Annotated in this window: 54 protein-coding genes (2 of these 54 running past the window's edge); 26 read left to right on the forward strand and 28 right to left on the reverse strand. The window is 72.0% G+C overall.

Annotated features, from left to right (window positions below):
* Positions 1 to 87, reverse strand: the 5' end (the start) of a protein-coding gene (locus tag NCI01_RS15370) for a LysM peptidoglycan-binding domain-containing protein (protein WP_254182378.1). Its footprint begins 267 nt before the window's first position; the window shows 87 of its 354 coding nt (coding positions 1–87); its start codon is at positions 85 to 87; its stop codon lies off the left edge, out of view.
* A 268-nt stretch (positions 88 to 355) separates the two neighbouring features.
* On the opposite strand from NCI01_RS15370, the gene NCI01_RS15375 reads away from it, so the two are divergent.
* A complete protein-coding gene (locus NCI01_RS15375; protein ID WP_254182379.1) occupies positions 356 to 1570 on the forward strand; it encodes an NAD(P)/FAD-dependent oxidoreductase in 1215 nt (404 codons plus the stop codon).
* Between the two features lie 19 nt (positions 1571 to 1589).
* Here NCI01_RS15375 and NCI01_RS15380 read toward each other — a convergent pair whose 3' ends face one another.
* Complete coding sequence (locus NCI01_RS15380) at positions 1590 to 2372, reverse strand: SDR family NAD(P)-dependent oxidoreductase (RefSeq protein ID WP_254182380.1); 783 nt, start codon at positions 2370 to 2372, stop codon at positions 1590 to 1592.
* Between the two features lie 127 nt (positions 2373 to 2499).
* Here NCI01_RS15380 and lexA point away from each other — a divergent pair, with 127 nt between their 5' ends.
* Genes lexA through NCI01_RS15400 form a run of 4 tightly spaced genes read left to right on the forward strand, consistent with a single transcriptional unit; the run spans position 2500 to position 5676 of the window.
* Positions 2500 to 3222 (forward strand): transcriptional repressor LexA, encoded by a 723-nt coding sequence (lexA, locus tag NCI01_RS15385; RefSeq protein ID WP_254182381.1) that lies wholly within the window; start codon positions 2500 to 2502, stop codon positions 3220 to 3222.
* Between the two features lie 39 nt (positions 3223 to 3261).
* Complete coding sequence (locus tag NCI01_RS15390) at positions 3262 to 4479, forward strand: NAD(P)/FAD-dependent oxidoreductase (RefSeq protein WP_254182382.1); 1218 nt, start codon at positions 3262 to 3264, stop codon at positions 4477 to 4479.
* A gap of 37 nt (positions 4480 to 4516) precedes the next feature.
* Positions 4517 to 5242 (forward strand): sulfotransferase family 2 domain-containing protein, encoded by a 726-nt coding sequence (locus tag NCI01_RS15395; RefSeq protein WP_254182383.1) that lies wholly within the window; start codon positions 4517 to 4519, stop codon positions 5240 to 5242.
* Complete coding sequence (locus tag NCI01_RS15400; RefSeq protein WP_254182384.1) at positions 5242 to 5676, forward strand: DivIVA domain-containing protein; 435 nt, start codon at positions 5242 to 5244, stop codon at positions 5674 to 5676. Before NCI01_RS15395 ends, NCI01_RS15400 begins: the two co-directional genes overlap by 1 nt.
* A 3-nt stretch (positions 5677 to 5679) precedes the next feature.
* Here the strand turns inward: NCI01_RS15400 and NCI01_RS15405 are convergent, their stop codons facing one another.
* The 3 genes from NCI01_RS15405 to secD all read right to left on the reverse strand — a co-directional run bounded on the left by NCI01_RS15405 (position 5680) and on the right by secD (position 10324).
* Positions 5680 to 7683 (reverse strand): ATP-dependent DNA helicase, encoded by a 2004-nt coding sequence (locus NCI01_RS15405; protein ID WP_254182385.1) that lies wholly within the window; start codon positions 7681 to 7683, stop codon positions 5680 to 5682.
* Positions 7684 to 7739: 56 nt separating this feature from the next.
* Positions 7740 to 7871 (reverse strand): hypothetical protein, encoded by a 132-nt coding sequence (locus NCI01_RS22350; RefSeq protein WP_302182090.1) that lies wholly within the window; start codon positions 7869 to 7871, stop codon positions 7740 to 7742.
* Between the two features lie 167 nt (positions 7872 to 8038).
* Complete coding sequence (secD, locus tag NCI01_RS15410; RefSeq protein WP_254182386.1) at positions 8039 to 10324, reverse strand: protein translocase subunit SecD; 2286 nt, start codon at positions 10322 to 10324, stop codon at positions 8039 to 8041.
* A 211-nt stretch (positions 10325 to 10535) separates the two neighbouring features.
* Between secD and NCI01_RS15415 the strand changes: the two genes are divergently transcribed.
* Positions 10536 to 12671 carry a M14 family metallopeptidase gene (locus NCI01_RS15415; protein WP_254182387.1) on the forward strand — a complete coding sequence of 712 codons (2136 nt, stop codon included), beginning with the start codon at positions 10536 to 10538 and terminating at the stop codon, positions 12669 to 12671.
* Positions 12672 to 12838: 167 nt separating this feature from the next.
* Here NCI01_RS15415 and hflX read toward each other — a convergent pair whose 3' ends face one another.
* The 7 genes from hflX to miaA all read right to left on the reverse strand — a co-directional run bounded on the left by hflX (position 12839) and on the right by miaA (position 20496).
* The gene (gene hflX / locus NCI01_RS15420; RefSeq protein WP_254182388.1) at positions 12839 to 14380 is read right to left on the reverse strand and encodes a GTPase HflX; all 1542 of its coding nucleotides are present in this window, start codon (positions 14378 to 14380) and stop codon (positions 12839 to 12841) included.
* A gap of 71 nt (positions 14381 to 14451) precedes the next feature.
* Positions 14452 to 14898, reverse strand: coding sequence for an NYN domain-containing protein (locus NCI01_RS15425; RefSeq protein ID WP_254182389.1), 447 nt, complete (start codon positions 14896 to 14898; stop codon positions 14452 to 14454).
* 395 nt (positions 14899 to 15293) lie between these two features.
* Complete coding sequence (locus NCI01_RS15430; protein ID WP_254182390.1) at positions 15294 to 16070, reverse strand: SDR family oxidoreductase; 777 nt, start codon at positions 16068 to 16070, stop codon at positions 15294 to 15296.
* Between the two features lie 121 nt (positions 16071 to 16191).
* Positions 16192 to 16977 carry a diaminopimelate epimerase gene (dapF, locus tag NCI01_RS15435; RefSeq protein ID WP_254182391.1) on the reverse strand — a complete coding sequence of 262 codons (786 nt, stop codon included), beginning with the start codon at positions 16975 to 16977 and terminating at the stop codon, positions 16192 to 16194.
* Positions 16978 to 17005: 28 nt separating this feature from the next.
* Positions 17006 to 18880, reverse strand: a complete 1875-nt coding sequence (gene ggt, locus NCI01_RS15440) for a gamma-glutamyltransferase (RefSeq protein WP_254182392.1) — start codon at positions 18878 to 18880, stop codon at positions 17006 to 17008.
* A gap of 119 nt (positions 18881 to 18999) precedes the next feature.
* Entirely contained in the window at positions 19000 to 19518 is a 519-nt protein-coding gene (locus NCI01_RS15445) for a dihydrofolate reductase family protein (protein ID WP_254182393.1), read from the reverse strand.
* 54 nt (positions 19519 to 19572) lie between these two features.
* Positions 19573 to 20496, reverse strand: coding sequence for a tRNA (adenosine(37)-N6)-dimethylallyltransferase MiaA (gene miaA, locus NCI01_RS15450; protein WP_254182394.1), 924 nt, complete (start codon positions 20494 to 20496; stop codon positions 19573 to 19575).
* A gap of 85 nt (positions 20497 to 20581) precedes the next feature.
* Between miaA and NCI01_RS15455 the strand changes: the two genes are divergently transcribed.
* The 4 genes from NCI01_RS15455 to NCI01_RS15470 all read left to right on the forward strand — a co-directional run bounded on the left by NCI01_RS15455 (position 20582) and on the right by NCI01_RS15470 (position 22704).
* Positions 20582 to 20800, forward strand: a complete 219-nt coding sequence (locus tag NCI01_RS15455) for an antitoxin (RefSeq protein WP_254182395.1) — start codon at positions 20582 to 20584, stop codon at positions 20798 to 20800.
* A 4-nt stretch (positions 20801 to 20804) separates the two neighbouring features.
* A complete protein-coding gene (locus NCI01_RS15460) occupies positions 20805 to 21332 on the forward strand; it encodes an NUDIX domain-containing protein (protein WP_254182396.1) in 528 nt (175 codons plus the stop codon).
* Positions 21329 to 21610, forward strand: coding sequence for a hypothetical protein (locus tag NCI01_RS15465; protein WP_254182397.1), 282 nt, complete (start codon positions 21329 to 21331; stop codon positions 21608 to 21610). Before NCI01_RS15460 ends, NCI01_RS15465 begins: the two co-directional genes overlap by 4 nt.
* A 134-nt stretch (positions 21611 to 21744) precedes the next feature.
* Positions 21745 to 22704, forward strand: a complete 960-nt coding sequence (locus NCI01_RS15470) for a hypothetical protein (protein WP_254182398.1) — start codon at positions 21745 to 21747, stop codon at positions 22702 to 22704.
* A gap of 71 nt (positions 22705 to 22775) precedes the next feature.
* Here the strand turns inward: NCI01_RS15470 and miaB are convergent, their stop codons facing one another.
* Positions 22776 to 24278: a tRNA (N6-isopentenyl adenosine(37)-C2)-methylthiotransferase MiaB gene (miaB, locus tag NCI01_RS15475; protein WP_254182399.1), complete on the reverse strand. Its 1503-nt coding sequence runs from the start codon at positions 24276 to 24278 to the stop codon at positions 22776 to 22778.
* Between the two features lie 66 nt (positions 24279 to 24344).
* Between miaB and NCI01_RS15480 the strand changes: the two genes are divergently transcribed.
* From NCI01_RS15480 to NCI01_RS15500, 5 genes are all read left to right on the forward strand, one after another.
* A complete protein-coding gene (locus NCI01_RS15480) occupies positions 24345 to 24842 on the forward strand; it encodes a 2'-5' RNA ligase family protein (RefSeq protein ID WP_254182400.1) in 498 nt (165 codons plus the stop codon).
* Between the two features lie 59 nt (positions 24843 to 24901).
* Complete coding sequence (locus NCI01_RS15485) at positions 24902 to 25678, forward strand: amino acid ABC transporter ATP-binding protein (protein ID WP_254182401.1); 777 nt, start codon at positions 24902 to 24904, stop codon at positions 25676 to 25678.
* A 63-nt stretch (positions 25679 to 25741) separates the two neighbouring features.
* Positions 25742 to 26632: a glutamate ABC transporter substrate-binding protein gene (locus NCI01_RS15490; RefSeq protein ID WP_254182402.1), complete on the forward strand. Its 891-nt coding sequence runs from the start codon at positions 25742 to 25744 to the stop codon at positions 26630 to 26632.
* 80 nt (positions 26633 to 26712) lie between these two features.
* Positions 26713 to 27402: an amino acid ABC transporter permease gene (locus tag NCI01_RS15495; protein WP_254182403.1), complete on the forward strand. Its 690-nt coding sequence runs from the start codon at positions 26713 to 26715 to the stop codon at positions 27400 to 27402.
* Positions 27399 to 28253: an amino acid ABC transporter permease gene (locus NCI01_RS15500; RefSeq protein ID WP_254182404.1), complete on the forward strand. Its 855-nt coding sequence runs from the start codon at positions 27399 to 27401 to the stop codon at positions 28251 to 28253. Before NCI01_RS15495 ends, NCI01_RS15500 begins: the two co-directional genes overlap by 4 nt.
* A 6-nt stretch (positions 28254 to 28259) precedes the next feature.
* Here NCI01_RS15500 and NCI01_RS15505 read toward each other — a convergent pair whose 3' ends face one another.
* From NCI01_RS15505 to NCI01_RS15515, 3 genes are all read right to left on the reverse strand, one after another.
* On the reverse strand, positions 28260 to 28733 hold the full coding sequence (locus NCI01_RS15505) for a hotdog fold domain-containing protein (protein ID WP_254182405.1): 474 nt from the start codon (positions 28731 to 28733) through the stop codon (positions 28260 to 28262).
* A gap of 161 nt (positions 28734 to 28894) precedes the next feature.
* Positions 28895 to 29272 carry a VOC family protein gene (locus NCI01_RS15510; protein WP_254182406.1) on the reverse strand — a complete coding sequence of 126 codons (378 nt, stop codon included), beginning with the start codon at positions 29270 to 29272 and terminating at the stop codon, positions 28895 to 28897.
* Complete coding sequence (locus tag NCI01_RS15515; protein ID WP_254182407.1) at positions 29269 to 30072, reverse strand: trans-aconitate 2-methyltransferase; 804 nt, start codon at positions 30070 to 30072, stop codon at positions 29269 to 29271. Before NCI01_RS15515 ends, NCI01_RS15510 begins: the two co-directional genes overlap by 4 nt.
* A 178-nt stretch (positions 30073 to 30250) precedes the next feature.
* Here NCI01_RS15515 and NCI01_RS15520 point away from each other — a divergent pair, with 178 nt between their 5' ends.
* Positions 30251 to 30736, forward strand: a complete 486-nt coding sequence (locus NCI01_RS15520; RefSeq protein ID WP_254182408.1) for a MarR family winged helix-turn-helix transcriptional regulator — start codon at positions 30251 to 30253, stop codon at positions 30734 to 30736.
* Positions 30737 to 30862: 126 nt separating this feature from the next.
* Here the strand turns inward: NCI01_RS15520 and NCI01_RS15525 are convergent, their stop codons facing one another.
* The 8 genes from NCI01_RS15525 to rsmI all read right to left on the reverse strand — a co-directional run bounded on the left by NCI01_RS15525 (position 30863) and on the right by rsmI (position 40059).
* Positions 30863 to 32680, reverse strand: coding sequence for an ABC-F family ATP-binding cassette domain-containing protein (locus NCI01_RS15525; RefSeq protein ID WP_254182409.1), 1818 nt, complete (start codon positions 32678 to 32680; stop codon positions 30863 to 30865).
* 201 nt (positions 32681 to 32881) lie between these two features.
* The gene (locus NCI01_RS15530; protein ID WP_254182410.1) at positions 32882 to 34414 is read right to left on the reverse strand and encodes a flotillin family protein; all 1533 of its coding nucleotides are present in this window, start codon (positions 34412 to 34414) and stop codon (positions 32882 to 32884) included.
* Between the two features lie 37 nt (positions 34415 to 34451).
* Positions 34452 to 34949: an NfeD C-terminal domain-containing protein gene (locus NCI01_RS15535; protein WP_254182411.1), complete on the reverse strand. Its 498-nt coding sequence runs from the start codon at positions 34947 to 34949 to the stop codon at positions 34452 to 34454.
* Between the two features lie 135 nt (positions 34950 to 35084).
* Positions 35085 to 35969 (reverse strand): 4-(cytidine 5'-diphospho)-2-C-methyl-D-erythritol kinase, encoded by an 885-nt coding sequence (locus NCI01_RS15540; protein ID WP_254182412.1) that lies wholly within the window; start codon positions 35967 to 35969, stop codon positions 35085 to 35087.
* Entirely contained in the window at positions 35966 to 36874 is a 909-nt protein-coding gene (gene rsmA, locus NCI01_RS15545; protein ID WP_254182413.1) for a 16S rRNA (adenine(1518)-N(6)/adenine(1519)-N(6))-dimethyltransferase RsmA, read from the reverse strand. The genes NCI01_RS15540 and rsmA overlap by 4 nt, the downstream gene beginning before the upstream one ends.
* Before the next feature lie 28 nt (positions 36875 to 36902).
* Positions 36903 to 38042: a resuscitation-promoting factor gene (locus NCI01_RS22355; RefSeq protein WP_308213226.1), complete on the reverse strand. Its 1140-nt coding sequence runs from the start codon at positions 38040 to 38042 to the stop codon at positions 36903 to 36905.
* A 300-nt stretch (positions 38043 to 38342) separates the two neighbouring features.
* Positions 38343 to 39242, reverse strand: coding sequence for a TatD family hydrolase (locus tag NCI01_RS15560; protein ID WP_254182414.1), 900 nt, complete (start codon positions 39240 to 39242; stop codon positions 38343 to 38345).
* Entirely contained in the window at positions 39229 to 40059 is an 831-nt protein-coding gene (gene rsmI, locus NCI01_RS15565) for a 16S rRNA (cytidine(1402)-2'-O)-methyltransferase (protein WP_254182415.1), read from the reverse strand. The genes NCI01_RS15560 and rsmI overlap by 14 nt, the downstream gene beginning before the upstream one ends.
* A 102-nt stretch (positions 40060 to 40161) precedes the next feature.
* Here rsmI and NCI01_RS15570 point away from each other — a divergent pair, with 102 nt between their 5' ends.
* The 3 genes from NCI01_RS15570 (at position 40162) to NCI01_RS15580 (ending at position 44203) form a co-directional block, all read left to right on the forward strand.
* A complete protein-coding gene (locus NCI01_RS15570; protein ID WP_254182416.1) occupies positions 40162 to 41607 on the forward strand; it encodes a PhoX family protein in 1446 nt (481 codons plus the stop codon).
* Positions 41608 to 42216: 609 nt separating this feature from the next.
* Positions 42217 to 43797 carry a dolichyl-phosphate-mannose--protein mannosyltransferase gene (locus NCI01_RS15575; RefSeq protein ID WP_254182417.1) on the forward strand — a complete coding sequence of 527 codons (1581 nt, stop codon included), beginning with the start codon at positions 42217 to 42219 and terminating at the stop codon, positions 43795 to 43797.
* 178 nt (positions 43798 to 43975) lie between these two features.
* Entirely contained in the window at positions 43976 to 44203 is a 228-nt protein-coding gene (locus tag NCI01_RS15580) for a hypothetical protein (protein WP_254182418.1), read from the forward strand.
* A gap of 10 nt (positions 44204 to 44213) precedes the next feature.
* Here the strand turns inward: NCI01_RS15580 and NCI01_RS15585 are convergent, their stop codons facing one another.
* Entirely contained in the window at positions 44214 to 45083 is an 870-nt protein-coding gene (locus NCI01_RS15585; protein ID WP_254182496.1) for a LysR family transcriptional regulator, read from the reverse strand.
* A gap of 86 nt (positions 45084 to 45169) precedes the next feature.
* Between NCI01_RS15585 and NCI01_RS15590 the strand changes: the two genes are divergently transcribed.
* On the forward strand, positions 45170 to 46414 hold the full coding sequence (locus NCI01_RS15590) for an MFS transporter (RefSeq protein WP_254182419.1): 1245 nt from the start codon (positions 45170 to 45172) through the stop codon (positions 46412 to 46414).
* Positions 46415 to 46464: 50 nt separating this feature from the next.
* Here the strand turns inward: NCI01_RS15590 and NCI01_RS15595 are convergent, their stop codons facing one another.
* From NCI01_RS15595 to NCI01_RS15605, 3 genes are read right to left on the reverse strand one after another with little or no spacing between them, the layout of a single operon-like run.
* Positions 46465 to 47076, reverse strand: coding sequence for a hypothetical protein (locus NCI01_RS15595; protein ID WP_254182420.1), 612 nt, complete (start codon positions 47074 to 47076; stop codon positions 46465 to 46467).
* Positions 47073 to 48470 carry a HAMP domain-containing sensor histidine kinase gene (locus NCI01_RS15600; protein WP_254182421.1) on the reverse strand — a complete coding sequence of 466 codons (1398 nt, stop codon included), beginning with the start codon at positions 48468 to 48470 and terminating at the stop codon, positions 47073 to 47075. Before NCI01_RS15600 ends, NCI01_RS15595 begins: the two co-directional genes overlap by 4 nt.
* A gap of 10 nt (positions 48471 to 48480) precedes the next feature.
* Entirely contained in the window at positions 48481 to 49164 is a 684-nt protein-coding gene (locus NCI01_RS15605; RefSeq protein ID WP_254182422.1) for a response regulator, read from the reverse strand.
* Positions 49165 to 49363: 199 nt separating this feature from the next.
* Here NCI01_RS15605 and NCI01_RS15610 point away from each other — a divergent pair, with 199 nt between their 5' ends.
* The 6 genes from NCI01_RS15610 to NCI01_RS15635 all read left to right on the forward strand — a co-directional run.
* Positions 49364 to 51166: an ABC transporter substrate-binding protein gene (locus NCI01_RS15610; RefSeq protein ID WP_254182423.1), complete on the forward strand. Its 1803-nt coding sequence runs from the start codon at positions 49364 to 49366 to the stop codon at positions 51164 to 51166.
* Positions 51167 to 51170: 4 nt separating this feature from the next.
* Positions 51171 to 52217: an ABC transporter ATP-binding protein gene (locus NCI01_RS15615; RefSeq protein WP_254182424.1), complete on the forward strand. Its 1047-nt coding sequence runs from the start codon at positions 51171 to 51173 to the stop codon at positions 52215 to 52217.
* Positions 52214 to 53293, forward strand: coding sequence for an ABC transporter ATP-binding protein (locus NCI01_RS15620; protein WP_254182425.1), 1080 nt, complete (start codon positions 52214 to 52216; stop codon positions 53291 to 53293). Before NCI01_RS15615 ends, NCI01_RS15620 begins: the two co-directional genes overlap by 4 nt.
* The gene (locus tag NCI01_RS15625) at positions 53290 to 54246 is read left to right on the forward strand and encodes an ABC transporter permease (protein ID WP_254182426.1); all 957 of its coding nucleotides are present in this window, start codon (positions 53290 to 53292) and stop codon (positions 54244 to 54246) included. The genes NCI01_RS15620 and NCI01_RS15625 overlap by 4 nt, the downstream gene beginning before the upstream one ends.
* Positions 54247 to 54252: 6 nt before the next feature.
* A complete protein-coding gene (locus NCI01_RS15630; RefSeq protein WP_302182091.1) occupies positions 54253 to 55212 on the forward strand; it encodes an ABC transporter permease in 960 nt (319 codons plus the stop codon).
* 75 nt (positions 55213 to 55287) lie between these two features.
* A protein-coding gene (locus NCI01_RS15635; RefSeq protein ID WP_254182428.1) for a Type 1 glutamine amidotransferase-like domain-containing protein crosses the window boundary here: on the forward strand, positions 55288 to 55567 show its beginning. The gene runs 377 nt beyond the window's last position; 280 of the gene's 657 nt are visible here — the first part of the coding sequence; its start codon is at positions 55288 to 55290; its stop codon lies beyond the right edge, outside the window.

The following is a 55567-nucleotide window of genomic DNA, read 5'->3' on the forward strand; positions in this document are numbered from 1 at the left end:
GAGCCGGCCCCGGCGGGTCAGGCGAACCGTCGACCGGGCGCGTGCCGGGGCGGGGGAGAAAGCGGGGGAAAGGCTGAGGGTGCTCATGGTGGCCTCCTGGGGAAGATTCAGCCGGGTTGTCTGTCGAACGAATGTCTAGTCGGACCCACCGACAGCGGCCTCGGCCACCGGGCGTCGATCAGACGTTCGATCGAACATGTGTACGACGGTAGAGCACCTGTTCGAACAGGTCAAGCACCTGACCGAACGAATGTTCGAGGGGCCGGAAGGCCTGCGGAGGAGACCTCCAACGGTCCTACCGACGGCGCATGCCGAGGACGAGCGTGGAGGCAGTCGACACGAAACGGAGCACGTCATGTCACGCAAGAAGGTCCTGGTCCTCGGCGGCAACTTCGCCGGTCTCACCGCCGCCCTGACCGTCAAGCACGAGCTGCACGGGGACGTCGACGTGACGGTCGTGTCGTCCTGCGACGACTTCCTCTTCACGCCCTCGCTGATCTGGGTGCCGTTCGGCAAGCGCATCCGCCGCGACATCACGTTCAAGGTGGGACCGACCTTCGAGGAGCACCAGGTCGACTTCGTCCACGCCGAGGCGACCGCCATCGACCCGGTCGCCAAGCGTGTGGAGACGGCCGCCGGTCCCCAGGACTACGACTACCTCGTCATCGCCACCGGCTACCGCAACCGCTTCGACGTCATCCCCGGACTCGGCCAGGACGGCAACGCCCACACCATCACCACGATGGAGGACGCCCTCCACGCGGGCGAGGGCTGGCGCCGCTTCATCGACCGCGACGAGCCCGGCGACATCGTCATCGGCGCGACCCAGGGCGCCGGCTGCTTCGGCGCGGCGTACGAGTTCCTCTTCAACACCAGCTACCAGCTCAAGAAGGCCGGCCTGAAGGACAAGGTCAGGCTGACCTACGTGAGCGCCGAGCCGTTCCTCGGCCACTTCGGCATCGGCGGGCTCCCCCACGGCGAGAGCCTGCTCGGGATGTTCCTCAAGAAGGAGAAGATCCACGCCGTCCTCGACACCGCGATGGACCACGTCGACGAGGGCCGCCTGGTGCTCGCCGACGGGCGCACGATCGACTTCGGCTACGCGATGATCATCCCGCCGTTCTCCGGCCAGGAGGTCGTCCGCAAGGTCGAGGCGATCTCCGACGACAACGGCTTCGTCAAGGTCCGCGACACCTACCAGAGCGAGGCCTACGACGACCTGTACGCCGTGGGCGTGGCCGCTGCGGTCGAGGTCCCGTGGACGACGGCGACGCCGGTGGGCATCCCCAAGACCGGCTTCCCGACCGAGCAGCAGGCCCACACGGCCGCGCTCAACATCGCCGCCCAGGTCCGGGGCGAGGAGCCGGCGGAGCACAAGGCGTTCGGCGACATCCCGGCGGTGTGCGTGATGGACGCCGGCAACAACGGAGTCGTGATCCTCGCCGACAAGATGCTGCCGCCGCGCAAGCACGGGGTGCTGATCCCCGGACCGCAGGCGCACGTGATGAAGCTGGGCTTCGAGAAGTACTTCCTCTGGAAGATGAAGCACGGCCAGGTGCGGCTGCCCTGACCGTCCCGACCGGGGCCGGTCAGCGCCGCTTCATCGCCCGACGGCCCTGGGCGGCGAACAGCCGGGCCGCGTGCTGCAGCGTGCCGGGTGCGAGGGCTGCGCTCCGCGCGACTCCCCCGCGCCAGGCCGGCACGGTCCGCACGACCCGGCGCGACCCCACCAGGTCGACCGCGGCGGCGGCGACCTCGGCGACGCCGAGGATCGCGCCTCCGGACCACGTCAGCTGCGAGCCCATCCCGTCGGGGTCCTGCGCGGCGAGCATCGCGGTGTCGACGCCGTCGGGGCACAGGGCGTGGACCCGCACGCCGCGCGGCGACTCGGCGTTGACCGACGCCGACAGCGAGACGACCGCGGCCTTCGTGGCGGCGTACATGCTGTAGCCCGGCACCGGCGCGAGGCCGGAGAGCGACGCGACGTTGACGACGTCGCCGCCGCCGGGCCCGAACGCCGCGAGCGCCGCGCGGGTGCCCCACGTCGTACCGAGCAGGTTGACCTCCACCAGCCGGCGCACCTGCTCCACCGAGAGGGCCGCGAGCAGGCCGTCGTCGCCGACGCCGGCGTTGTTGAACCACGTGGTGAGCGCGCCGTGCCGAGCCGCCTCCTCCGCGACGAGGCGGTGCGAGTCCGGATCGCGTACGTCCTGGGCGAGGCCTGCGACGGCGCCGATCTCGGCCGCCGTGGTGGCCGCCGCCCAGCCGTCGACGTCGCCGATGACGACGTGGTGGCCGCGGGCGACCATCAGCTCCGCGATCCCACGCCCGATCCCGCGGGCTCCACCGGTGACGACGCACGAGGTCTGCATCTGCCGACACTAGCGACACGCGGCTTCGAACAGGTGTTTGATCCCACCCCTCCGGGAGGTCTACGGTGGTCGCACCGGTTCCCCCCTGTCCAGCCGCGGACGGCGGGGTCGACGTAGTGGAGGACGCATGGCCAAGCAGGACGACAAGAACGTCATCGAGATGCCCGACGGCCCCCCGGACGCCACCGGCCTGACCCCGCGCCAGCAGCGGGTGCTCGCCACGATCAAGGACTCCATCGAGAACAAGGGCTATCCGCCGTCGATGCGCGAGATCGGCCAGGCCGTCGGCCTCACCTCGTCCTCCAGCGTGGCCCACCAGCTGCGCGTGCTCGAGGGCAAGGGCTTCCTCAAGCGCGACCCCAACCGTCCGCGCGCCCTCGAGGTGTTCCTGCCCGAGGTGATGGCGGCACGGCGCAGCATGTCCGGCGCCGAGGAGAGCACCTTCGACGAGACCGGCATCGGCGACGCCCTCCCCACTGCGACCAACGTCCCCGTCGTCGGCCGGATCGCCGCCGGTGGCCCGATCCTCGCCGAGGAGCAGGTCACCGACGTCTTCCCGCTCCCCAAGCAGCTCGTCGGCGACGGCACGCTCTTCCTCCTCGAGGTCTCCGGTGACTCGATGGTCGACGCGGCGATCTGCAACGGCGACTACGTCGTGATCCGCCAGGAGCAGACCGCCACCAACGGCCAGATCGTCGCGGCGATGATCGAGGGCGAGGCCACCGTCAAGACCTTCCAGCGCAAGGACGGCCACGTGTGGCTGCTCCCCCACAACGACGCCTACGACCCGATCCCGGGCGACGACGCCACGATCCTCGGTGTCGTGACGGCGGTGCTGCGCAGCCTCTGACCGGAGACGCGCTGACCAGCGAGGGTGCACGATAGCGGCATGAGCAACCTCGAGCAGTCCTATGACTACGTCATCGTCGGTGCGGGGGTCGCTGCGGCGAGCGCCGTGAAGGGCATCCGGTCGCAGGACGGGAGCGGCCGGGTCGCGGTGATCGGCTCCGAGCCCGACAAGCCGGTCTACCGGCCCGTCCTGACCAAGGACCTCTGGCTCAAGGACGACGAGACCCTCGAGGGCTCGTCTCTGGCCGGCGACCTCGACGAGGACGAGGCGGTCGACCTGGTCACCGACACCACGGTGACCGAGATCGACCCCGGCGCCCACGTCGTACGCCTCGCCGACGGCAGCACCGTCGGCTACGGCAAGCTGCTGCTGGCCACCGGCGCCGAGCCGCGCGTCCTCGCCGTCGACCCCGGCCCGCGGGTCATCTACTACCGCACGGCCGCCGACTACCAGCGGCTGCGCGCCGTCGCGACCGAGGGCAGCCACGTCGCGGTCGTCGGCGGCGGCTACATCGGCTCGGAGATCACCTCGGCCCTCGTGCAGAACGGCGTGCAGGTGACGCTCGTGCTCGACACCGAGGACGTGCAGGAGCAGATGTTCCCGCGCGCGCTCGCCGCGACCATCACCAAGGCCTTCGCCGACCGCGGCGTCACCGTCGTGCACGGCTCGGTCGAGGGCGGTCAGGAGGACGACGGCGGCGTCCGGATCCGCCTCGACGACGGCACCTCCATCACCGCCGACGCGGCCGTGATCGGGGTCGGGGTGCTGCCGCGCACCGGCCTGGCCGAGGCCGCGGGCCTCGAGGTCGACAACGGCGTGGTGGTCGACGAGCACCTGCGCACCAGCGACCCGGACGTCTACGCCGCGGGCGACGTCGCGTCCTACCCCGACGCCCTCCTCGGGCGCCGTCGCGTCGAGCACGTCGACCACGCCGAGAAGTCCGGCGAGCACGCCGGCAAGGTGATGGCGGGTGCCGACGAGGCCTACGGCTACACGCCGTTCTTCTGGTCCGACATCCTCGACTACGGCTACGAGGCCGTCGGCGAGACCCGCAGCGACCTCGACCTCGTCGAGGACTGGAAGGACGGCGAGGTCGGCACCGGCGTCGTCTACTACCTCAAGGCCGGCCAGGTTCGCGGCGTGCTGCTCTGGAACGTCTGGGACAGCGTCGGGAAGGCCCGCGACCTCATCGAGGAGACCGGCAAGGAGCCGGTCGCCGACCCCGAGACCCTGCGTGGGCGGATCCCCCTCGGCTGAAGCCGGCCGGCGGCGCGCTGCGTGTAGCCTCGCGGCGATGTCCACCCCTGACGCTCCCCCGCCGGAGCTCTTCCGCACCCGCCCGGGCAACCGGCGCCGGCTGACGCCGCACGCGCAGGCCGAGGTGGACCGGCTGGCCGCGGCGGGCGGGGCGTCCGCCTGGCTCAGCCCGCTGGCGTACAACCTGACGATCAGCCACAGCCACCGGTTCGTCTGGTACCGCGTGGCCAAGGTCGCGACGCGCACCATCCGCCACCACTGCGAGACCCACGGTGTGAGCATGGACGTCGACCACGCGATGCGGGTGCGCTACCCGCTGGCCAGCTTCGCCGACTACTTCACCTTCGCGTTCGTGCGCGACCCGCTCGACCGCTTCGTCTCGGCGTGGCAGGACAAGGTCGTCGACCACAACTACTACGACTTCGACCCGGCGACCCACGAGCGGATGCAGACCGTCGAGGAGTTCGCCCGCTGGACCGCCGCGCAGGACCTCTCCGCGGTGCCCGGCACCGACCAGCACCTGACCCTGCAGAGCCGGATGATCGACCTCAACCGGGTCGACTTCGTGGGGCGGCTCGACACGTTCGACCGCGACTTCGCCGAGGTGTGCGAGCGCATCGGCGCTCCCGCGGTGCCGACCGCGCCGAAGAACCAGACCGCGCCCGGCGGCCGTGACCGGCAGGCCTCCGGCGAGCTGCGCGAGCTCGTGGCGCGGATGTACCGACGCGACTACCAGCTCTTCGGCTACCAGGAGCCCATCTGATGACGTTCGAGCGCCCCACCTTCAGCACCACCTCGATCCGCGAGGGCTACGACACGGGCGAGGTCGACCGGGCCGTCGAGATGGTCCTCGACGACCTCGCCCTGCCCGAGCCGCGCCTCGGCGCCGACCAGATCACCGCGCTGCGCTTCACGCCGGTCCGGCTGCAGCAGGGGTACGACATGGGCGAGGTCGACAGCTGGCTCGACCTGGCCGCCGCGGAGACCGAGCGCCGCCGCGTGGGTGGGGTCGAGCCCGGGCAGCAGTCGGCACCCGCGACCACGGAGGCTGCGGCACCGGCACCCGCCCCGACGTCGTACGCACCCGCGACGTCGACCGCGATCACCGAGGTCAAGGCCGGTGGCCCCGGGCTCTACCTGCTCGTGCTGGCGGTCGTCGTGGTGGTCGGGTTCTTGGCCTACGTGGCCCTCACTTGAGGTTCACGCGCCACCGAGCCGCTTGAGCGCCTGGCGCACGAGCGCGGGATCGGTGGTCGACCACATCGGCGGCAGCGAGGCCTTGAGGAACCGGCCGTAGCGGGCGGTCTCGAGGCGCGGGTCGAGGACGGCGACGATGCCGCGGTCGGTGGTCGTGCGGATGAGGCGACCCGCGCCCTGCGCCATCAGCAGGGCGGCGTGGGTCGCGGAGACCTCCATGAAGCCGTTGCCACCCCGGTCGTCGGCGGCCTTGGCGCGCGCTGACATCAGCGGGTCGTCGGGCCGCGGGAACGGGATGCGGTCGATGATCACCAGCTGGCAGGTGTCGCCCGGCACGTCGAGGCCCTGCCACAGCGAGAGCGTGCCGAAGAGGCAGGTGTGGGGGTCCTCGACGAACTGCTTGGCCAGCTCGGGCAGCTGCGCGTCGCCCTGGGCCAGCGTGGTCAGGTGGGGCAGGCGTGCTCGCACGGCCTCGGCGGCGGTCTCGGCGGCGCGCCGCGACGAGAAGAGGCCGAGCGTGCGGCCGTCGAGGGCGTCGACGAGGTCGCAGATCTCGTCGAGCTGCGCGGGGCCGAGGCCGTCGCGCCCGGGCGGGGGCAGGTGGCGCGCGACGTAGAGGATGGACTGCTGGCCGTAGTCGAAGGGCGAGCCGACGTCGATGCCCTTCCACGGCAGCGCGGTGTCGGGGTCGCTGGGCGCGACCTGCGAGCCGACGCGCTCGGTGGGCTTGAGGCCCAGCGAGGTGGCGACCGCACCGAACTCCCCGCCCAGCATCAGCGTCGCGCTGGTGAAGACGACCGTCTTGTCGGTGAGCAGCTTGTCGCGCATCGGGCCCCACACCTGCAGCGGTGCGATGTGGAGCCGGGCCGGGAACCGGTCGCGCGCCTCGCCCAGCCACAGCACGTCGGCCTGGGAGCCGGCGGCCATCCGCTCGGCGTTGACGAAGACCTCCTGCACCATGCCCTTGGCCTGGGTGCGGCCGGCGTCGCCCTCCCCCTCGCCGCCGGACTCGCGCGGGAACGCCGACAGGCAGGCCCGCGCCGCGTCGCGTACGAGCACGAGGGCGTCGGAGAGCTGGGTGGACACCTCGTCGATCCGGCCGGGCGGCGTCGCCTCGAAGGCCTCGGCCAGCTGCTGCGCGGCGTCCTCCAGGTCGCCGGCCGGGTCACCGTCGCCGTCGGTCCAGCGCATGGCCCGGCGCGCCGCCCGCTCGATGTCGGAGACGCCGAGCTCGTCGGTGGCCGCCTGGGTGACGCGCGCCGTCAGCTCGTGGGCCTCGTCGATGACCACGGTGTCGTAGTCGGGGATCATCGGGACGTCCTCGATCGCGTCGATCGCGAGGAGGGAGTGGTTGGTGACGACCAGGTGGCTGCGGTGCGCCTTCTCCTTGGCCTGCTCGGCGAAGCACTCCTGGCCGAACGGGCACTTGCTGGCGCCGAGGCACTCGCGGTGGTTGACCGAGACCTGGCGCCACTCGCGGTCGGTGTGGCGCGGGGCGTTGTCGCGCTCGCCGCTGCCCTTCTGCTCCGCCTCCTCCTCGGCCCACGCGCGGAGCTCGAGCACCTTCTCGGCCATCGCGCCCAGGGGTACGTCGACCAGCGTGCCCTGGTCGTCGGGCACGCCGGCGCGGATGCGGTGCAGGCAGGCGTAGTTGGACCGGCCCTTCAGGACGGCGTACGACGTGTCGATCCCCGGCACGCCCTTGACCGCCTCGACCAGCCGGGGGAGGTCGCGCTCGACGAGCTGGTGCTGCAGGGCGAGGGTCGCGGTGGCGACCACGACGCGCTTGTCGTGGAGCATCGCGGGGACGAGGTAGCCCAGCGACTTGCCGGTGCCGGTGCCGGCCTGCACGAGGAGGTGGCGGCCCTCCTCCATCGCCTCGGCGACCTCGGTCGCCATCTGCACCTGGCCGTCGCGCTGCTGGCCGCCCAGGGCGGCGACCGCCGTGCCGAGCACCTCGGCGACCGGGGTGCCGACGGCGGGTGGGGCGGTTGCGGTCTCAGGCACCAGAGCACCCTACGTGGCGGCGCCGACGCTCCGTCGTACGCCGTCCACAGCCGGGCTCAGTAGTCCTTCTTGCGGCCGATCTGGCGCTCGATGCGGCGCTCGGGCTGGCCGAGGACCCGGGCCAGGATCTTCACCCGGTAGCGGTAGGCGACCACGGCCAGGACGACGATGAGCAGGAACCACAACATGGGGCGATCCTACGCGGCGCCACCCAGCGCGCCGGGGCGACGACCTGGTGGGGAAGTCCGACACCTGGAGGGGGTTGTACCCCCCACCAAGTGGCGGACTCCCCGCTCGAGCGGGGAGTCCACCAGAGGCGCGAGCGCGCTCCCGGGAAAGAAGGAAGGACGCGAGGTCAGACGACGGCGCCGGAGTCCTCGGGCGCCCGCTCGACCTTCTCCTTCTTGACCCGGCTCATCGGCCACTTCTCGTGGAAGTAGGTGAGGATCGGGGTGGCCACGATGACCGAGGAGTAGGTGCCGACCACGAGGCCGACGAGCAGGGCGATGGCGAAGTCCTGGAGCGAGTCACCGCCGAGGAAGACGAGAGCGGCCAGGATGAACATCGAGCCGAGGCCGGTGTTGACCGTGCGCGGGATCGTCTCGATGGCCGCCGTGTTGGAGATGTCGATGAACTTGTCCTCGGGCTTGGAGCCCCACCAGCGTTCGCGGATGCGGTCGAAGACGACGACGGTGTCGTTGACCGACAGACCCACGATCGTCATGGCCGCGGCCAGGAAGATGCCGTCGATCGGCTTCTGCAGCCACGCGAAGAGGCCGACCACGAGGATGACGTCGTGCGCCATCGCGAGCACCGCCGCGACGCCGAAGGTCCACTTGAACCGGATCGCGAGGTAGAGCAGCTGGGCCAGGAACGCGACGCCGAAGGCGATGAGGGCGTTGTTGCGCAGCTGCTCGCCGAGCGAGGCGCTGATCTGCTGGTCGTCGACCTTGCTGACGTCGCCGCCGACCGAGGCGAGCTCGTCCTCGATCCGCTGCTCCTCGTCCTCGGACACCTCACCCACGCGCACGGTGAAGTCGGCGGTGTCGGCGGTCTGCACCACGGCCTCCGGGAAGCCGGCGGCCGCGACGGCCTCGCGGGCCTGGTCGACCGTCATGTCCTTGCTGACCGAGTAGTCGAGCTGGCGACCGCCGGTGAACTCGACGCCGAGGTTGAGCCCCTGCGTCGCGATGCCGGCGATCGCGACCACGAGCGCGGCACCGGTGAGGCCGAGCCAGGCCTTGCGCCGCTTCATGACCTGCGGGTCCTTGCGGTCCAGCCACTGGCGCACCCTGCCGATGGACCCGAGGCCGCTGATCGCGGGGCGGCGGGAGACGGCCTTGTTGGACACGGCGAGGTCGCAGAGCACGCGCGCGACGATCAGCGCCGAGATCATCGAGGCGATGACACCGATGGACAGCGTCACACCGAAGCCCTTGATCGGGCCGGAGCCGAGGAAGAACAGCAGGCCGGCCGCGAGCAGGGTGGTGACGTTGGAGTCGATGATCGCGCTCCACGCCTTGTTGAAGCCGACCGCGAGCGCCCGTCTGAGCCCGGCGGAGGGATAGGCCTGGTACTCCTCCCGGGCTCTCTCGAAGACCAGCACGTTGGCGTCGATCGCCATGCCGATGGCGAGCACGAAGCCCGCGAGGCCGGGCAGCGTCAGCGTCGAGCCGAGCCCGACGAGCATGGCGTACGCGAGCAGGGCGTAGGACGCCAGCGCGAGCGTCGCGGCGAAGCCGACGAGCCGGTAGACGAAGATGATGAAGAGGCCCGTGAGGGCGATGCCGATGATCCCGGCCTCGACCGAGGCGTCGATGGCCGCGGCGCCCAGCGAGGGCCCGACACGGCGGGAGGAGATCGCGCGCAGCTCGAGCGGCAGCGCGCCGCCCTCGATCAGCGCGGCGAGGTCCTTGGCCTCCGTCGAGGTGAAGTTGCCGGTGATGTCGGTCGAGCCGCCGCGGATGCCGACGTTGCAGCCGACGTCGGTGTTGACCTCGGGCGAGGAGATGACCTCACCGTCGAGGACGATCGCGATGCGGCGCTTGGGGTCACCGGCCGGGTTGCACGCGGCCTTGCCGGTGATGTCGGCCCAGGTGTCGCCGCCGGCGCCGTTGAAGTCGATGGCCACGACCCACTCGACGCTCTGGTCGCGCTGGACGGCGCTCGCCCCGCTGATCTCCTCGCCCTGGATGACTGTGGGGCCGACCTCGATCGTGTCGCCCTGGTCGGACGGCAGGACCTGGTTGTTCTTCTTGCTCGGCTCGGCGTCGGGCTGGGCGGTGCCGATGACCTCGTGGATCGTCAGCTGGGCGGTGCTGCCGATGCGCTCCTCGGCCCGCTGCGCCTCCTCGTCGCTGGTGACGCCCGGCAGCTCGACGAGGATGCGGTTCTCGCCCTGGCGCACCAGCGTGGACTCGGAGACACCGAGGGCGTCGACGCGGCCGCGCAGCACCTCGAGCGTCTTGTCGACGTTCTCGGCCGTGGCCGGGGTCTGCTCGGTGCCCTCCGCCTCGAAGATGAACTGCGCGCCGCCGCGGAGGTCGAGGCCGAGGTTGGGCTTGACGTTAACGGCGAGCGCCACACACCCGACCAGCAGGCCGAGCACGAGGATGAAGCGGACCCAGACACCACGTGACATGCGCGACATCCTCCCTGACGAGACTTCGAACGCCCGAATCCGGGCCCGGACGGGTCAACGGGTGGCCCCGACGGAACGTTCCGGGCTGCACGTGGACGCAAAACGCGAGTGACTGTACGCCGTAGTAGGTATCGACACGGAAACAGCCCCGGGTGTTGTGTGGGTCACACCGCGGATCCCCCCTCGCGGCAGTCACCTCTTGGGAGCACACATGTCACCACGCATTCCACGGGCCGGCGCCACCCGCCTGGCCACCGTCACCGCCCTCGTCGCCGCAGGACTCGCCGCCACCGCAGCGGGTGCCACGGGCAACGCCGGACGGGACGACGCACCACGCGAGCTGGCCCGCGCGGCCGACGGCGACACCACACAGATCGTGATGGTGAAGGCGCCGACCGTCGCTGACCGCAACGAGGTCATCGACCTCGGGCTCGACGTCACCGAGCACGCCGACAAGCGCGGCATCGAGGTCGTCCTGCACGACGCCGAGGACGCGCAGACCCTGCGCGACGCGGGCTTCAGCTGGCGGGTCACCGTCAAGGACCTCGACGCCCTGATGAAGAAGAACCGCAAGGCCGACCGCGAGTACGCCGCCTCGGTGGCGGAGTCGGGCCTGCCCAGCGGCCGCACGTCCTACCGCACCTACGACGACTACCTCAGCGACCTCGACCAGCTCGCGAGCGACTACCCCTCGCTCACCCGCCCGTTGACGCTCGCCAACAAGACGGTGCTCGGCGAGGACATCCGCGGCATCGAGGTCACCGTCGACGCCGACAACGTCACGGACGGCAAGCCGGTCTTCCTCCTCATGGGCGCCCACCACGCACGCGAGTGGCCCAGCGCCGAGCACACCATCGAGTTCGCCTTCGACCTGCTCCAGTCCTACACCGCCGGCGACGCCCGGGCGCGCGACCTGCTCTCGCGCTCGCGGGTCATCCTGGTGCCGGTCGTCAACGTCGACGGCTTCAAGATCTCGCGCACCGCCGCTCCCCTCGGCGACTTCTCCCTCTTCGACTACGAGATGAAGCGCAAGAACTGCTCGATCTCGGCCAACACCCCGGCGCAGTACCGGACCGGGTCGTGCGACGACAACCCCGCCGGACGACTGCGCGGCACCGACCTCAACCGCAACTACCCCGGCTTCTGGGGAGGCGGCGGCGCCAGCCCGAGCTGGTCCAGCGACACCTACCGCGGCGACGCCCCGGGCAGCGAGCCCGAGAGCGACGCGGTCCGCAAGCTCATCTCCGAGCGCGCGGTCACGGTGATGATCTCCAACCACACCTACAGCAACCTGGTGCTGCGTCCCCCGGCCATCGCGACCACGGGACTGGCGATCGACGAGCCCGAGCTGAAGGCGCTCGGCGACGCGATGGCCTCGAAGAACGACTACGTCAGCCAGGCGTCCTACCAGCTCTACGACACCTCCGGCTCGACCGAGGACTGGAGCTACTGGATCACCGGCGGCTTCGGCTACACCTTCGAGATCGGTGACGAGGGCTTCCACCCGGCCTACGAGGAGGCCGTCGTCGGCGAGTACCTCGGCCTGGCACCCGCGGACGGCGCCGGGCTCGGCGGCAACCGGGAGGCGTACTGGCTCGCGACCGAGGCGGCCGCCGACCGTGACCTCCACTCGGTCATCCGCGGCACCGCGCCGGCCAAGCACACGGTCAGCGTGTCGAAGACGGTCACGTCGGAGACGTCGCCGGTCATCCAGCTCAACGGCACGACCAGCGCCCCGCTGCTCTACACCGACAACCTGCGCACCGACTACACGTCCACGGGAGGCCGGTTCACCTTCGACGTCAACCCGTCGACCCGCCCGCTCGTGATGGGTCGCTACGGCCGGGAGGCCCAGGCACCGCCGCAGGCGCCGATCACCCTGACCAACCCGGCCGGCGTGCCGGCGGTCGGGGCGAGCGAGTTCGTGACCTTCGACGTGCAGGGCATGCCGACCGTGGACAACGGCTTCCTCGTCGTCTCGGTCAACTGGCCGGCCACCGCCGACCCGGAGGCCCAGGACTGGGACTTCTTCCTCACCGGCCCCGACGGTGAGCCGGTCGGCTCCGGGGCCACGCTGGCCAACCCCGAGGTGATCCGGATCCCCGACCCGCAGCCGGGCACCTACACCCTGGAGGCCAACAACTACGCCGGCGGCTCGGCGCAGTACGACTGGTCGGGCTCCGTCTCCTTCGAGGGACCGACCCCGCCCAGCCCGACCGGTACCAAGGAGGCGTGGCTGCTGAGCTGCGCCGACAAGCGAGGCAATGTGCTCGCGACCCGCGAGGTCATCGTGGACCGCGGCGAGACCATCGACGTGGGCAACGCCTGCAAGAGGGTCAAGGACTGACGTCCGCGATCGCCTGACAACTCCAGGAAGACGCTGACATGTTCAGGGATCCCCGGTCAGCCGGGGATTCCTGAACATGTCGCGCCGCGCAAGGCCTGACAAGTTCAGGGGTCCCCGGCCAGCCGGCCGTTCCGCGCGGGGCCGCGAGCCGTTCCGCGAGCGTCACCTCAGCGGGCGTAGGCCTCGAGCTCGCCGGCGAGGTCGGCGTTGGCCCGGCCGACGACGAGGGTGCCGTCGCCGGTGTGCTCCATCGAGCCGATCTCGGCCTCCTGGTGGATGCGGTTGACCAGGTCGCCGCGCTCGTAGGGCAGCAGCACGTCGAACTCGACCTGCGGCCGCGGCAGCTCGGACTCGATGGTCCGCAGCGCGTCCTCGATGCCCTCGCCGGTCTTCGCGCTGACCACGACGCTGTGCGGCTCACGCGCGCGCAGCCGGCTGATCACCAGGGGGTCGGCGGCGTCGGCCTTGTTGACCACGATGATCTCGGGCACCTTGGTCGCGCCGATCTCGGCGAGCACCTCGCGCACCGCGGCGATCTGGCCCTCCGGGTCGGGGTGCGAGCCATCGACCACGTGGAGCAGCAGGTCGGCGTCGGCGACCTCCTCCAGCGTCGAGCGGAACGCCTCGACCAGGTCGTGGGGCAGGTGGCGGACGAAGCCCACGGTGTCGGACATCGTGTAGACGCGGCCGTCGGAGGTCGTCGTACGACGCGTGGTGGGGTCGAGGGTCGCGAACAGCGCGTCCTCGACAAGGACGCCCGCGTCGGTCAGCCGGTTGAGCAGCGACGACTTGCCGGCGTTGGTGTAGCCGGCGATGGCGACGCTCGGGACGTGGTTGCGGCGGCGCGACTGGCGCTTGACCTCGCGGGTGCCGCGCATCTCCTTGAGCTCGCGGCGCAGCTTGGCGATCTTGGTGTTGATGCGGCGCCGGTCCGTCTCGATCTTGGTCTCGCCGGGACCGCGGCCGCCGATGCCCTCACCGCCGGCGGCCCGGCCACCGGCCTGCCGGGACAGGTTGCCGCCCCAGCCGCGCAGGCGCTGCTTCATGTACTGCAGCTGCGCGAGCTCGACCTGCGCCTGGCCCTCCTTGCTCTTCGCGTGCTGGGCGAAGATGTCGAGGATCAGCGCCGTGCGGTCGACGACCTTGACCTTGATCTTGTCCTCGAGGTTGCGCAGCTGGCTCGGCGCGAGCTCGCCGTCGCAGATCACGGTGTCGGCGCCGGTGGCCTGCACGATCTCGCGGATCGCCTCGACCTTGCCGCGGCCGATGTAGGTCGCCGGGTCGGGCTTCTGCCGGCGCTGGAAGACGGCCTCGAGCACCTCGGAGCCGGCGGTCTCGGCGAGCAGCGCGAGCTCGGCCATGGAGTTCTCGGCGTCGGTGACCGACCCGTCGGTCCACACACCGACGAGCACGACCTTCTCCAGGCGGAGCTGGCGGTACTCGACCTCGGTGATGTCCTCGAGCTCGGTGCGCAGGCTGGCGACCCGCCGCAAGGCGTGGCGCTCGGCGAGCTCCTGCGCCCCGAGCGTCAGCTCCTCGGGGTCGGCGTCGTCGTAGTCGACGTCCGTGTCGTCGGCGTAGCCGGACTGGCCGAACTCATCGAAGGGGGCGTCCTGCAGCAGCTCGTCGTCGAGCTCGATCGTGTCGTCGTCCCAACCGCGGGTGGCGTCGAGGGCGTCACTGAGGTTGAAGTCAGGTGCGTTCGTCATATGCCGACAAGGGTAGGTCGCGCAGGCTCACCTGCGCGAACGGTTTCGCGCAGGGCGGACGGCGCCGGGCCTCAGGCGCGGTGCCGACCGGCGGGGACCGCGGGCTCCCCGACCAGGGAGCCCTCGTCGACGAACTCGTCGCACGCAGCGCGTACGTCGTGCGGCGTGTGGCCCGGACCCACCACCACGACCCGTACGCCGGCCGCGTGCAGGCGGTGCAGCAGCGGGAGCATCGAGGTCATGTCGCCGGCCAGGACCACCTCGTCGACCGACGCCTCACGAGCGACGTCGACGGCGTCGATGGCCAGCGCCACCCGCGCCTGGTCGTCGTCGTCGGCGAACTGGTGGAAGGAGTGCAGCCCCTGCCGCCGGAGGTGCTCGACCCACGACCCGAGGTCGGACCGGCTCCAGTCTGCGTAGGCGCGGCACACGGTGACCGACCCGCGCGCGGGGAGCCGGTCGAGCAGCCCGGCCGCCGCGTCGGCGGTGATGCGCCGGGCGTCGATCAGCACGGCCACCCGCCTCGCCTGCTCGGGGTCGTCCCCGGTCGGCCGGCGCGGGAGGACCCGAGCGGCGGACGGGCCGGGCGCCGACTTCTCAGGTCCCACAGGTGCCGACGCGGCCGGCGGCGCTGGATGCGCTGGATGCGCTGGCGGGGCTGGCTCGGGTGCGACCCGAAGGGCGCCTCCCCGGCGCACGCCCACCCAGCGTCGTACGAGCGTCGCCAGCTCGTTGTCGTCCCCACGAGCCGTCGCTGCGCGCGGCTCCACCACGTTCGTCATCGTGCCCCCCACAGGCGTTGATGCATGCTTCCCGCCAGCACCATCCACCCTTACGGGCGTCCCGTGCCGGGGATCGCTCGAATCGTGGACGACGGTCTGGACCAGTCAGGCGGCCGGCGCGGGGTGGGGCGTCACTTGGGTGGCATCCGGATGCCGCCGTCGACGCGGATCGTCTCGCCGTTCATGTAGGAGTTGGTCAGGCACTCCACGACCATGCTGGCGAGCTCGTCGGCGCGGCCGAGGCGCTTGGGGAAGAGGACGTTCTGGCCGAGGTTGGCCTTGAACTCCTCCGGGTCGGGGAACGCGTCGTAGATCGGGGTGTCGATCAGGCCCGGCGCGACGGTGTTGAGCCGGATGCCGGCCGCGGACAGGTCGCGTGCGACCGGCAGGGTCATGCCGACCACGCCGCCCTTGGAGGCGGAGTAGGACGCCTGCCCGATCTGGCCGTCGAAGGCGGCGACCGAGGCGAGGTTGACGATCGCGCCGCGCTGGCCGTCGGCGTCGGGCTCGTTGCGGCTCATCACGGTCGCGGCCTGGCGGGTCATGTCGAAGGTGCCGATCAGGTTGATCTCGACGACCTTGCGGAAGGCGTCGAGGTCGTGGGCCTGCTCGAGCAGGCCGTCGCGGCCGATGGTGCGCTGCGCCCAGCCGATGCCGGCGGAGTTGACGCACGCCCGCAGCGGGGCGATCTCCGCGGCCGCCTCGACGGCGGCGGCGACCTGCTCGGTCCGCGTCACGTCGACGGCGGCGAAGACGCCACCGATCTCCGCGGCCAGCGCCTCGCCCTTCTCGGCGTTCAGGTCGGCGACGACGACCACGGCGCCCTTCGCGGCGAGGGCGCGCGCGACCGCGGCGCCGATGCCGCTCGCGCCGCCGGTGACGATGGCGGTGGATCCGGTGATGTCCATGGCGCGGATCTTATGGCCCGGTCTCGGTACATCCGTACGCGCCTTCGTTCCTCAGGCGCGCGGCCACTCGACCTGGTCGAGCCCACCTGTCGACCTCGTGCCTCGATCGACGCTGCCCGCCTCAAAGGTCGGTGGTGCCCTCAGCGACGAGGACGGCGGGGCCGGTCATCAGGACCCGGTCGTCCTCGGTCCACACCACGTGCAGCGTGCCGCCGGGGACGTCCACGCGGTACGTCGTCCCGCGCGGCGCGTCGTCGGCCAGCGCGGTGGCGACCGCGACCGCGCAGGCACCCGTGCCGCAGGAGCGGGTCTCCCCGGAGCCGCGCTCGTGGACGCGCATCGCGACGTGGTGCTCACCGCGGCGCACCACGAACTCGACGTTGACGCCCTCGGGGTAGATCGCGTCGTCGTGCTCCGGCGGCTCGAGCAGCGGGCCGGGCGCGGCGAGGTTGTCGACGAAGGCCACGGCGTGGGGGTTGCCCATCGAGACGTGGACCGCGGGCCACGAGCGGCCCATCACCGACACCTCCGTCTCGCCGAACACCTCGGGGGTGCCCATGTCGGCGGTGTACTCGTCGCCCGTCCGGTCGAGGACCTTGACCCCGTCGCGGGTGCGGATCCGCATGGGGAAGGCCTCCCCCTCGCGCTCGTGGAGGTAGCGCGCGAAGACCCGGACCCCGTTGCCGCACATCTCGCTGACCGAGCCGTCGGCGTTGCGGTAGTCCATGAACCAGCCGTCGTCCTCGCGGACGGCCCGCAGCACACCGTCGCCGCCGATGCCGGACCGGCGGTCGCACAGCGCCCGCACGCGCTCGGCGGGCAGGTCGCCGTGCACCGTGCCGTCGGGGTCGGGCAGCACCACGAAGTCGTTCTCCGTGCCGTGGCCCTTCAGGAAGGGGTAGCTCACCCGGGAAGTGTCCCACCCCGCCCGGCGGTCAGCGCGGGTCGACCACCTTCGCGGACCCCTTGCCACGACGGCTCGGCTCGGCCACCGCGGTCAGCCGCTTGCGCGGACCGATCTCGATCGCGGTCGCCGCACCGATCTCGGCGGCGCTGGTGAAGGCGTCGCCCGCCGGGACGAGGGTGTGCCCGAGCGCCGTCAGCGCCGGCCCGTAGGCCGCGATGAACGCCGGCTCGGCGGTCACGTTGGCGGTGTTGCGCTGCGTCGCGCGCGGCGCCGCGATGGCCTCCTCGATCGTCATCCCGAGGTCGATGCGGTTGACGAGCATCTGCAGCACGGTCGTGATGATCGTCGAGCCGCCGGGCGAGCCCAGCGCCAGGAACGGCTTGCCGTCCTTGAGCACGATCGTCGGCGACATCGAGCTGCGCGGGCGCTTGCCCGGCTGGATGCGGTTGGGGTCGGCGGCGTCGTAGACGGTGGAGAAGTCGGTGAGCTCGTTGTTGAGCAGGAAACCGTGGCCCGGCACGACCATGCCCGAGCCGCCGGTCTGCTCGATGGTGAGCGTGTACTCGACGACGTTGCCCCACTGGTCGGCGACGGTCAGGTTGGTGGTGGAGATGTTCTCCGTGTCGGCGTCGGTCGTGCCCTTGGCCGACGACGGCGCGCACACGCCGTCGTAGGACGTCACGTCGCCGGCCGCGACCGGCTTGGTGGCCGCCTTCGCCGGGTTGAGGGAGCACGCCCGCTCGGCGGCGAACGTGTCGTCGAGGAGCCGCTTGACCGGTACGTCGACGAACGCCGGGTCGCCGACGTACTTGCCGCGGTCGGCGAACGCCAGCGCGCTGGCCTCGAGGTAGTGGTGGAGCGCCTGCTCGGGGGTCATCGACGACAGGTCGTAGCGCTCGAGGATGTTGAGCGCCTCGCCCACGGTGGTGCCGCCGGACGAGGAAGGCGCCATGCCGTAGACGTCGTGGCCGCGGTAGGTCGTGCGGGCGGCGCGCTGCGAGCGGACCCGGTAGTCGCGGAGGTCGCGCGCGGTGAGCCAGCCGGCGGGCACGGGGAGCTCGGTGTTCTTCGTCGTGCGCGGCTTGCGGACGATGTCGGACATCAGGCGGGCGAGCTTGCCGCGGTAGAACGCCTTGGTGCCGCGCTGGGCGATCATGTCGTAGGTGTCGGCGAGCTCCGGGTTGCGGAAGACCGAGCCGACCTTGGGGGCGTCGCCCTTGGGCAGGAAGAGCTTCTTGGAGTCCTTGAAGGCGGCGAAGCGCACCTCGTTGTCCAAGGTCTGCTGCCGGAAGGTCTCGTCGACCTTGAAGCCGCGACGCGCGACCTTCGTGGCCGGCGCCAGCGCGTCGGCCAGCGACATCGTGCCCCAGTTGCCGAGCGCCTTGTCCCAGGTGGCGAGGGTGCCGGGGGTGCCGACGCTCGCGCCACTGGTCACCAGGTCGGGGGTGAACGTGTAGGGCTTGCCCGTCGCGGGGTCGATGAAGGCGTCCTGCGGCATCTTCATCGGGGCGGTCTCGCGGCCGTCGAGCGTGCGGACCTTGCCGGACTTGGCGTTGTAGAAGACGAAGTAGCCGCCACCACCGATGCCGGCGCTGTAGGGCTCGGTGACGCCGAGCGTCGCGGCGGCCGCCACCGCCGCGTCGACCGCGTTGCCGCCGGCCTTGAGGACCTTGAGGCCGGCCGCGCTCGCCTCGGGGTCGACCGTGCTGATCGCACCGCCCTTGCCCACCGCGGTGGGGTCCTTGACCGTCGGGCGGTCGGAGGTGGTCGACGGCGCCGGCGCGCTGGACACGGCCTGGGCGGCCGGCTGGGCGGGGACCGGGGTCGCGACGAGGGCGGCGGCGACCGCGAGGCCGCTGGCGGCCGAGACGCCGGCGGTGACACGGCGAGCGAGGTGGGGCATGGGGGTTCCTCCCGGGAGTCGGTGGTCCCACCCTGCCGCCGTGCCGGGGGGTTGTCCAACACCCCCGCGGGTGCGTCGCCGCACCCTCCGGACCGGCGGTGGCGGTGGACCGGACGGCGTCAGCGGACGACCGAGTAGCGCCCGCACATGAAGTCGCGGTTGCGGGCGACCTCCTCGAGCCGCAGCTCGACGTGGCGCGGCAGCACGGGAGCCCCGCTGCCGATCGTCACGGGCGCGTACTGCAGCCACACCTCGTCGAGCAGGCCCGCGTCGTGGAACTGCCCGACCAGCTCGCCCCCACCCACGACCCAGAGGTCCTTGCCGTCGGCCGCCTCGGTCATCTCGGCGTGCACGCGGCGCACGTCGTCGCGGTCGAACCGGACGCTCGCCGGCGCCTCCGGGAAGGTGCGGTGGGTCAGCACCCAGGTCGGCAGCGGACCCCACGGGTCGTCGTCGTGGTCGAGGATCCACTGCCAGGTGGTGGCCCCCATGACGCAGGCGCCGAGCCGCTCACGGAAGCCGCCGTAGGACATCGGGCCCTCCTGGTCGATGTCGCGGGAGGTCAGCCAGTCGAGGGAGTGGTCGTCGGTCGCGATGAAGCCGTCGAGCGTGCAGCCGGTGTAGTAGATCGTCGCCATCGGACCACCATGACACTGACCACCGACAGCGACGCCCGGTCGCGCGTGACCGTCCTAGCCGCCGAGCCGCTCGACCGCCCCGACCGCCTTCTCCACGCGGTCGGGGTCGTCGTGCGCGACCCACACGATGCGCGGGTCCTTGCGGAACCACGAGTCCTGGCGGCGCGCGAAGCGGCGGGTGGCGACGGTGGTCTGCTCGACCGCCTCGGCCAGGCTCCGGTCGCCGGCGAGGAAGCCCATCACCTCGCGGTAGCCGATCGCGCGCGACGCGGTGCGCGCGTCGGCGAGGCCGCGGGCGAGCAGCGCCTCGACCTCCTCGACGAACCCGCTGGCGAACATCTCCTCGACCCGCCGGGCGATGCGGGCGTCGAGCGTCGGCCGGTCGATGTCGACGCCGATCTGCACGGTCAGCGGGTCGACGTACTCCAGGCGCGGGAGGCTGGCGCTGAACGGCCGTCCGGTGAGCGCGACGACCTCGAGCGCACGTACGACGCGGCGCCCGTTGTCGGGCAGGATCTGCGCGGCCGCCTCGGGGTCGACCCCCGCCAGCCGCTCGTGCAGCGCGTGGCTGCCGATCCGGTCGAGCTCGACCTCGAGCTCGCGGCGGAGCGAGTCGTCGGTGCCCGGGAACTCGAAGCGGTCGAGGATCGCGCGGGTGTAGAGCGCCGAACCGCCGACGAGCACCGGGGTGGCGTCGCGGCCGCGGATGTCGGCGATCGCCTCGCGCGCCCAGCCCTGGAAGAGCGCGACGGTGGCCGGCGCGGTGACCTCGTAGAGGTCGAGCAGGTGGTGCGGGATCCCTCGCCGCTCGGCGACGGGCAGCTTGGCGGTGCCCACGTCCATGCCGCGGTAGACCTGCATCGCGTCGGTGTTGACCACCTCTCCCCCGAGCCGCTCGGCGAGGTCGAGACTCAGCCCGGTCTTGCCCGACGCCGTGGCGCCGACGACAGCGACGACCGGTCGGGGCACACGAGGCATGCCGCGATTGTCGCAGCGTGGCTAGTCTCGGCGGTGCCGGAGTCCTCACCCGCCGGGGTGGCCGGCGCCGACCCGAGGAGCACCCATGAGTTTCCTGAACAAGGCGAAGGCCAAGCTCACCGACGCCGTCGACCAGCACGGCGACAAGATCGCGCAGGGCATCGACAAGGCCGGCAGCATGGTCAACGAGAAGACCGGCGGCAAGCACGCCGACAAGATCGACCAGGCCACCGGCAAGGCGCGTGACGCGCTCGACTCGCTCGACGGCAGGAACGACGACATCCCGCCGACCACGCCCCGCTGACCGCGTGACCGACCGCTTCGCCCTCGTCCCGGCGTCCTACGTCTACCTGCTCCGCGACGGCGCCGGCGGCACGGAGGTGCTGCTCCAGCGACGCGGGCCGGTCCCCTACATGCCCGGCCACTGGGCGGCCGCGGCCGCCGGGCACGTCGAGCCGGGAGAGACGGCGTACGACGCCGCGCGCCGCGAGGCCCTCGAGGAGCTCGGCATCACCGACGTCGCGCTGGAGTTCGTGCTGACGATGCAGCGCAGCCAGTTCGGGCCGGCGGTGGAGGAGCGGGTGGACTGGTTCTTCACCGCCCGCTCGTGGAACGGCGACCCGCGCATCGTCGAGCCCGAGAAGGCGGCCTCCCTGGGGTGGTTCGCCCTCGACGCCCTCCCCGAGCCGATGGTGCCGCACGAGGCGCACGCGCTCGCCCACCTCACCTCCGGCGTCGGCTACCTCACCTTCGGGTGGGACGCCCGCCCGACCGGGGGTGGCCCTCTGGGGACGGTCGAGGCAGGATCGCCGGAGACCAAGGGAGGGAAGCGATGACCAACGAAGAGCTCAGCCCGATGCCCGAGCCGTATGCGGAGGAGCCCCAGCTGGTGCCCGGCGGCGTCGACGCACTGGAGGACGACCCGGCCGACACCGGCCTGGCGCGGGACCTCGACCCGGACGACAACCCGGCCGTCGACGACGTCCTGCCCGACGAGATCGCCGAGCCCGACGAGAAGCCGCAGGCGCCCGACGGTGAGACCGAGGACAAGGAGTCCGACACCCCCCGCGCCGGCCAGGAGGCCGAGGACGGCTCGCCGGAGCCGCCCGCCTGACCCTCGCAGGCCTGATCCACGCACAACGCGGTGGCTGTGGTCCGTGGGACGGACCACAGCCACCGCGCTGTCGTTCTCCACAGGCGACGCGGGCCGTCTGGCGTGCACCACGCCGCCAGGACGAGGGTGGGGCGATGGATCTCGACGCCTGTTCCGGAGTGCTCGCCCAGCAGTCGGGTGTCATCTGCCGCAGGCAGCTGACCGCCGCCGGAGCACGTGGCCACGACGTCAAGCGCCTGCTGCGCCGACGCGACCTCGTACGCCTGTACGACGGCGTCTTCGTCAACCACACGGGCCGGCCCACGTGGGTCCAGCGGGCGTGGGGCGGGGTCCTGCTCGCATGGCCGGCCGCCCTGGCCCGGGACAGCGCCCTCCGGGCCGGCGACGGACCGGGCCGTGCCGGCCGCGACGACTCGGTGATCCACCTCGCCGTCGACCGCCACCGCACGCTGCAGGTGCCCCGCGGCTACCGCCTCCACCGGATCAGTGACTTCGAGGCCAAGGTGCAGTGGAACGCCAGCCCGCCGCGCGTGCGCATCGAGGAGGCCTTGGTCGACGTGGCTGCGGCAGCCAGCGGTCGGTTCGACGCGATCGCCACCCTGTCCGACGCCGTCCGGGCCCGGCGCACCACGCCGGAACGCATCCGAGACGCCCTCGACGCACGGGCGAGGATCGCGCATCGGGCCTTCCTGCACGGTGTGCTCACCGACCTCGGGCAGGGCACGTGCTCGGTCCTCGAGCACGGTTACCTCACGCTCGTCGAACGCCCGCACGGTCTGCCGGTCGCCGAACGCCAACTCCTCGACTCGGTCAACGGCCCGCTGTACCGGGACGTCGTCTACGGGGTCGGGCAGATCGTCGAGCTCGACGGCCGGATGTGGCACGACAGTCCCCACCAGCGTGACGCCGACCTCGACCGCGACCTCGACGCGGCTGTCGAACGACTCGGCACCGTGCGACTCGGGTGGGGCCAGGTCTTCGCCCGGCCGTGCGCGACCGCGTTCCGCGTGGGCCGACTGCTCAACGCGCGCGGGTGGCCGGGCACCACGCGGACGTGTCCCGCGTGCCCCCAGAGCTTGCGGCAGGCGAGCTGACCAGGACGGCCCGTCCGAGAGTGCGGTGGCTGTGGTCCATCCGGTGGACCACAGCCACCGCACAGAGACGGTCAGCCGCAGGCGGGCGCCGGGGGCAGGGGTGCGGGTACGCCGACGGCGGGCATGCCGAGCCCGACGGAGGACGGCGCGGGCGGGGTCGACGTACGACGCTCCCAGGCGTCACCGGCGCGGGTGCGGCGCAGGGACCGGATGGAACCGTCGGCGACCAGGTGGTGCGGGGCGGCGTAGGTGACCTCGACGGTCACCATGTCGCCCGGGCGCACCGAGTCGGCGTCGACGGCGGAGAAGTCCGCGGCGAAGTGGACGAGCCGGTTGTCGGGGGCGCGGCCGGACAGCCGCTTGGTGGCGACGTCCTTGCGGCCCTCGCCCTCGGAGACCATCAGCTCGAGGGTGCGCCCGACGAGCGCCTTGCTCTCCTCCCACGCGACCTCGTCGACCACGGCGGCGAGGCGGAGGTAGCGGTCCTTGACCACGTCGGGCGGGACCTGGTCGTCGAGGACGGCGGCCGGCGTGCCGGGGCGCTTGGAGTACTGGAAGGTGAAGGCCGACGAGAATCGGGCGGCGCGCACGACGTCGAGGGTGGCCTGGAAGTCGTCCTCGGTCTCGCCGGGGAAGCCGACGATGATGTCGGTGGTGATCGCGGCGTCGGGGATGGCGGCGCGGACGCGCTCGATGATCCCGAGGTACTTCGACTGCCGGTAGGAGCGGCGCATGTCGCGCAGCACCTTGTCGGAGCCCGACTGCAGGGGCATGTGGAGGGACGGCATCACGTTGGGCGTCTCGGCCATCGCCTCGATGACGTCGTCGGTGAACTCGGCCGGGTGCGGCGAGGTGAAGCGCACCCGCTCCAGCCCCTCGATCGAGCCGCACGCGCGCAGCAGCTTGGAGAAGGCCTGGCGGTCGCCGAACTCCACGCCGTAGGCGTTGACGTTCTGGCCGAGCAGGGTGATCTCGGTGACGCCCTCGGCGACGAGCGCCTCGACCTCGGCCAGGATCTCGCCCGGGCGGCGGTCCTTCTCCTTGCCGCGCAGCGCGGGGACGATGCAGAACGTGCAGGTGTTGTTGCAGCCGACCGAGATCGACACCCACGCGGCGTAGGCCGACTCGCGCTTGGTCGGCAGCGTCGAGGGGAAGACCGACAGCGACTCGAGGATCTCGACCTGCGCCTCCTCCTGCACGCGCGCCCGCTCGAGCAGCACCGGCAGCGAGCCGATGTTGTGGGTGCCGAACACCACGTCGACCCACGGCGCCCGCTCGGTGATGGTGTCGCGGTCCTTCTGCGCGAGGCAGCCGCCGACGGCGATCTGCATGCCGGGCCTCTCCGCCTTGACCGGCGCGAGGTGGCCGAGGTTGCCGTAGAGCTTGTTGTCGGCGTTCTCCCGCACCGCGCAGGTGTTGAAGACGACGACGTCCGCCTGGTCGTCGGAGGCGGCGCGGACGTAGCCCGCGTCCTCCAGCAGGCCGCTGAGCCGCTCGGAGTCGTGGACGTTCATCTGGCACCCGTAGGTCTTGACCTCGTAGGTGCGTGCGGGGCTCTCGGCGACGGTGCTCATGACCGGTCAAGGGTACGGCGGCACGCGGGGGCCCCGGCAATCGTGCGGCCCACCTAGGCTCGCGCCATGCCCCGCATGCACGCGCTCGAGCTGCTGCCCGACGAGGCCGGCTGCGACGTCGTACGTCGTGACTGGCAGGTGCTGCGCGACGCGGGCCTGCCCTCCCAGCTCGACCATCGCGGCGCCACCAACAGCCCGCACGTCACCGTGCTCGCCGCCCCGGCCCTGGGCCGGGACGACGAGCAGCGAGCCGCCGACCTGGTGGCTCCGCACCTGCCGGCGGAGGTGCGCGCGTCGGGCATCGCCCTGCTCGGGGGCACCCGCGTCTCCGTCGTACGCGTCCTCGACGTGCCGGACCCGCTGGTGCGCGCGGTGCTCGACCTGCGCTCGCGCGTGCGCGACGTGCAGCACCTCGGCTGGCTCCCCCACCTCACCCTCGCCCGGCGGATGGACCGCGCCGACGTGGGCCGGGCGGTCGAGGCGCTGGGGCACGAGGACGTGGTGCTGACGCTGACGTCGCTGCGTCGCTGGGATCCCGACGCCGGAATTGTCACCCATCTGTAATAGTCCTGACGGGCCATGTGCGATGGCCCGACCGGTCCACGTGCCGATAGGTTGCGCCTATGACCGCGCAGGAAACGGCCCCCGTCAGCGCCGGCCGGGGGGAGCCCCTCGTCGTGCTGAGCGGAGTCCAGAAGCACTTCGGGCAGCTCCACGCACTCCAGGACATCGAGCTCACCGTCAAGCGCGGCGAGGTGGTCGTCGTGATCGGGCCCTCCGGCTCGGGCAAGTCCACCCTGTGCCGCACGATCAACCGGCTCGAGACCATCGACGAGGGCACCATCACCCTCGACGGCAAGGACCTCCCCCAGGAGGGCAAGGCGCTCGCCGCCCTGCGCGCCGAGGTCGGCATGGTCTTCCAGAGCTTCAACCTCTTCGCCCACAAGACGATCCTCGAGAACGTCACCCTCGGCCCGATCAAGGTGCGTGGGATGAAGAAGGAGGAGGCCGAGAAGAAGGCGCGCGAGCTCCTCGACCGCGTCGGCGTCGGCCACCAGGCCGAGAAGTACCCCGCGCAGCTCTCCGGCGGCCAGCAGCAGCGCGTGGCCATCGCCCGCGCGCTGGCCATGGAGCCGAAGGTGATGCTCTTCGACGAGCCCACCTCCGCGCTCGACCCGGAGATGATCAAGGAGGTGCTCGACGTCATGGTCGACCTCGCCGAGCAGGGCATGACGATGATCGTCGTCACCCACGAGATGGGCTTCGCCCGCACCGCCGCCGACCGCGTCGTCTTCATGGCCGACGGCGCGATCGTCGAGGAGAACACGCCCGAGGAGTTCTTCACCAACCCTCGCTCGGACCGCGCCAAGGACTTCCTCGGGAAGATCCTCAAGCACTGACCTGTCACAGCACCACCCACGGGGGCCGGAAGATCCGGCTCGGGACAGACAAGGGAGAAGCAGATGCGATTCATCCGTACCAAGGCCGTCATCGCGACGGTCGGGCTGGCCCTCTCGCTGGCGGCCTGCGGCGACGCGGGTGACGACGGTGGCGAGGCCACCGACGTCGAGGTCCAGGAGAACGCCGCCGACGAGTTCGACGACGGGACGGCGATGAAGGAGTTCGCCGACTCCGGGGAGATCACGATCGGCGTCAAGTACGACCAGCCGGGTATCGGCTTCAAGGGCGCCACCGACGACATGCCCGTCGGCTTCGACCCCGAGATCGGCAAGATCCTCGCCGGCTCGCTCGGCATCGCCCCCGAGGACATCACCTGGAAGGAGACGATCTCCGACAACCGTGAGCCGTTCCTCCAGGAGGGCGAGGTCGACCTCGTCATCGCGTCCTACTCCATCACCGACGAGCGTCGCCAGGTCGTCGGCCAGGCCGGCCCCTACTACGTCACGGGCCAGCAGCTGCTGGTGAAGTCCGACAGCGACATCGAGACCCTCGACGACGTCAAGGGCACCGAGGTCTGCTCCGTGACCGGCTCCACGTCGCTGGAGAACATCAAGGCCGAGGGCGCCAAGCCGCGCGGCTTCGACACCTACTCCGAGTGCGTCGACCAGGTCCTCAGCGGCACCGTGGACGCCATGACCACCGACGGCGCGATCCTGCTCGGCTACGCCGCGGAGAACCCCGACGAGCTCAAGGTCGTCGTGGACCCGTTCTCCGAGGAGCGCTACGGCGTGGGCTACAGCCTCGACAAGCCCGAGATGTGCCAGTGGATCGTCGACACGCTCACCGACGCGCAGGAGGACGGCACGTGGGGCGAGGCCTTCGAGGCCACCCTCGGCCAGTCGGGTGTGGAGACGCCCGAGCCGCCGGCGATGGACGAGTGCCCGGCCGCCTGACGCTGGACCACATCACCACCTGATCGGACGCCGGCGGGCCGCGAGGCCCGCCGGCGTCCCGCAGAGAGGAGCCCCCGCCCATGGACGCGGTGTTCTCGAACTTCGACGAGTACCTCAAGGCCTTCGGCCTGACCATCGGCCTGTTCGTCGTCTCCGGCATCGCCTCCCTCGTGCTGGGAACGATCCTCGCCGTCTTCCGCGTCGGCCCCGTGTCGGTCCTCAACAAGGCCGCGGCGGTCTACGTCACCCTGTTCCGCAACACGCCGCTGCTGATGATCTTCATCTTCATCTTCATCGCGATGCCGGTGCTGGGCTACAACTTCAAGTTCGTCGAGGGCATCGAGATCGGCGGCTGGAACGTCTCCGCGTTCTTCTTCCGCGCCTGCCTGGCGCTGACGCTCTACACCTCGGCGTTCGTCTGCGAGGCGATGCGTTCCGGCGTCAACGCCGTACCGCTCGGACAGGCCGAGGCCGGTCGGGCGATCGGGCTCACCTTCGCGCAGTCGATGAACCTCGTCATCCTGCCCCAGGCGGCGCGCGCGGTCATCCCGCCGATGACCAGCGTGCTGATCGCACTGGCCAAGAACACCTCGGTCGCGGCGGCCTTCGGGCTCGCCGAGGCGACCGCCACGATGCGCGGCTTCACCAACAACAATGCGGACCAGCGGATCGGGATCTTCGTCGCCTTCGCGATCGGCTACATCATCGTCGTCGAGGTCATCTCCCTGTCGTCGTACCTCGTCGAGCGAAAGGTGAGGGTGGCCCGATGAGCGCTTCCGTCCTCTTCGACGCGCCGGGCCCCAAGACGGTCGCGCGCCACCGCATCTACTCCGTCATCAGCCTGGTCGCCCTGCTGGCGCTGGTCGCCTTCGGCGTCTGGAAGATGTACGACGCCGGGCAGCTCGAGTACGCGCTCTGGGAGCCCTTCGTCACCCCCGACTACGTCCAGTACATCCTCGTCGACGGCCTGCTCGAGACGCTGAAGATGGCCTTCTTCTCGATCATCTTCGCCGTGGTCTTCGGACTCGTCTTCGGTGTCGCGAAGCTGTCCGACCACGGCTGGGTGCGCTGGCCGGCGTGGCTCGTCGTGGAGTTCTTCCGCGCCGTGCCGGTGCTGCTGCTGATGATCTTCACGTTCTTCCTGCTGGCCATCGGCGACGGACCACTCACGTCCTTCTGGTGCGTGGTCATCGCCCTGACCCTCTACAACGGCTCGGTGCTCGCCGAGGTGTTCCGCGCCGGCATCAACGCCGTGCCGCAGGGCCAGGGCGAGGCGGCGTACGCCATCGGCATGCGCAAGTCGCAGGTGATGACCTCGGTGCTGCTCCCTCAGGGCGTCAAGATCATGCTGCCCACGATCATCAGCCAGATGGTCGTGGCGCTGAAGGACACCAGCCTCGGCTACTACATCCTGGCCCCCGGCCTCACCGCGGTCGGCAAGCCGATCTACCAGGAGTTCGGCAACCAGGTGCAGACCACCATCGTCATCACCGCGCTCTACGTCGTGGTCAACCTGATCCTCACCTGGATCGCCACGATCGTGCAGAAGCGCCTCGTCGGCGAGAAGAACCCGCTCGAGCTCAGCCGGGTCGGCAACCTCGACGGCGGCCGCAACGTCTGACCCGGCTCAGGCTCGCTTCGCGGTCACCCAGAGCCTGATCTCGCCCTCCACGACGACGGTTCCGTCGGTGCGGACGCCTCGCACGCGCACCGGCAGGTCGTAGCCCTCACCGACCTCGGCCGTCCACTGGCCGGGGTCGGTCTCGGCGATGCAGGTGATGTCGGAGGAGGCCTTCGCGGTGTAGGCGACCTCCATGCCCTTGGGGATCCAGCGCCGGTCGCGCGGGATGGTCGCCTCGGCGAGCGCGCCCATCGCCGCCTCGAGGCCGTTGCACAGCGCGATGGCGTGCACGGTGCCGATGTGGTTGTGCACCCGGCGCCGGTCGGGGATCACCAGCTCGGCGTGGTCGGGCTCGATGACGGTGAACCGCGGCCGGATCGAGGCGAAGTACGGCGCCTTCCGGCCGAAGGCGATCGAGAAGACCCGGTCGCCCAGCGGGAGGGCGGAGGTCTTCCTCCAGAGGTCGAGGACGGCAGTCATGCCGGGAGGCTACCAGTCGGTAACTTCTGGTGGACTCCCCGCTCGAGCGGGGAGTCCGCCACCGGGAGGCCGTTGCAACCCCCTCGAAGTGTCGGACTCCCCCACCAGGTCCGGTCCGCGCCCGTCAGCTGCGGCGCACCGTGGGGACGCGGGCCGGCACCTCAGCGCGGCTGCAGCACCTCGACCCGGTTGCCGTGGCCGTCGAAGGCGTGGAGGCGCACGTGGCCGGGGAACGAGTCCCGCTGGCTCTCGTCGACGGCGAAGCCCAGCGCGCGCAGCCGGCCCGCCACCTCGTCGAGGTCGTCGACGACGAAGGCCGGGTGGGCCTTGCGCGCGGCCGCGAACGGCTCCTCGACGCCGACGTGCAGCTCGGCCGCGACGGCTCCCGCGTCGTCGTACGCACGGAACCAGCAGCCGCCGCGGGCCGCCAGGTCAGCGGGCTTGTCGACCTCGGTCATCGCGAGCCCCTCGCCGTAGAAGCGGCGGGCCTCGTCCTCCCCGGCGGGCGGGCACGCGACCTGGACGTGGTGGAGCCTCACGGGACCGGCACCCCCTGCGGCTTGCGCGCCACGACGAAGATCCGCCGGAAGGGCAGGACCACGCGGCCGGCCGAGTCGGCCGGATAGGCCTGGCGGAGCAGCGCCTTGAACTCGTCCTCGAAGAGCGGCCGGAGGTCGTCGGGCAGCGCCTGCAGCGTCGGTCGCGCGCCCGTGCCCGAGACCCAGTCGAAGACGGGGTCCGCGCCGGTCAGGACGTGGAGGTACGTCGTCTCCCACGCGTCGACCTCGCACCCGAGGTCCAGCAGGACGCGGGCGTAGTCGACCGGGTCGCGGCTCGTCGGGACGCCGGCGTCGCGCACGTGCTCGGCGTAGGGCGCCCGGGCGGCCAGGTCGGTGCGGGCGGTGTGGCTGGGCTCGTCGAAGTTGCCGGGGACCTGGAAGGCGAGCCACCCGCCGGGCTGCAGGCGCTCGATCAGGCCCGGCAGGAGCTCGAGGTGGTCGGGGACCCACTGGAGGGTGGCGTTGGAGACGATGACGTCGATCGGCTCGCGCAGGGCCAGCGGGTCGGGGCGGGCCCAGTCACGCAGGTCGCCGACCTCCCACCGGATGCCGACGACGGCGCGGGCGGCCTCGATCATCTCGGGACTGCTGTCGACGCCTGTGACCGCGGCGCTGCGCCATCGGTCGGCGAGCAGGGCGGTGAGGTTGCCCGGCCCGCAGCCGAGGTCGACGACGACGCGCGGGTTCTCCGCGGGCACCCGGGCCAGCAGGTCGACGAACGGTCTGCCGCGCTCGTCGGCGTACGCCAGGTAGCGGTCGGGGTCCCAGGTGTGGCTCATGCGCAGCTCTCCTCCTCGCCCGCGGGGTGGTCCAGTGGCCAACGGTGGTGACAGGCCCTCAGGGCATCCAATTCTCGCCGGACTGTCGCGGGAAGTGTCTTGATGTCGAGATATCGGCCACCTTCGTCGCGAACAGTCTCGATGTCAAGATTCTCGACCGATCTGGCACGATGGCGACATGCGTGACGAGGTGGACGACCTGGTCGAGGCGTGGCGCCGCGAGCGCGGCGACCTGGACCTCGCACCTGTCGAGGTGTTCTCGCGCATCAGCCGCCTGGCCCGCCACCTCGACCTGGCCCGGCGCGACGCCTTCACCGCGCACGGCATCGAGTCGTGGGAGTTCGACGTCCTCGCCGCCCTGCGCCGCGCCGGGCAGCCCTACGAGCTCTCCCCCGGACGGCTGCTGCGCGAGACGCTCGTGACCAGCGGCACGATGACCAACCGCGTGGACCGGCTCGCCGGGCGGGGTCTCGTCGAGCGCCTCCCCGACCCCCGCGACCGGCGCGGGGTGCTGGTGCGGCTGACCGCCGACGGCAAGGCGGCGGTCGACGGCGCCTTCGAGGCGCTGCTGGCGGCGGAGGCCGACCTGCTGGCCGACCTCCCCGACCGTGACCGCACCCAGCTCGCCAGCCTGTTGCGCTCGCTGCTCGCGCCCTTCAGCTGAACCTGTCGGGGAAGTCCGACACTTCGTGGGGGTTGCAACGGCCACCATGTGGCGGACTCCCCGCTCGAGCGGGGAGTCCACCACGAGGTCCGCCCGAAAATGCGGCGGATGATCCGACCGGAGGGCCTACTCCACGACCTCGGAGGCCTCGAGCCACTCCAGCTCCAGCTCCTCCTTCTCCGCGGCCAGCTCGCCGAGCTGCTCGCCGACCCGCGCGAGGAGGTCGTAGTCGGTGAGGTTGGCCTCCATCTCGGCGTGCAGCTCGGCCTCGCGCGCGGCGATGCGCTCGAGCTGCTTCTCCACCCGGGCGAGCACCTTGCGGGCGGCGCGGTCCTCGGCGGACCCGGGGCGTGCCTTGGGCTCGGCGACCGGCGCTGACGACGGCCCGGCGTCGTGCGGAGCCGCCACGGGTGCGGCTGACGCCGCGGCGAGAGACGCCGCGTGGGCGGCTTGCAGCGCTGACCGCCGTTCGAGGTACTCGTCGACCCCGCGCGGCAGCATCGAGACCTGGCCGTCGCCGAGGAGCGCCCAGACCGAGTCGGTGACGCGCTCGAGGAAGTAGCGGTCGTGGGAGACCACGACCAGCGTGCCGGGCCAGGAGTCGAGGAAGTCCTCGAGGACGTTGAGGGTGTCGATGTCGAGGTCGTTGGTGGGCTCGTCGAGGAGCAGCACGTTGGGCTCGGTCAGCAGCAGCTTGAGCAGTTGGAAGCGTCGCCGCTCACCACCGGACAGGTCGCCGAGCCGCGCGGTCAGCCGGTCGCCGGTGAAGCCGAACCGCTCCAGCAGCGACGTCGCGGTGATCTCCTGGCCGTCGAGGGTCTTGGTGACCCGCCGGATCGACTCGACGGTCGGCAGCACCCGCGCCTCGGGGTCGATCTCGTCGAGCGCCTGCGTGAGGTGCTTCATCTCGACGGTGCGCCCCCGCTTGACCCGGCCCACGTCGGGCTGCAGCGCGCCCGAGATGAGCGACAGCAGCGAGGTCTTGCCCGCGCCGTTGACGCCGACGATCCCGACCCGGTCGCCCGGCCCGATGCGCCACGTGGCGTGGTCGAGCAGCACCCGCTCGCCGCGCGCGAGGTCGACGTCCTCGATGTCGATGACGTCCTTGCCGAGGCGCTGGCTGGCGAAGCGCTGCAGCTCCATCCGGTCGCGCGGCGGCGGGACGTCGTCGATGAGCGCGTTGGCCGCGTCGATGCGGAACTTCGGCTTCGACGTACGCGCCGGGGCGCCGCGCCGCAGCCACGCGAGCTCCTTGCGGGCGAGGTTGAGCCGACGCGTCTCGGTGGCGGCCGCCTGCCGCTGGCGCTCGGCCTTGGCCAGGACGTACGCCGCGTAGCCGCCCTCGTAGGAGTCGACCGCGCCGTCGTGGACCTCCCACGTCGTCTGGCACACCGCGTCGAGGAACCACCGGTCGTGGGTCACCACGATGAGCGCGCTGGGCAGGCCGACGAGGTGGCCGGCGAGCCAGGCGACGGCCTCGACGTCGAGGTGGTTGGTGGGCTCGTCGAGCACGATCAGGTCGTGGCGCGAGAGCAGCAGCGCCGCGAGCGCGCAGCGGCGTCGCTCACCACCGGACAGGCCGACGACCGCACGGTCGAGGGTCACGCCGGCGAGCAGCTCCTCGACCACCTGCCGCATCGTGGGGTCGGCCGCCCACTCGTGGTCCTGGCGCCCGCCCAGGACCGCCTCGCGGACGGTGTGGCTGTCGACCAGCTCGTCGCCCTGGTGGAGGTAGCCGATCTCGACCCCGCGCGTGCGGGACACGCGGCCGGAGTCGGGCTGCTCGAGCCCCGTCATCACCTCGAGCAGCGTGGTCTTGCCGTCGCCGTTGCGTCCCACCACACCGACGCGCTCACCCACGGCGATGCCGAGGGAGACGGTGTCGAGGAGGGGTCGCACGCCGTAGGACTTCGAGACGCGCTCGAGGTTGATCAGGTTCGCCATGTCCGGGCGATCCTCTCAGGTGCACCCCAGTCCGCACGGATCGGCGTACGCCCTGACCCGGGCGGTGCGTGAGGAGGGTTCCCGTGGCCGACGATCCGCCTCACGCACCGCGGGTGTGTCGTACGACGCCGCGCCGGCGGCCGGTTCCTGAGGTGGATTCGTAGGCAGCCGAATCCCCCTCACGCACCGCTCACGAGGCGGTCAGGCGGTCGCGCGCCCGTCGCCGTCCGGGGCGCCCCCGGCCAGCGAGGCCGTGCCGTTGCTGGAGTACTTCTGGATCAACGACTCGACGTCGAGCCCGGTGGTGGCCTTGAGCATCTCCATGGTCTGCACGAGGTTGTTGGTCACCTGCTTGGGCAGCTCCCCCGCGCCGTCGGCGGAGATCACGGTCAGCTTGTCGATGCTGCCCATCGGGCGGGCCAGCTCGGCGGCCACCTTGGGCATCACCTCGATGAGCATCTGGAGCACGGCGGCCTCGTTGTAGCCGGCGAAGGCCGCGGCCTTCTTGTCCATCGCCTCCGCCTCGGCCTGGCCCGCGGCGAGGATGGCGGCGGCCTCCGCCTCACCCTCGGCGCGTACGGCGTCGGCCTCGGCGACGCGGCGAGCCTTCTCGGCCTCACCGCGCTTGGCGCCCTCGATGGCCTCGGCCTCGGCGAGCGCGGAGCGCCGGGACTTCTCGCCCTCACCGGTCAGGCGGGCCTTCTCGGCCTCGGCCTCGGCGTTGGCGATCGACGCGGCCTTGCGCGCCTCGGCCTCGAGGATGGCGGAGCTGCGGCGACCCTGCGCCTCGGTCTCGACGCGGTAGCGCTCGGCGTCGGCGGGCTTGCGGACCTCGGTGTCGAGCTGGCGCTCCTTGAGCGCCGCCTGCCGCACGGCGACCTTCTCCTGCTCGAGCAGGACGGCCTGGTCGCGGTCGGCCTGGGCGAGCGGTCCGGCGGCCGCGGCCTGGGCGTTGGCGGCGTCGGTCTCGGCCTTGATCTCGGCGTTCTTGAGCGCGAGCGCGCGCTGGGTGACCGCGATCTCCTGCTCCGCGGCGATGCGCGCCTGCTCGGCGGCCTGGCGGGCGTTGGCCTCCGCGATCGAGGCGAGCTGGTTGAGCTTGGCGGCCTCGGGGCGACCGAGGTCGGCGAGGTAGGAGCCGTCGTCGGTGATGTCCTGGATCTGGAAGGTGTCGAGCACGAGGCCCTGGCCGGTCAGCGAGGACTCCGACTCCTCCGCGACGCGCTGCGCGAAGGCCGCCCGGTCGCGGATGATCTGCTCCACCGACATCGAGCCGACGATCGAGCGCAGCGCACCGGCGAGCACCTCCTGGGTGAAGGTCTCGATCTCCTCCTGCTGGCTGAGGAAGCGCTGACCGGCGGCGCGGATGGAGTCCTCGTTGCCGCCGACCTTGACGAGCGCGACGCCGTCGAGGTTGAGCTTGATGCCCTGGCCGGAGACGGCGCCGCGAATCTGGACCGAGATCCGGCGCGACGACAGGTCGAGGGTGGCGAGGCGCTGCACGAACGGGATGACGAACACGCCGCCGCCCATGACGACCTTCTGCCCGGACAGGTCGGTGGAGATCTCGCCGGTCTCCGGGTTGCGCACCTCCCCCTTGCCCTTGCGCCCGGTGACGATGAACGACTCGTTGGGCCCGGCCACCTTGTAGCGCGTGGTCACCAGCAGCGCCAGCAGCACGAGGAGGACGACGAGGCCGATCACGGCGGTGACGACCGGGGACAGGTTGAACATGGCAGTGCTCCTAGCGAGAAGGCGTACGTGGAACGGTTCAGGGGAGGAAGAGCGGCTCGACCTGGACGGCCGTGGGCGAGATGACCTGCGTGACGCTGACCCGCGTGCCGGCCGCGACGGCGACGCTCGAGCGGGCGTTGAGCCGGGTGATGTGGCCGCCGACGCTGAGCGACACGACGCCGAAGCCGCCCTCGGGGATCGCGCTGACCACCGAGCCGATCCGCTCGAGCATGTCGGAGGTGCGCACGGTGTCGCCCTCGCCGTCGCCGTGGAGGAACCGCGAGGCCCGGGCGGCGAGCCAGCCCAGCAGCACACCGAGCACGAGGCCGACCACCACGGCGATCGACGTCGACCCGGTCGTCTCCAGCGCGATCGCTCCGCCGAAGCCGAGGGCGCCGAGGAACCCGGCCAGGGCCTCGGTCGAGAAGAAGCCGGCGCTGAGGCCCTCGAGGGCACCGTCGAGGACGTCGCCGACGACGAGCGCCACGAGCAGCAGCACGACGCCGACGGCGCCCACCACCAGGAACACGGTCACGATGCCTCCCCCAGGCAATCAGTGCGACGTCGTCGACGTCGCGCACAACATAGCGGGATGCTTCCCCGTCCGTGGCGGTTCATGCCACCCGGTCACGACCCCATCCCGACTCGACCCGGCCGGGGCCCGCGCCGGTCAGCCGAGCACGTGCGCGCCGGCGACCGGACCGACCGCGGACAGCACGACGTCGTACGACGCCGACAGCGCGGTGAGGACCTCCATCGAGCCCTCCTGCGAGTCGCAGAGGAAGACGCAGGTCGGGCCGGAGCCGCTGACCATCCCCCGCAGGGCACCCTCCGCCTCGCCGCGCGCGATCAGGTCGCCGAGCTCGGGGCGCAGGTCGATCGCCGGCTCCTGCAGGTCGTTGTGGAGCGCCCGGGCCAGCCGGACCGGCTCGCCGCTCGCCAGCGCGGCCAGCAGCTCGGCCGGCTCGGCGGGCTCGGCGGGAGCGTCCGGGTGGAGCCGGTCGAAGTGGCGGTAGACCTCGGGCGTCGAGAGGCCGACGGCGGCCGGGACCACGACCCACCACCACGTGCCGTGGTCGACGATCGGCTCGACCAGCTCGCCGCGGCCCCGGCCCCGCGCCGTACCTCCCACGAGCGAGAACGGCACGTCGCTGCCGAGCCGGGCCGCCTGGGCGAGGAGCAGGTCGTCGCTCTGGCGGAGGTCGTGCAGCCGGTCGTGGGCAAGCAGGGCCGCCGCGCCGTCCGCGGAGCCGCCCGCCATGCCTCCCGCGACGGGGACCTGCTTGGCGATCCGCACGTCGTGGGCGCTCCCGCACGGCGCCTCGGCGAGGGCGCGCATCGCGATGTTGGTGGCGTCGGTCGGGACGCCGGCCACGTCGACGTGCGCCGACCCGGTGACGGTCAGCGAGTCCGTGTCGGTCTCCGAGACGGTGACGTCGTCGTAGAGCGAGATCGCCTGGTAGACGGTGTCGAGCGGGTGGAAGCCGTCCTCGCGCGGTGCGCCGACGCCGAGGTGGAGGTTGATCTTGGCGGACGCGCGGACCGTGACGCTCACTCCGCGACCCGGTCGCGGGAGGGTCGCGGAGGGAGCTCGACCAACGAGGCGAGCCCCTCGGCGATCCGCGCGAAGTCGGTCACGTCGAGCACCTCGCCGCGGGCGGTGGGGTCGACGCCGGCGGCCTCCAGCGCGGCGCTCGCGGCGTCCGCGGAGCCGGCCAGCCCGCGCAGCGCGGCCCGCACCTGCTTGCGCCGCTGCGCGAAGGCGGCGTCGACGACGGCGAAGACCTGCTCGCGGGTCGCGGTGGTCTCCGGCGGCTCGCGCCGGGTCCAGGCGACCAGGCCGGAGTCGACGTTGGGGGCGGGCCAGAAGACGTTGCGCCCGATCGCGCCGGCGCGTCGTACGTCGGCGAACCACGCCGCCTTCACGCTGGGGACGCCGTAGGTCTTCGACCCGGGCGGCGCCGCGAGGCGGTCCGCGACCTCGGCCTGCACCATCACCAGGCCGCGCTCGAGCGACGGCAACAGGGTGAGGAGGTGGATGAGCACCGGCACCGAGACGTTGTAGGGCAGGTTGGCGACCAGCGCCGTGGGCGGCGGACCCGGCAGGGCGTCGACGCGCATGGCGTCGGCCAGCACGACCTCGAACCGGTCGGCCTGCCCGGGGGCGTACGACGCGATGGTGGCGGGCAGCCGCTCGGCCAGCAGCGGGTCGACCTCGATCGCGACCACCCGGCGCGCGACCTCCAGCAGCGCGAGGGTCAGCGAGCCCAGCCCGGGACCGACCTCGACGACCACGTCGTCACCGGTGATGGCGGACTCGCGCACGATCCGGCGCACGGTGTTGGCGTCGATGACGAAGTTCTGGCCGCGCTGCTTGGTGGGCCGCAGGTCGAGCTCGGCGGCCAGCTGACGCACCTCGGCCGGCCCGAGGAGCCTCGGGCCGGCCGGGTGGGAGGTCATGGCGTCAGCCTAGTGGCCGCTCCGCGGGTCAGCGGGGCAGGCCGAGCTTGGCCGAGCACGAGGGCCAGGAGCCGTAGCCGCCGGCGGCGTCACGCAGGCGCGTCGCCACGGCGATCTGGGTCTCGCGGGAGGCCTGGTGCGGGTAGCCGGTGCCGCCGTAGGCACGCCAGGTGCCGAGGTTGAACTGGAGGCCGCCGTAGTAGCCGTTGCCGGTGTTGATGGCCCAGTTGCCGCCCGACTCGCACTGGGCGAGCGCGTCCCACACCGTGCTGCCGCCGGCGAAGTTGGCGGCCGGCTCCTCGGGCTTCTCCTTCGTGCCGATCGCGACGACGCGGGCCACGGCCTTGCGGCGCACGTCGGCCTTCACGACGTTGCGCGCCGCGAGCTCACCGTTGACGAAGCGGAGCTTGTAGGTGACGTTGCGGACGCCGTCGCGTCCGGCGCGCACGACCTCCTGCTCGCCCTCGAACATCGAGGAGTCCGCGCGCTCGACGACGGGGGCGTCGAGCACCTCGCCCTTCACCTTCTTGGTCGCCACGCGGATGTCGGTGACGACGATCCGGTCGCCGTCGGCGATCTCGGTGGTCAGCGACGGCCGCACCTTGTCGTGCCGGTCGACCTCGAAGCCGGTGGACTTCAGCACGTCGGCGACCGTCAGCGCGGTCATCTTGCGCTTCTTGGGCTGCTTGCCGCCGAGCTTGAGGTGGACCACCTTGGGGGTGACGACCTCGAGGGTCAGTCCGCTACGGCCGATCGAGGAGCTGCGGCTCGCGGACAGGTCGGCGCCGTCGAACCGGCGGCCGATCTCGCCGAGCGCGCTGGCGACGTCGGTCGAGTTGACCCAGTAGGTGTGCGACTCGCCGTCGACGGCGAGCTCGAGCGGACGCCCGAACTGGACGGCGATGGCGGTGCCGTCGGTGACGGACTCGTCGACCGCGGGGGCGACCAGGTCCTTGTCGCCGACCTCGACGCCCTCGGCCGCGAGCACGTCGGCGACGGTGTCACCGATGGCGCTGACCTGACGGGTCTCCCCGTCGAGGGTGAGGGTGACGTCCTTGGTGAGGGCGGCGTAGCCGACCGTCGTACCTCCGACGGCTGCCACCACGAGCGCCACGAGGGTCGCCAGGACGGTCTTGGACTTGCTGAGCTGTGCGAGACGAGAGCGCACGATTCTCCGAACTTCGTACTCCCCGGGCCTCGGGCGGCAGCATCCCCCGGCCGAGCGTGCGCAGCAGCCACGACAGGTCGCGGCAGGCGGTACGACGTGCGAGCGGGGGGACTCGCAGGACCGGCCCGATCCGGTCCTCGTGCTGCCGGAAATCACTCCCGATCCCGGCCAACAATCACAAGACGATAACGACGACGGGCGGTGACGCAAACTCTTCGCCGAAAAAACTTGGGGAGATCCGCCTCACGCCCACCCGTGCGGAGGGCTCGTGCGGGCGGCCGCCACAGGGTCACCGGGCGGCTACCAGGTGCCTCCGAACGCCCTCTCGGTGGTCGCGTCGATGGTGGCGCAGAGCTCGCCGAGGTCGGCCCGCAGCACCTCCGCCATCGCCCGCACGGTGTGGGGGACGAGGTAGGAGGCGTTGGGCCGTCCGCGCCACGGCGTGGGCGTCAGGTAGGGCGCGTCCGTCTCGACCAGCACCCGGTCGTGCGGGGTGACGGCCAGCGCGTCGCGCAGGGGTGCGGCGTTCTTGAACGTCACCGTCCCGGCGAAGCTGAGGAATGCGCCCCGGTCGAGGCAGCGCCGCGCGAAGGCCGCGTCGCCGGAGAAGCAGTGCATCACCCAGCGCTCGGGCGCCCCCTCGGAGTCGAGGACGCGCAGCACGTCGTCGTGGGCGTCGCGGTCGTGGATGACGAGGGTCTTGTCGAGCCGCTTGGCCAGGTCGATGTGGCGCCGGAAGCTCTCCTCCTGCGCCGCGCGTCCCTCCTCGCCCGTGCGGAAGGTGTCGAGCCCGGTCTCGCCGACGGCGCGCACCTTGTCGTGGGCCTGCGCGAGCTGCTCTATCTCGGCGAGCGCCGCCTCGAGGAGGCCGGCCTCGGCGAGCCGCGGCGCCTCGTTGGGGTGCAGGGCCACGCCGGCGACGAGCGCGTCGTGCTCGGCCGCCGCGGCCACCGCCCAGCGGGCGCCGGGGAGGTCGCAGCCGATCTGCACGATCCGCGGCACGCCGACGGCCGCCGCGGCCGCGACGGCGTCCGCGGTGTCGAGCCAGTCGCCGTCGGCGATGTCGAGGTGGCAGTGGTTGTCGACGACGGGGTGCGGGAGCGGCTCGGGCGCGGGGGGTCGCTCGCGGTCGCGTCGGGCCCCCGAGACCTCCTCGGTCGCCGCCCGGCTGCGCGTGGGCCCGTCCTCAGCGGTGGACAACGTCGTAGACCTCCCTCTTGGGCAGGCCGGCCCGCTTGGCGACCTCGGCGATCGCCTCCTTGCGGGTCGAGCCGGACGCCTCGAGCCCGGCGACGGCCGCCCGCAGCGTGCCGGGGTCGGTGCCGAGGGCCGGGGCGCCGGTGGATCCCTCGACGACGATGGTGACCTCGCCGCGCACGCCGTCGGCGGCCCAAGCGGCGAGCTCGGCCAGCGGGCCGCGGCGTACTTCCTCGTGCGTCTTGGTGAGCTCGCGGCAGACCGCGGCCGGCCGGTCCTCGCCCAGGGCCTCGGCCATCGCCGCGAGGGCCGCCTCGGTGCGGTGCGGCGCCTCGAAGAACACCATCGTCCGCTCCTCCCCGGCCAGGGCGGCGAGACGCCGCCCCCGCTCCCCCGCCTTGCGGGGCAGGAAGCCCTCGAAGCAGAACCGGTCGACGGGCAGGCCGCTCACGGCCAGGGCGGCCAGCACGGCGCTGGGTCCGGGTACGGCCGTGACGCGGACGTCGTGCTCGACCGCCGCCGCGACGAGCCGGTAGCCCGGGTCGGAGACGCTCGGCATCCCGGCGTCGGTGACCAGGACGACGCGTTCACCGGCCAGCAGCGCCTCGAGCAGCACGGGCGTGCGCGCCTGCTCGTTGCCCTCGAAGTAGGACACGACGCGACCGGACAGCGCGATGCCGAGGTCGGCGCACAGCCGCTTGAGCCGGCGGGTGTCCTCGGCGGCGACGACGTCGGCGCCCGAGAGCTCGGCGGCCAGCCGCGGGGGCGCGTCGCCGGCCTGCCCGATCGGGGTGGCCGCGAGGACCAGGACGCCAGTCATGGAGCAACCGTAGATGCCCCATTGAGGGGTTCCACTGGCGGCTCCTCGCGCCTAGCGTGTCGAGATCCCGCCAACCGTTCGCTGCCCTCGGAGGTCACACGCATGCAGCTCAACCGCCGCACCGCCATCACCGGAGCCCTCGGTGGCGCCCTCGCCGCCGGTCCGTTCGCCGGTTTCGCCAACGCGTCCGCGCTGTCGCGCACGGGCGCCCTCGCCGGTGCCGCCGTCGGCACGCTCGTCCCGGTCCCCGACGCCCGCGACGGCGTCGTACGACTCGAGCTGCCGGCCGGCTTCTCCTACCGCTCGTTCCACGACACCAGCACGCCGGTCACGCTGCGAGACGGCACCCGGCTGCCCGGCCGGCACGACGGGATGGGGGCGTTCGCCGGTCCAGGCGGGTCTGTCCTGCTGGTCCGCAACCACGAGGTCAACAACCCGCAGCCGGCGTTCGGCCCGACCAAGCCCTACGACAAGCGCGGCGGCGCCGGCACGACGACGATCCAGGTGACGAAGTACGGCGAGGTGCAGGACGCCTACACGAGCCTCAGCGGCACGATGATGAACTGCAGCGGCGGCCAGATGCCGTGGGGCGCCTGGGTGACCTGCGAGGAGACCGTCAACGGCCCCGACGTCGGGGCGGACTTCACCGGGGTGTCCAACGTGCCGCTGCAGAAGCGGCACGGCTACGTCTTCGAGGTGCCGGCCGGTGGCGTCGCCGACGCGCGGCCGCTGCGCAAGGCCGGACGATTCGCGCACGAGGCGGTGTCGTACGACCCGGCCGAGGGCGTGCTCTACCTGACCGAGGACAACTTCGCCTTCCCGTCCGGGTTCTACCGCTACGTGCCCCGCGAGCGGCGTGACCGGCACCGCAACCTCGACCACAACGGGCAGCTGCAGATGCTCGCCGTCGTCGGCCGCCCGCAGGCGCACCTCGAGGCGCACCAGGACACGACCACCGTGCACGACGTGGAGTGGGTCGACATCGACGAGCCGGACTTCGAGTTCGACTACACGCCGGGCGAGCCGGCGCCGACCAGCAACGACACCGCCATCAACTTCGTCGGCGACCAGGGCCGGGCCAAGGGCGCGGCGCACTTCTCGCGCTGCGAGGGCCAGGTCTTCCACGACGGCGTCGTCTACTTCACCGCGACCCAGGGCGGCGGTGCGGCGATGACGGGCCCGGACAACGTCAACGGCTACGGCCGCGGCTGGGGCCAGGTGTGGGGCTACGACACCCGCACGCAGACCCTGCGCTGCGTCTACCAGTCGGAGAGCCGCGAGGTGCTCGACTTCCCCGACAACGTGACCACCAGCCCGCGCGGCACCCTCGTCCTGTGCGAGGACCACGACCAGAGCAACTACCTGCGCGGCCTGACCACCGAGGGCGACCTCTTCTCCATCGCGCGCAACGCGATGGCGGGCCGCGAGGGTGACGAGTTCGCCGGGTCGACGTTCAGTCCCGACGGGCACACCCTCTTCGTCAACATCCAGGCGAGCCGCGGGCTCACCTTCGCGATCTGGGGGGACTGGGCCTCGATCGGCGTGTGAGGAGGCCGGCTCACCAGCCCCTCCCGCCTGCCCCTCCAGCCTGCCGTCCAGGGTGGCGGCACATCGCACGCAGACCCCCGCCTCATCTGCGATCTGCCGCCACCCCTCCAGCCCAGCCCGCCCAAGGTGGCGGCACATCGCACGCAGACCCCCGCTCCATCTGCGATCTGCCGCCACCCCTCCAGCCCCAGCCCGCCCAAGGTGGCGGCACATCGCACGCAGACACCCGCCCCATCTGCGATCTGCCGCCACCCCTCGGCCCCAGCCCGCCCAAGGTGGCGGCACATCGCACGCAGACACCCGCCCCATCTGCGATCTGCCGCCACCCCTCCAGCCTGCCGTCCAGGGTGGCGGCACATCGCACGCAGACACCCGCCTCATCTGCGATCTGCCGCCACCCCTCGGCCCCAGCCGCCCAAGGTGGCGGCACATCGCACGCAGACCCCCGCCTCATCTGCGATCTGCCGCCACCCCTCCAACCCAGCCCGCCCAAGGTGGCGGCACATCCCACGCAGACGCCCGCCCCATCTGCGATCTGCCGCCACCCGAGCGGCACCCGCCGACGTCGGCCGGCCCGGCGCATGCCCCGCCACCCTCTAGAGTGCCCGCGTGAACCCGACAGCCACCGAGCGGAATCGTCCGCGCTGGCGGTCGGAGGACCCGCTCGTCGGGTGGGCCGGCGCCCTCTGCCTGGCCGCGCTGGCGTTCTTCCTGCGCCGCTGGCACCTCGGCACGCCGCACGCGTTCTCCTTCGACGAGACCTACTACGCCAAGGACGCGTGGTCGCTGCTCAACCACGGCTACGTACGGCAGTACGTCGAGGACGCCGACAAGACGATCCTCAACGGCGACGTCACGGGGCTGTTCCAGGACGGCCCGTCGATGATCGTGCACCCCGAGGTCGGCAAGTGGGTGATCGCCGGTGGCATCGAGCTCTTCGGGATGGACCCCACCGGCTGGCGCACGGCGTCGGCGGTGGTGGGCGCGCTGATGGTCCTGCTGATGTGCCGCTTCGCCCGGCGCGTCACCGGCTCGACGGTTCTCGGGCTCCTGGCGGGCCTCCTGCTCTCCCTCGACGGCCTGCAGCTCGTGCTGTCGCGGCTCGCACTGCTCGACATCTTCCTGGCGTTCTTCACCCTCTGCGGCGTGCACTGCGTGGTCGCCGACCGGCAGTGGCTGCGCGACCGCCTGGCCGCCGGCGACGGGCGACGCCTGCTCCTCTGGTGGCGGCCGTGGCTGGTCGCCGGCGGCGTGTCCTTCGGCCTCGCGTGCGGCACCAAGTGGTCGGCGGTCTACGCGCTGGCCGTCTTCGGCCTGCTCGCCTGGCTGTGGAGTGCCGGCGCCCGGCGCGCCTTCGGTCAGCGCCGTCCGCTCCTCCGCTCGGTGGTCCTCGACGGCGTCCCGGCGTTCGTCGCGCTGGTGGGCGTCGCGCTGGCGACGTACGTCGCGTCGTGGACGGGGTGGCTGGTGCACGCCGACGTCTACGAGGAGGCGTTCAGCAACACCCAGTACACGTCGTACGGCGGGGACGACCCGTGGCCGACCGCCGGCGAGCCCGACGCCGACGGCCTCGGGGAGGTCACCCAGTCCCTGCGGTCGCTGTGGTCCTACCACCAGGACGTCTACACCTTCCACAGCCACTTCCTCGACGACTCGACACATATCTACGCCTCCAAGCCCGCCACGTGGCTGGTCATCGGCCGCCCGGTCGGGGTCGACGCCCAGACCGACATCCAGCCGGGGTCGCAGTCGTGCGACGCCCCGGCCGGCTCCACCTGCATCCGGCAGGTCCTGCTCCTCGGCAACCCGGTCATCTGGTGGGGTGGCTGCCTGGCGATGGTCGCCTCGCTGCTGCTGTGGATCGGCGCGCGCGACTGGCGCCACGGCGTCGCGGTCGCGGGGCTCGCCAGCACGTGGCTGCCCTGGTTCGCCTACGACGACCGGCCGATCTTCTTCTTCTACGCCATCACCTCGCTGCCGTTCCTGGTGCTGTCGGTCGTGCTGGCGATGGGCCACCTGATCGGCACCTCCGACGTGCCGACACCGCGGCGCACCTTCGGCGTGGTCGTCGCCGGCAGCTACACCGTGCTCGCCCTCATCGCCTTCGCGTGGTTCTGGCCGATCTGGACCGACGTCCTGCTGACCAAGTCGGAGTGGGACGCCCGCATCTGGTTCCAGCGCTGGATCTGACCACCCACGGGGGTGGACCGGTCGGGGCGAACCCGGCACGAACGACCGAGGTTTTCTCAAGATGGTCCGGAGGTCGCCCGCCGCCCTTTCTCTTCGTGGCACGGCCCCGCGACGATGGGTCAGGCCCGGCGCACACGGGGGTTTGTGCCAGGGCCCGACGCCACGGGAGGGAGCGTTGATGGACTCGACGATGATCCACGTCTGCTTGCAGACCGAGGGGGCACCGACCGGCGACGACCACGAGGTGGGTGAGCGCTGGGTGTGCTCGTGCGGCGACAACTTCGTCTACCGCGAGGGCTTCAACCGCGCCGGCTACGCGAGCCTCGAGTGGTGGCCCGCACCGGCCGTCCCGCAGCCCCGCAAGTCGGCCCGCCGCGGCCTGCTGTTCGGCCCGCGCAAGGGCTGAGCACCCGCCCTCAGCCGGCCCACGAGCGGCTTCGGACGAACGACACGAACCGCTCGGCCGGCGGCGCCAGCGGCCGGTCCGTGCGCCAGGTGAGGCCGATCGTGCGCGTCGCCGAGGGCGAGGACAGCGCCAGACCCACCGACCCCGACTGCCCGGCGAACGCCTCCGGCACGATCGCGACGCCGAGCCCGGCGGCCACGAGGCCCTCGATCGTGGCCAGGTCCGCGCTCTCGAAGGACACGCGCGGGCTCACCCCCGCCTCGGCGAGCAGCGCCTGCACCAGCGCGCTGTGGCCGAAGCCCGGCGGGGTGGTGACCAGCTCGTCCTCGGCCAGGTCGGCGAGGTCGACGCGTGAGCGGTCGCGGAAGCGGTGGGTGGGCGGCACGACCACGACGAGCCGCTCGCGCTGCACCGCCAGCCAGCCGAGGTCGGCGGCCCGGTCCATGGTGAGGCCGAGCTCGACGGCCCCGCGGTCGAGGTCGCTGCGGATGTCGTGGGCGGGCTCCTGGCTCAGCGCCACCTTCACCCCGGGCGCCTCGGCGTGGAAGGCACGCAGGAGCTTGGGCACGAGCGTGGTGGCCATCGAGTCCAGGAAGGCGAGCCGGACGGTGCCGGTGTCCGGGTCGAGCCGGTTGGCCAGGTCGGCGCCCAGCTGCTCGTGGCGTACGACGATGTCGCGGGCGGCGTCGAGGACCACCCGGCCGTCCGGGGTGACCTCCACCCCGCTCGACGTCCGCTCGAAGACGCGCACGCCGAGCTCCGCCTCGACGCGCGCGAGCGAGCGCGACAGGGTCGGCTGGCTGGTGCCGAGCGCCACAGCCGCCTCGGTGACGTGACCGGTCTCGCCGAGCTGGACGAGCCAGGCCAGGTCGCGGAGCATCACCTGCAGCATCATACGCGCGACGCATGGCTCGGGCTCTGACCTCACATTGGACGTATCGAGCGTTCCCGGCGCACCATCGACCGATGCCCGCCGCCCAGCTCTCGCCCGCCGACGCCGGTCACGCGCCCTACCGTCCGGGCACCGCCGGCTACCGCCGGGTCATGGTGGCGGTGTTCGCCGCGGGGATGGCGACGTTCGTGCTGCTCTACGACGTCCAGGCGCTGCTGCCCGAGCTGGTCGAGGCCTTCGACGTCTCCCCCACCCGCGCGACGCTCGCGATGTCGCTGACGACCGCGACCCTGGCCGTCGCCCTGCTCGTCGCCGGACCGGTGTCGGAGGCGGTGGGTCGTACGCCCCTCATCCACCTCGCGCTGTGGTCGGCGGCCGTCGTGGGCGTCCTGTCCGCGCTCGCTCCGTCGTGGGAGGCGCTCCTCGGCCTCCGGATGCTGCAGGGGGTCACCCTGGCCGGGCTGCCGGCCGTCGCGACGGCCTACCTCCGCGAGGAGCTGCACCCCTCCGCCCACGGCCGCGCGTTCGGCCTCTACATCTCCGGCACCGCCCTGGGCGGCATGGCGGGCCGCGTGGTGACCGCACCGGTCGCCGACGCCGCGGGCTGGCGGTGGGGCCTTGCCGCGGCCGCGCTCGCCGCGCTCGTGTGCGCCGTGCTCGTCGCCTGGCTGCTGCCCGCGTCGCGCCACTTCGTCCGTCGCCCGGCCGACCTGCGGTCGGTGCTCGGGGGCGCCCGCGCGGCCGTGCGCGACCGGGCGCTCGTGGCGCTCTACGTCCTGGGGGCCTGCGGGATCGGCACGATGGTCGCGGTGTTCAACGCCCTCGGCTTCCGGCTCAGCTCGGCGCCCTACGGCCTCTCCGTGGGCACGATCAGCCTGGTCTACCTCGTCTACGCCCTCGGCTCCGTCAGCTCGGCCGCGTCCGGCCGCATCGCCGACCGCATCGGTCGCCGCGCCACCATCCCCGCCGGGTGCGCCCTGGCGCTGGTGGGCGTGTGGCTGACGCTCGCCGGCGCCCTCCCGGTCGTCGTGGTCGGGATGGCCGCCCTCACCGTGGGCTTCTTCTGCATCCACGGCCTGGCGAGCGGGTGGGTCACCGCGCGCGCCCACCTCGCGGGCGTGCGCACCGGGCAGGCGGCGGCGTTCTACCTCTTCGCCTACTACGTCGGGGCGTCGGTGTTCGGCAACCTCGGCAGCGCGGCCTGGAGCCGGGCGGGCTGGCCGGGGGTCGTCGCGCTCGCCTCGGCGCTCCTGCTCACCGTCTGCGCGATGGTCGTCGTGCTGCGTCGTACGCCGGCGCTCGTGCCGCCGGGCGGCTGACCGGCCTGCTCACAGGGCCCGCTCAACAGGGCCTGCCCACCAGTGCCCGCTCACCAGGCGCCGGGGAACCTCGCCGACCCGGCGATCGCCAGCAGCGACACCCCCAGCGACACCACGACCGCGATGAGCAGCGACTGCCCGAGCCAGCGACGCCCCGGCAGCGCGAGGAGCACCACCCCGGCCGCCGCGGCGAGCGCGGGCAGGACCCACACCGGCAGCGCCCCCGAGAGCAGGCCGACCAGCAGGGCGAGGGCGACGCCGGCCGCGGCCGCCCTGCCGAGCGGCACGGGCCGTGGGCCGCGGGGCAGCCCCACCTCGGTGACGGGGCCCGACGCGGGCAGCTGGTCGGGAGCCAGCACCCGCAGCAGGAGGGTGATCGTGGCGGGGTCGGCGACGACGACGACGTCGCGGAAGCGGTCGGCCACCGCGTGGCGGCGGACAACCTCGTCGAGCCGGTGCCCGCGGTCCACGTCGGGGAAGCGCACCGGCGCCAGCAGGACCTCCGGGTGGGCGGTGTGCCCGAGCTCCTGCACGACGCGCTTGCCGTCGGCCGTCGGGGCGGTGATGACGACCGCCGACGACCCGATCCCGGCCCGCACCCGCGCGACGTCGGCCGCGTCGGCCTGCGTGCTGACGACGAGGATGCGCTGGTAGTCGCTCACGCTCCGACGTTAGTCGTCGGAGCAGTGGCGGGCGCGACCGCACCGCTCGAGATCGGCAGCCGCACCACGAAGCGTGCCCCTCCCTCCGGGGCGTCGGCCACGGAGATGGTGCCCCGGTGCCAGGCGACGTGACGCGCCGCGATGGCCAGCCCCAGACCGAAGCCGCCCTCCTCCCGCTCGGGTCCGCGGGTGAAGCGCTCGAAGATCCGTTGCCGGCTGCCGACGGGCACCCCCGGCCCGGCGTCGTCCACCACCAGCAGGACGTCACGTCCCGCGGCCTCGACGCGCACGCTGGTGCACCCGCCACCGTGCAGCTCCGCGTTGGTCACCAGGTTGGTCACCACCTGCGCGAGGCGCCTGCGGTCCGCCTCGACCTCGAGGTGCTCCGCGTCCGGCTCCACGAAGGTCACCGGACGGCCGGCGGCGGCGTCGGCGGCGCGTCGTACGAGGTCGGGGACGCGGACGGGCTCGGCCACCTCCTCGTCGCCGCTGTCGGCGCGCGAGATCTCCAGCAGGTCGATGACCAGCTGGCGGAACCGCTCGAGCTCGTGGTCGAGCAGGTCGAGGGGCTCGCGGGCCGCGGCCGGCAGGAGGCGGCGTCGGTGCTTCAGCGACTCCATCGCGTTGACCATGGTGGTCAGCGGGGTGCGCAGCTCGTGGCTGACGTCCCCGGCGAACCGGGCGTCGGCGCGCACCCGGTTCTGGAGCGATCGGGCGGTCTGGTTGAACGACGCCGCCAGCTCGGCGAGGTCGGTGTCGGCACCCGGGTCGAGCCGTGCGTCGAGGTCACCCTGCGCGATCGCGGCGGCAGCGGCGGTCACCTCCTCCACCGGCCGGATCAGGCGCCGCGCCACGACGCGCCCCGCCACCATCCCGAGCAACGTGGTGGCCACGGCGCTGACCAGGAGGCTCAGCCACAGCGCGCGCAGGGTGCGGACCAGGTCGGCCCGGGGGAAGAGCTCGAGGAAGACGTCCCCCTCACCCATCGGGATGCCCACGGCGAGGTAGGTGCCACCGTGGCTCGTCTCGTGGACGGGGGCACCGCCCGCGGACTCCGTCCGGCGCACCAGGTCCTGCGGGAAGGTGGCGTCGGTCGTCGTGGTGCCGCGGTAGCGCTCGCCGTCGAGGACCAGGAGGGCCGCGCCGTCCTCCGGGTAGTGGAGGCGGTCGACCAGGGTGGCGACGTCCTGGCCGGCCCGTACGCCCGCCCTGATGGTCAGCGCGTGGTCGGTGGCCTGGGCGAGCGCCGCCTCCTCCTGCTGCGCGGTGAGGTAGGCCGAGACGAGCAGCCAGGCCGCCCCGGCCAGGACGGTCGCGAGGACCAGCGACATCAGCCCGAAGCCGAGCGCCACGCGGTCCCGCAGGCCCAGCCGTCGGGGAAGCAACCGGCGCATCGCGACACGCTCACGGGACCGCGCGGTATCCCAGTCCGCGAGCGGTGACGACGTGGTGGGGGTTGGCGGGGTCCGCCTCGACCTTCACCCGCAGCCGGTGGACGTGCACGTCGACGATCCGACCGTCACCGAGGTAGCCGTAGCCCCACACGCGCTCGAGCAGGTCCTCCCGGCTCACCACCTGTCCCTCGTTGCGGCACAGCTCCACCAGCAGGCGGAACTCGGTGCGGGTGAGGTCGACCTCCACGCCGCCGACCGTCACCACGCCGCTGTCGACCCCGACCGAGATGTCGCCGAGGTCGAGGGTCCGCGGATCCGTCGCCTGGGGCTGGTGGGCGCGCCGCATGAGCGCCCGGATTCGCGCGGACAGCTCCTTGGCGACGAGGGGCTTGGTGACGTAGTCGTCGGCCCCGGCCTCCAGGCCCGCGACGACGTCGTGGCTGTCGGTGCGCGCGGAGACGATGATCACCGGGACGTCGGTCCACCGGCGCACCTCCCGGCAGACCGCGAACCCGTCGGTGTCGGGCAGCATGAGGTCGAGCAGGACGACGTCCGGCGCCTGCGCGCGCAGCTGGTGCAGGCCCGCAGCCCCGCTCGCCGCCTCCCCCACCTCGTACCCCTCGTCCTGGAGCGCGAGGTGCAGCGACCGCCTCACCCGCGGGTCGTCCTCGATCAAGAGCACCGTGCGCGCCACCTCTCCAGTGTCTCTCCGCGGCTGTGTGACGCAACGGTCACGAACGTCACGATTGCGCCACGACCGCCCGCCGACGTGGCAGTCCTGTGACGAACCCGTGACATCCGGGGCGCAGGCATGGAAAGGGGCCCGGCGGCCGTCTCCAATGGAGGCACTGGTGCTCGGGGGCCAGATCGACCTCGCTCTGGTTGGAGGACCCATGAAGCCCACCGTCCGTCGCCTGCCCGCCCTGGCGCTCGCCAGCGCCGCCCTGCTCGTGGTCGCCGCCTGTGGCGGCTCGGGCGGGTCCTCGGACTCCGGGGGAGGCGGGAGCTCGGGAGAGCCGAGCGCGGGCGGCGTGCTCAACATGCTGGGCACCGGCGACGTCGACTACATGGACCCCAACGTCTCCTACTACAGCGTGGGCTACAGCGCCTTGCGCCTGTGGAGCCGCCAGCTGTTCACCTACCCCGCCGTCCAGGGCCAGACCACGACCGCCGCACCCGACCTGGCCGAGGAGATCCCGACCGCCGACAACGGCGGCATCAGCAAGGACGGCACCACCTACACGATCAAGCTCCGTTCGGGCGCGCAGTGGAACACCGACCCGGCCCGGCCGGTCACCGCTGCCGACATGGTGAGGGGGGTCGAACGCACGTGCAACCCCGTGCAGCCGTTCGGCGGCATCCCCGACTTCGCCACGCTGATCGAGGGCTACCAGGACTTCTGCGACGGCTTCTCGAAGGTCGACCAGACCCCGAAGGCGATCGCCGCCTACATCGACGACACCGACCTCCCCGGGGTGGTGGCCAAGGACGACAGCACCGTCGTCTTCACCCTCACGCAGCCGGCGTCGTTCTTCGTCGACATGCTCACCCTGCCGGCCTTCTCCCCCGCGCCGGAGGAGGTCCTCGACTACCTGCCCGGGAGCCAGGACCTCGGGCAGCACCAGGTCTCCGACGGTCCCTACCAGATCGAGTCCTGGAACCCGACCAAGGAGATCGTCTTCACCCGCAACCCGGCATGGACGGCCGACTCCGACCCGATCCGGAAGGCGTACGTCGACAAGGTGGTGGTCAACGAGACGGTCAGCCAGGAATCGGTGCAGCAGCAGCTCCAGACCGGCAACGCGAGCGCCGACATGGAGTTCGGGACCTTCCCGCCACCGTCCCAGCTGCCGGGCCTCATCTCGGCGAACGATCCCAACCTCAACCTCGGCGAGACGGCCTCGACCAACCCCTACATCGTGTTCAACACCGTCTCCCCCAACAACGGGGGCGCCCTGGGGAAGACCGAGGTGCGGCAGGCCCTGGAGCACGCCCTCAACCGGGACAACATCATCCAGGTCTACGGCGGTCCGAAGGTCAACCCGCCGCTCACCCACGTGCTGCCTCCCGGCATCGTCGGCTCCGAGGACTTCGACCCCTACCCCTACGACGTCGCCAAGGCCAAGTCCCTGCTGGCCGAGGCCGGCCATGCCGACGGGCTCACCCTGAAGTTCCTCTACCGCAGCTCCTCCGAGGGCAGCACGAAGGCGTTCCAGACCGTCCAGCAGGACCTGTCCGACGCCGGCGTCAAGGTCGAGGGCGTCCCGTCGCCCGACGCGGACTTCTACACCAAGTACCTGCAGGAGCCCACTGCCGCGCGCAGCGGGGTGTGGGACCTCTCGCTGTCGGGCTGGGGTCCGGACTGGTACGGCAACGCGGCGCTGTCGTTCTTCGGCCCGCTGTTCTCCGGCGAGCCGTCGTTCCCGCCCGTCGGCAGCAACTTCGGCTTCTACGAGAACCCGGCGACCAACAAGCTGATCGACCAGGCCTCGGCGGCGCCCGACGAGTCCACCGCCGCCTCCCTGTGGGCGAAGGCCGACCAGCAGGTGATGGAGGACGCACCGTTCTTCCCCATCACGTCGCCGCTCAACCCGAACTACCACGCCACCCAGGTCAACAACGCGATCTACCTGCCCGCCATCCAGAACTTCGACCCCGCCAACGTCTGGCTGTCCCCGGACATGCAGGGCGGCTGATCCCGTGCGCCTGCTGGAGGTCCAGGACCTGCGCGTCTCGTTCTCGACCGACGACGGCATCGTGGAGGCGGTTCGCGGGGTCAGCTTCGACCTCGACCGCAGCCACACGCTCGGCATCGTCGGGGAGTCCGGGTCCGGCAAGAGCGTGTGCACCCAGACGATCGTCGGACTGACCCGTGGCGCGACGGTCACCGGCAACGCGTTCTTCGACGGGGTGGACCTGCTCACCGCCCAGCCCGACGAGCTGCGAGGGATCCGCGGGAAGCGGATCGGGATGATCTTCCAGGACCCGCTCTCCAGCCTGCACCCGCTCTACCGGATCGGCTGGCAGATCAGGGAGATGATCCAGGCCCACGACAGCAGCATGACCCGGCAGCAGGCGCGGACCCGGGCCGCCGAGCTGCTGGGACTGGTCGGCATCCCGCACCCTGAGGAACGCCTCGACGACTACCCGCACCAGTTCTCCGGCGGCATGCGCCAGCGGGTCATGATCGCGATGGCGATGGCGCTCAACCCCGACCTCCTCGTCGCCGACGAGCCGACGACGGCGCTCGACGTCACCGTGCAGGCGCAGGTGCTGGCGGTGATGACGCGCCTGCAGCGCGAGTTCGGCACCGCCATCGTGCTCATCACGCACGACCTCGGGGTGGTCGCCGAGGTGGCGGACGACGTGGTGGTCATGCACGCAGGGGTGGTGATGGAGCACGCACCACGACGCGAGACCTTCTACCACCACCACAACCCCTACACGGAGGGGCTCTTCGACTCGCTGCCCGCCGTGGGGGCCGGCCGGCGCCGGCTGACCCCCATCGCCGGCACACCACCCAGCGTGATCGATCTCCCGCCCGGGTGCTCGTTCGCCCCGCGCTGCCCCTACGCCTTCGACCGTTGCTGGGTGTCGGAGCCTCCGCTCGCCCGCGTCTTCGGCGACGTCCACCACTGGTCCGCGTGCTGGCTCCCCGCCGACCTGGTGGCGCGCACCGCGATCCGGGACCGCCTCCGCGCCGAGACCGCTGCGGCCGGCGAGACGGCCGAGGGGGCCGCCTCGTGACCGCGTCCACCGCCGGATCGACGGCGACACCGCTCCTGGAGGCCCGGGCGGTCTCCAAGGAGTTCCCGGCCGGTGGGACCAGCCTGACAGGGCGCGCGACCGAGGTGCTGCACGCCGTCGACCGGGTGGACCTGGAGGTGTTCCCCGGGGAGACAGTCGGCCTGGTCGGCGAGACCGGCTGCGGCAAGTCGACCCTGGCGCGCTGCCTGGCCCGGTTGTACGACGTCACGGCGGGCGAGGTGTGGTTCGACGGCCGGGACGTCACGCACCTCTCCCGCCGCGAGATGCGGCCGCTGCGGCGGGACATCCAGGTGATCTTCCAGGACCCGTACGGCTCCTTGAACCCGCGACGGCGGGTCGGCTCGATCATCGGCGACGCCTTCGCCATCCACGACCTGGAGAAGGGCGCGGCCCGCAAGGCCCGGGTCCAGGAGCTCATGGAGCTGGTCGGGCTCAACCCGGAGCACTACAACCGTTTCCCCGCCGACTTCTCCGGTGGCCAGCGGCAGCGCATCGGGGTGGCCCGCGCGCTGGCACTCCGTCCTCGCATGATCATCTGCGACGAGCCCGTCTCCGCGCTCGACGTGTCGATCCAGGCGCAGGTGCTGAACCTGCTCATCGACCTGCAGGACGAGCTGGGGCTCACCTACCTCTTCATCACCCACGACCTGTCGGTCGTGCGCCACGTCAGCAACCGCATCGCGGTGATGTACCTCGGCAGGGTGGTCGAGCAGGGAACGGTGGAGGACATCTTCGACGGTGCCCGGCACCCCTACACGAAGGCGCTCCTGTCGGCGCTGCCCACGCCCGACCCGGACGTCGCCGACAGCCGCGAGCACGTCGTCCTCAGCGGCGACCTGCCCTCGGCCGTCGACCCACCGAGCGGGTGTCACTTCCACCCTCGGTGCCCCAGGGCCCGCGCGGACTGCCACGAGCAGCAGCCCCCGCTCGAGCCGGTGGACGGCGACCCGGTGGACCACACGACCGCGTGCTGGCACCCCCTCGCGCACGGCGAGAGCCTCACCAGCGCCGTACCCGGCCTCGGTATCCCTGCTCCCGAGGAGGGAGAGCCATGAGTGACCCGATCATGAGCGCCCCGACGATGAGCGACATCGCGACGACCGGGCACGTACCTCGCACCATCGAGGGACGGGGTCCGTGGCGGCTGGCCTGGCTCCGGCTGAAGAAGGACAAGGTGGCCATCTGGTCCCTGGTGGTGATCGGCCTGCTGGTGCTGGTCGCGATCTTCGCGCCCTTCTTCGCCTGGCTGACCGGGCACCCGCCCAACGTGCAGTACCGCGAGACCGGCCTGACCCCTGACGGCCTGCCCGTCGGCCCGAGCTCGACCTTCTGGTTCGGCACCGACGACCTGGGCCGCGACGTGCTGGTGCGGGTCGCGTACGGCGCTCGCGTCTCGCTCGGCGTCGGCGTGCTGGCGACCATGCTGACGGTGGTCGTCGGGGTCGTCGTCGGCCTTGCCGCCGGCTTCTTCGGGGGCCTGGTCGACATGGTCCTCGCCCGGCTGATCGACGTCGTCCTCTCGATCCCGTTCCTGCTGGTGGCCGTCGCGCTGGTGTCCATCACAGGTCCGAGCCTGCTGGTGACGATCGTGGTGATCGGCTTCTTCAGCTGGGCCTCGATGGCGCGCATCGTGCGTGGGCAGGTGCTCTCGGTCAAGGAGCGGGAGTACGTCGAGGCCGCGCGCTCACTGGGTGCCGGGGACCTCCGCATCATGTTCATCGACGTGCTGCCCAACGTGATGGCGCCGATCATCGTCTACACGACCCTGCTGGTGCCGGTGGTGATCGTGGCCCAGGCGACGCTCTCCTTCCTCGGGCTCGGAGTGGAGGCGCCGACCGCTGACTGGGGCGGGATGATCAGCACCGCGCAGCGCTACTACCGGACCGCGTGGTGGTTCATCGCCTTCCCCGGTAGCGCCCTCCTGATCACCACCTTGGCGTTCAACCTGTTCGGGGACGGCGTGCGTGACGCGCTCGATCCGCGCGTCGACCGGCTGATCGGGAGGTGAGCGGGGATGGTGAGGTTCCTCATCGTGCGGACCCTGACCGGGCTCGTCGTCCTGTGGCTGATCAGCATGTCGGTGTTCGCGCTGTTCTACGTGGTGCCGAGCAACGTCGCGCGCACCCTGGGTGGACGCCAGGCCACACCGGAGACCATCGCGGCGATCAACGAACGCCTCGGCCTCGACGAGCCGCTGTGGAAGCAGTACGCCAGCTTCGTCGGTGACGCGCTGCAAGGCGACCTCGGCTACGACTACTACCACCAGGTGCCCGTCACCACGATCATCGCCCAGGCCGTGCCCGTGACCCTCTCGCTGGCGGTGGGAGCGGCGGTGATCTGGCTGGTTCTGGGCATCACCAACGGTGTCATCTCGGCCACGCACCCGCGATCGCTCGCAGACCGGTCCCTGACCGCCTTCGCGCTGTTCTTCTACTCGATGCCGTCGTTCCTGCTGGGCCTCGTGCTGCTCTACTTCCTCTACTTCAAGCTCACCCAGGCCGGCTACGCCTGGTTCCCACCCGGTGGGTACGCCCCCCTCAGCGAGGGTGTCGGACCGTGGGTCAACCACCTGCTCCTGCCCTGGGCGACCTTGGCGCTGGTGTCGGCGGCCGCCTACACCCGGCTCACCCGCGGGTCGATGCTCGACGTGCTCAGCGAGGACTACATCAGGACCGCCCGCTCCAAGGGCATCTCCGAGCGTCGCGTCACCTACCGGCACGCCCTGCGCAGCGCCCTCACGCCCATCGTGACCCAGTTCGGCATCGACCTGGGCCAGCTCGTCGGCGGCGTCCTGGTCACCGAGACCGTCTTCAGCCTCCCGGGCCTGGGGCAGACCGCCATCATTGCGATCACCCAGCAGGACCTCCCCGTGATCATCGGGATCGTCCTGTTCGCCTCGACCGCGGTGGTGGTCGCCAACATCCTGGTCGACCTCGCCTACGCCGTGCTCGATCCTCGCGTGCGGATCTCCTGAGCCACGCGGGCGCGCAGCGGCCGGGTGGCGCCCGTGGTCCGACGCGTCGTCGCCGGAGCCTGCGACGATGCCGGGATGAAGCTCCTGCTCACCTCCGGCGGCGTGACCAACGACAGCATCCGGTCGGCGCTCGTCGACCTGCTCGGCAAGCCGGTCGAGGACGCGACCGCGCTCGGCATCCCGACGGCCCAGTGGGGGCACCCGATGTGCGGCCCGGAATCGCTGCGCAGCTTCGTCACCGACCGCACGCCGCCGACGATGACCGGCCTCGGCTGGCGGTCGGTCGGCGTGCTGGAGCTGACCGCCCTCCCGACGATCGACCCCGACCGCTGGGTGCCGTGGGTGCGCGAGGCCG

The sequence above is a fragment of the Nocardioides pinisoli genome, from assembly GCF_024199985.1.
Taxonomy (GTDB): domain Bacteria; phylum Actinomycetota; class Actinomycetes; order Propionibacteriales; family Nocardioidaceae; genus Nocardioides; species Nocardioides pinisoli.

Excerpts from the sequence above, each read along its gene's own strand:
- NCI01_RS15375 (WP_254182379.1), top strand. The coding sequence starts at position 356 with ATGTCACGCAAGAAGGTCCTGGTCCTCGGCGGCAACTTCGCCGGTCTC.
- NCI01_RS15380 (WP_254182380.1), bottom strand. The coding sequence starts at position 2,372 with ATGCAGACCTCGTGCGTCGTCACCGGTGGAGCCCGCGGGATCGGGCGT.
- lexA (WP_254182381.1), top strand. The coding sequence starts at position 2,500 with ATGGCCAAGCAGGACGACAAGAACGTCATCGAGATGCCCGACGGCCCC.
- NCI01_RS15390 (WP_254182382.1), top strand. The coding sequence starts at position 3,262 with ATGAGCAACCTCGAGCAGTCCTATGACTACGTCATCGTCGGTGCGGGG.
- NCI01_RS15395 (WP_254182383.1), top strand. The coding sequence starts at position 4,517 with ATGTCCACCCCTGACGCTCCCCCGCCGGAGCTCTTCCGCACCCGCCCG.
- NCI01_RS15400 (WP_254182384.1), top strand. The coding sequence starts at position 5,242 with ATGACGTTCGAGCGCCCCACCTTCAGCACCACCTCGATCCGCGAGGGC.
- NCI01_RS22350 (WP_302182090.1), bottom strand. The coding sequence starts at position 7,871 with ATGTTGTGGTTCCTGCTCATCGTCGTCCTGGCCGTGGTCGCCTACCGC.
- secD (WP_254182386.1), bottom strand. The coding sequence starts at position 10,324 with ATGTCACGTGGTGTCTGGGTCCGCTTCATCCTCGTGCTCGGCCTGCTG.
- NCI01_RS15415 (WP_254182387.1), top strand. The coding sequence starts at position 10,536 with ATGTCACCACGCATTCCACGGGCCGGCGCCACCCGCCTGGCCACCGTC.
- hflX (WP_254182388.1), bottom strand. The coding sequence starts at position 14,380 with ATGACGAACGCACCTGACTTCAACCTCAGTGACGCCCTCGACGCCACC.
- NCI01_RS15430 (WP_254182390.1), bottom strand. The coding sequence starts at position 16,070 with ATGGACATCACCGGATCCACCGCCATCGTCACCGGCGGCGCGAGCGGC.
- ggt (WP_254182392.1), bottom strand. The coding sequence starts at position 18,880 with ATGCCCCACCTCGCTCGCCGTGTCACCGCCGGCGTCTCGGCCGCCAGC.
- NCI01_RS15445 (WP_254182393.1), bottom strand. The coding sequence starts at position 19,518 with ATGGCGACGATCTACTACACCGGCTGCACGCTCGACGGCTTCATCGCG.
- miaA (WP_254182394.1), bottom strand. The coding sequence starts at position 20,496 with ATGCCTCGTGTGCCCCGACCGGTCGTCGCTGTCGTCGGCGCCACGGCG.
- NCI01_RS15455 (WP_254182395.1), top strand. The coding sequence starts at position 20,582 with ATGAGTTTCCTGAACAAGGCGAAGGCCAAGCTCACCGACGCCGTCGAC.
- NCI01_RS15465 (WP_254182397.1), top strand. The coding sequence starts at position 21,329 with ATGACCAACGAAGAGCTCAGCCCGATGCCCGAGCCGTATGCGGAGGAG.
- NCI01_RS15470 (WP_254182398.1), top strand. The coding sequence starts at position 21,745 with ATGGATCTCGACGCCTGTTCCGGAGTGCTCGCCCAGCAGTCGGGTGTC.
- miaB (WP_254182399.1), bottom strand. The coding sequence starts at position 24,278 with ATGAGCACCGTCGCCGAGAGCCCCGCACGCACCTACGAGGTCAAGACC.
- NCI01_RS15480 (WP_254182400.1), top strand. The coding sequence starts at position 24,345 with ATGCCCCGCATGCACGCGCTCGAGCTGCTGCCCGACGAGGCCGGCTGC.
- NCI01_RS15485 (WP_254182401.1), top strand. The coding sequence starts at position 24,902 with ATGACCGCGCAGGAAACGGCCCCCGTCAGCGCCGGCCGGGGGGAGCCC.
- NCI01_RS15490 (WP_254182402.1), top strand. The coding sequence starts at position 25,742 with ATGCGATTCATCCGTACCAAGGCCGTCATCGCGACGGTCGGGCTGGCC.
- NCI01_RS15495 (WP_254182403.1), top strand. The coding sequence starts at position 26,713 with ATGGACGCGGTGTTCTCGAACTTCGACGAGTACCTCAAGGCCTTCGGC.
- NCI01_RS15500 (WP_254182404.1), top strand. The coding sequence starts at position 27,399 with ATGAGCGCTTCCGTCCTCTTCGACGCGCCGGGCCCCAAGACGGTCGCG.
- NCI01_RS15505 (WP_254182405.1), bottom strand. The coding sequence starts at position 28,733 with ATGACTGCCGTCCTCGACCTCTGGAGGAAGACCTCCGCCCTCCCGCTG.
- NCI01_RS15515 (WP_254182407.1), bottom strand. The coding sequence starts at position 30,072 with ATGAGCCACACCTGGGACCCCGACCGCTACCTGGCGTACGCCGACGAG.
- NCI01_RS15520 (WP_254182408.1), top strand. The coding sequence starts at position 30,251 with ATGCGTGACGAGGTGGACGACCTGGTCGAGGCGTGGCGCCGCGAGCGC.
- NCI01_RS15525 (WP_254182409.1), bottom strand. The coding sequence starts at position 32,680 with ATGGCGAACCTGATCAACCTCGAGCGCGTCTCGAAGTCCTACGGCGTG.
- NCI01_RS15530 (WP_254182410.1), bottom strand. The coding sequence starts at position 34,414 with ATGTTCAACCTGTCCCCGGTCGTCACCGCCGTGATCGGCCTCGTCGTC.
- rsmA (WP_254182413.1), bottom strand. The coding sequence starts at position 36,874 with ATGACCTCCCACCCGGCCGGCCCGAGGCTCCTCGGGCCGGCCGAGGTG.
- rsmI (WP_254182415.1), bottom strand. The coding sequence starts at position 40,059 with ATGACTGGCGTCCTGGTCCTCGCGGCCACCCCGATCGGGCAGGCCGGC.
- NCI01_RS15570 (WP_254182416.1), top strand. The coding sequence starts at position 40,162 with ATGCAGCTCAACCGCCGCACCGCCATCACCGGAGCCCTCGGTGGCGCC.
- NCI01_RS15580 (WP_254182418.1), top strand. The coding sequence starts at position 43,976 with ATGGACTCGACGATGATCCACGTCTGCTTGCAGACCGAGGGGGCACCG.
- NCI01_RS15585 (WP_254182496.1), bottom strand. The coding sequence starts at position 45,083 with ATGCTCCGCGACCTGGCCTGGCTCGTCCAGCTCGGCGAGACCGGTCAC.
- NCI01_RS15590 (WP_254182419.1), top strand. The coding sequence starts at position 45,170 with ATGCCCGCCGCCCAGCTCTCGCCCGCCGACGCCGGTCACGCGCCCTAC.
- NCI01_RS15600 (WP_254182421.1), bottom strand. The coding sequence starts at position 48,470 with ATGCGCCGGTTGCTTCCCCGACGGCTGGGCCTGCGGGACCGCGTGGCG.
- NCI01_RS15610 (WP_254182423.1), top strand. The coding sequence starts at position 49,364 with ATGAAGCCCACCGTCCGTCGCCTGCCCGCCCTGGCGCTCGCCAGCGCC.
- NCI01_RS15625 (WP_254182426.1), top strand. The coding sequence starts at position 53,290 with ATGAGTGACCCGATCATGAGCGCCCCGACGATGAGCGACATCGCGACG.
- NCI01_RS15630 (WP_302182091.1), top strand. The coding sequence starts at position 54,253 with ATGGTGAGGTTCCTCATCGTGCGGACCCTGACCGGGCTCGTCGTCCTG.